General features: G+C 70.8%; 53 protein-coding genes and 1 tRNA gene (2 of these 54 cut by a window edge). 25 read left to right on the forward strand and 29 right to left on the reverse strand.

Annotated features, from left to right (window positions below):
- Together ACZ5DS_RS39835 and ACZ5DS_RS39840 are read right to left on the reverse strand one after the other, a co-directional pair.
- Positions 1-250: the 5' portion of a hypothetical protein gene (locus tag ACZ5DS_RS39835; RefSeq protein ID WP_468248686.1), read on the reverse strand. Its footprint begins 1,334 nt before the window's first position; 250 of the gene's 1,584 nt are visible here — the first part of the coding sequence; the start codon lies at positions 248-250; its stop codon lies off the left edge, out of view.
- Positions 247-1,740, reverse strand: a complete 1,494-nt coding sequence (locus ACZ5DS_RS39840) for a hypothetical protein (RefSeq protein ID WP_468248689.1) — start codon at positions 1,738-1,740, stop codon at positions 247-249. Before ACZ5DS_RS39840 ends, ACZ5DS_RS39835 begins: the two co-directional genes overlap by 4 nt.
- Before the next feature lie 194 nt (positions 1,741-1,934).
- Here ACZ5DS_RS39840 and ACZ5DS_RS39845 point away from each other — a divergent pair, with 194 nt between their 5' ends.
- Both ACZ5DS_RS39845 and ACZ5DS_RS39850 read left to right on the forward strand, forming a co-directional pair.
- Positions 1,935-2,915, forward strand: a complete 981-nt coding sequence (locus tag ACZ5DS_RS39845) for an NAD-dependent epimerase/dehydratase family protein (protein WP_468248691.1) — start codon at positions 1,935-1,937, stop codon at positions 2,913-2,915.
- A gap of 28 nt (positions 2,916-2,943) precedes the next feature.
- A complete protein-coding gene (locus ACZ5DS_RS39850; protein ID WP_468248693.1) occupies positions 2,944-4,143 on the forward strand; it encodes a glycosyltransferase family 4 protein in 1,200 nt (399 codons plus the stop codon).
- A 6-nt stretch (positions 4,144-4,149) separates the two neighbouring features.
- Here ACZ5DS_RS39850 and ACZ5DS_RS39855 read toward each other — a convergent pair whose 3' ends face one another.
- Genes ACZ5DS_RS39855 through ACZ5DS_RS39865 form a run of 3 tightly spaced genes read right to left on the reverse strand, consistent with a single transcriptional unit; the run spans position 4,150 to position 7,214 of the window.
- Positions 4,150-5,265: a glycosyltransferase gene (locus ACZ5DS_RS39855; RefSeq protein ID WP_468248696.1), complete on the reverse strand. Its 1,116-nt coding sequence runs from the start codon at positions 5,263-5,265 to the stop codon at positions 4,150-4,152.
- A gap of 13 nt (positions 5,266-5,278) precedes the next feature.
- Positions 5,279-5,839: an LbetaH domain-containing protein gene (locus tag ACZ5DS_RS39860; RefSeq protein ID WP_468248698.1), complete on the reverse strand. Its 561-nt coding sequence runs from the start codon at positions 5,837-5,839 to the stop codon at positions 5,279-5,281.
- 13 nt (positions 5,840-5,852) lie between these two features.
- Complete coding sequence (locus ACZ5DS_RS39865; RefSeq protein ID WP_468248854.1) at positions 5,853-7,214, reverse strand: exopolysaccharide biosynthesis polyprenyl glycosylphosphotransferase; 1,362 nt, start codon at positions 7,212-7,214, stop codon at positions 5,853-5,855.
- Between the two features lie 363 nt (positions 7,215-7,577).
- Between ACZ5DS_RS39865 and ACZ5DS_RS39870 the strand changes: the two genes are divergently transcribed.
- Complete coding sequence (locus ACZ5DS_RS39870) at positions 7,578-8,450, forward strand: beta-1,6-N-acetylglucosaminyltransferase (protein WP_468248700.1); 873 nt, start codon at positions 7,578-7,580, stop codon at positions 8,448-8,450.
- A 93-nt stretch (positions 8,451-8,543) separates the two neighbouring features.
- Here the strand turns inward: ACZ5DS_RS39870 and ACZ5DS_RS39875 are convergent, their stop codons facing one another.
- Entirely contained in the window at positions 8,544-8,924 is a 381-nt protein-coding gene (locus tag ACZ5DS_RS39875) for a hypothetical protein (protein WP_468248702.1), read from the reverse strand.
- A gap of 420 nt (positions 8,925-9,344) precedes the next feature.
- Complete coding sequence (locus ACZ5DS_RS39880) at positions 9,345-11,264, reverse strand: AMP-dependent synthetase/ligase (RefSeq protein ID WP_468248705.1); 1,920 nt, start codon at positions 11,262-11,264, stop codon at positions 9,345-9,347.
- Between the two features lie 235 nt (positions 11,265-11,499).
- Between ACZ5DS_RS39880 and ACZ5DS_RS39885 the strand changes: the two genes are divergently transcribed.
- The 9 genes from ACZ5DS_RS39885 (at position 11,500) to ACZ5DS_RS39925 (ending at position 18,307) form a co-directional block, all read left to right on the forward strand.
- Positions 11,500-12,114 carry a vitamin K epoxide reductase family protein gene (locus ACZ5DS_RS39885; RefSeq protein ID WP_468248707.1) on the forward strand — a complete coding sequence of 205 codons (615 nt, stop codon included), beginning with the start codon at positions 11,500-11,502 and terminating at the stop codon, positions 12,112-12,114.
- A 136-nt stretch (positions 12,115-12,250) separates the two neighbouring features.
- Positions 12,251-12,748, forward strand: coding sequence for a tyrosinase cofactor (locus ACZ5DS_RS39890; RefSeq protein WP_468248709.1), 498 nt, complete (start codon positions 12,251-12,253; stop codon positions 12,746-12,748).
- Positions 12,732-13,598, forward strand: a complete 867-nt coding sequence (locus ACZ5DS_RS39895; protein WP_468248712.1) for a tyrosinase family protein — start codon at positions 12,732-12,734, stop codon at positions 13,596-13,598. The genes ACZ5DS_RS39890 and ACZ5DS_RS39895 overlap by 17 nt, the downstream gene beginning before the upstream one ends.
- A 238-nt stretch (positions 13,599-13,836) precedes the next feature.
- The gene (locus ACZ5DS_RS39900) at positions 13,837-14,796 is read left to right on the forward strand and encodes a D-2-hydroxyacid dehydrogenase family protein (RefSeq protein ID WP_468248714.1); all 960 of its coding nucleotides are present in this window, start codon (positions 13,837-13,839) and stop codon (positions 14,794-14,796) included.
- A 148-nt stretch (positions 14,797-14,944) separates the two neighbouring features.
- Positions 14,945-16,324: a condensation domain-containing protein gene (locus tag ACZ5DS_RS39905; RefSeq protein WP_468248716.1), complete on the forward strand. Its 1,380-nt coding sequence runs from the start codon at positions 14,945-14,947 to the stop codon at positions 16,322-16,324.
- Between the two features lie 257 nt (positions 16,325-16,581).
- Positions 16,582-16,827: a hypothetical protein gene (locus ACZ5DS_RS39910; protein ID WP_468248718.1), complete on the forward strand. Its 246-nt coding sequence runs from the start codon at positions 16,582-16,584 to the stop codon at positions 16,825-16,827.
- Positions 16,828-16,917: 90 nt separating this feature from the next.
- Positions 16,918-17,259, forward strand: a complete 342-nt coding sequence (locus ACZ5DS_RS39915; RefSeq protein ID WP_468248721.1) for a hypothetical protein — start codon at positions 16,918-16,920, stop codon at positions 17,257-17,259.
- 114 nt (positions 17,260-17,373) lie between these two features.
- Positions 17,374-17,643, forward strand: a complete 270-nt coding sequence (locus tag ACZ5DS_RS39920) for a hypothetical protein (protein WP_468248723.1) — start codon at positions 17,374-17,376, stop codon at positions 17,641-17,643.
- Positions 17,644-17,947: 304 nt separating this feature from the next.
- Positions 17,948-18,307 (forward strand): hypothetical protein, encoded by a 360-nt coding sequence (locus ACZ5DS_RS39925; RefSeq protein ID WP_468248725.1) that lies wholly within the window; start codon positions 17,948-17,950, stop codon positions 18,305-18,307.
- 134 nt (positions 18,308-18,441) lie between these two features.
- Here the strand turns inward: ACZ5DS_RS39925 and ACZ5DS_RS39930 are convergent, their stop codons facing one another.
- From ACZ5DS_RS39930 to ACZ5DS_RS39940, 3 genes are all read right to left on the reverse strand, one after another.
- Positions 18,442-18,738 (reverse strand): hypothetical protein, encoded by a 297-nt coding sequence (locus tag ACZ5DS_RS39930; RefSeq protein WP_468248728.1) that lies wholly within the window; start codon positions 18,736-18,738, stop codon positions 18,442-18,444.
- Between the two features lie 224 nt (positions 18,739-18,962).
- Positions 18,963-19,259, reverse strand: a complete 297-nt coding sequence (locus ACZ5DS_RS39935) for a hypothetical protein (RefSeq protein ID WP_468248730.1) — start codon at positions 19,257-19,259, stop codon at positions 18,963-18,965.
- Between the two features lie 219 nt (positions 19,260-19,478).
- Complete coding sequence (locus ACZ5DS_RS39940) at positions 19,479-19,955, reverse strand: hypothetical protein (RefSeq protein WP_468248732.1); 477 nt, start codon at positions 19,953-19,955, stop codon at positions 19,479-19,481.
- Between the two features lie 503 nt (positions 19,956-20,458).
- Between ACZ5DS_RS39940 and ACZ5DS_RS39945 the strand changes: the two genes are divergently transcribed.
- The gene (locus ACZ5DS_RS39945) at positions 20,459-21,196 is read left to right on the forward strand and encodes a hypothetical protein (protein ID WP_468248734.1); all 738 of its coding nucleotides are present in this window, start codon (positions 20,459-20,461) and stop codon (positions 21,194-21,196) included.
- Between the two features lie 74 nt (positions 21,197-21,270).
- The gene (locus tag ACZ5DS_RS39950) at positions 21,271-21,552 is read left to right on the forward strand and encodes a hypothetical protein (protein WP_468248736.1); all 282 of its coding nucleotides are present in this window, start codon (positions 21,271-21,273) and stop codon (positions 21,550-21,552) included.
- 141 nt (positions 21,553-21,693) lie between these two features.
- Here the strand turns inward: ACZ5DS_RS39950 and ACZ5DS_RS39955 are convergent.
- Positions 21,694-21,766: transfer RNA gene (locus tag ACZ5DS_RS39955), tRNA-Arg, on the reverse strand.
- A gap of 271 nt (positions 21,767-22,037) precedes the next feature.
- Between ACZ5DS_RS39955 and ACZ5DS_RS39960 the strand changes: the two genes are divergently transcribed.
- The 4 genes from ACZ5DS_RS39960 to ACZ5DS_RS39975 all read left to right on the forward strand — a co-directional run bounded on the left by ACZ5DS_RS39960 (position 22,038) and on the right by ACZ5DS_RS39975 (position 28,521).
- Positions 22,038-23,645, forward strand: coding sequence for a dynamin family protein (locus ACZ5DS_RS39960; protein ID WP_468248739.1), 1,608 nt, complete (start codon positions 22,038-22,040; stop codon positions 23,643-23,645).
- A 3-nt stretch (positions 23,646-23,648) separates the two neighbouring features.
- Positions 23,649-26,006, forward strand: coding sequence for a YfjP family GTPase (locus ACZ5DS_RS39965; protein WP_468248741.1), 2,358 nt, complete (start codon positions 23,649-23,651; stop codon positions 26,004-26,006).
- A gap of 386 nt (positions 26,007-26,392) precedes the next feature.
- Positions 26,393-26,863, forward strand: a complete 471-nt coding sequence (locus ACZ5DS_RS39970) for a single-stranded DNA-binding protein (RefSeq protein ID WP_468248744.1) — start codon at positions 26,393-26,395, stop codon at positions 26,861-26,863.
- A gap of 248 nt (positions 26,864-27,111) precedes the next feature.
- Positions 27,112-28,521 (forward strand): Cys-Gln thioester bond-forming surface protein, encoded by a 1,410-nt coding sequence (locus tag ACZ5DS_RS39975; protein ID WP_468248746.1) that lies wholly within the window; start codon positions 27,112-27,114, stop codon positions 28,519-28,521.
- Positions 28,522-28,555: 34 nt separating this feature from the next.
- Here ACZ5DS_RS39975 and ACZ5DS_RS39980 read toward each other — a convergent pair whose 3' ends face one another.
- Positions 28,556-28,945 carry a hypothetical protein gene (locus ACZ5DS_RS39980; protein WP_468248747.1) on the reverse strand — a complete coding sequence of 130 codons (390 nt, stop codon included), beginning with the start codon at positions 28,943-28,945 and terminating at the stop codon, positions 28,556-28,558.
- 190 nt (positions 28,946-29,135) lie between these two features.
- Between ACZ5DS_RS39980 and ACZ5DS_RS39985 the strand changes: the two genes are divergently transcribed.
- The 5 genes from ACZ5DS_RS39985 (at position 29,136) to ACZ5DS_RS40005 (ending at position 33,649) form a co-directional block, all read left to right on the forward strand.
- Positions 29,136-30,008 carry a hypothetical protein gene (locus ACZ5DS_RS39985; RefSeq protein ID WP_468248749.1) on the forward strand — a complete coding sequence of 291 codons (873 nt, stop codon included), beginning with the start codon at positions 29,136-29,138 and terminating at the stop codon, positions 30,006-30,008.
- Between the two features lie 426 nt (positions 30,009-30,434).
- A complete protein-coding gene (locus ACZ5DS_RS39990; RefSeq protein WP_468248751.1) occupies positions 30,435-30,650 on the forward strand; it encodes a hypothetical protein in 216 nt (71 codons plus the stop codon).
- A 240-nt stretch (positions 30,651-30,890) separates the two neighbouring features.
- Complete coding sequence (ettA, locus tag ACZ5DS_RS39995) at positions 30,891-32,555, forward strand: energy-dependent translational throttle protein EttA (RefSeq protein ID WP_468248754.1); 1,665 nt, start codon at positions 30,891-30,893, stop codon at positions 32,553-32,555.
- 6 nt (positions 32,556-32,561) lie between these two features.
- The gene (locus ACZ5DS_RS40000) at positions 32,562-32,975 is read left to right on the forward strand and encodes an acyl-CoA thioesterase (protein ID WP_468248756.1); all 414 of its coding nucleotides are present in this window, start codon (positions 32,562-32,564) and stop codon (positions 32,973-32,975) included.
- The gene (locus tag ACZ5DS_RS40005; protein WP_468248759.1) at positions 32,972-33,649 is read left to right on the forward strand and encodes a DUF8185 domain-containing protein; all 678 of its coding nucleotides are present in this window, start codon (positions 32,972-32,974) and stop codon (positions 33,647-33,649) included. Before ACZ5DS_RS40000 ends, ACZ5DS_RS40005 begins: the two co-directional genes overlap by 4 nt.
- An 87-nt stretch (positions 33,650-33,736) precedes the next feature.
- Here ACZ5DS_RS40005 and ACZ5DS_RS40010 read toward each other — a convergent pair whose 3' ends face one another.
- Entirely contained in the window at positions 33,737-34,147 is a 411-nt protein-coding gene (locus tag ACZ5DS_RS40010) for a globin (RefSeq protein ID WP_468248761.1), read from the reverse strand.
- 99 nt (positions 34,148-34,246) lie between these two features.
- On the opposite strand from ACZ5DS_RS40010, the gene ACZ5DS_RS40015 reads away from it, so the two are divergent.
- Complete coding sequence (locus ACZ5DS_RS40015) at positions 34,247-35,224, forward strand: methyltransferase domain-containing protein (protein ID WP_468248763.1); 978 nt, start codon at positions 34,247-34,249, stop codon at positions 35,222-35,224.
- Positions 35,225-35,239: 15 nt separating this feature from the next.
- On the opposite strand, the gene ACZ5DS_RS40020 is transcribed toward ACZ5DS_RS40015, so the two are convergent.
- From ACZ5DS_RS40020 to ACZ5DS_RS40085, 14 genes are all read right to left on the reverse strand, one after another.
- Positions 35,240-36,748: an FHA domain-containing protein gene (locus tag ACZ5DS_RS40020; RefSeq protein WP_468248766.1), complete on the reverse strand. Its 1,509-nt coding sequence runs from the start codon at positions 36,746-36,748 to the stop codon at positions 35,240-35,242.
- 50 nt (positions 36,749-36,798) lie between these two features.
- Positions 36,799-38,145 (reverse strand): vWA domain-containing protein, encoded by a 1,347-nt coding sequence (locus ACZ5DS_RS40025; protein WP_468248769.1) that lies wholly within the window; start codon positions 38,143-38,145, stop codon positions 36,799-36,801.
- A 101-nt stretch (positions 38,146-38,246) separates the two neighbouring features.
- Positions 38,247-39,554: a PP2C family serine/threonine-protein phosphatase gene (locus tag ACZ5DS_RS40030; RefSeq protein WP_468248771.1), complete on the reverse strand. Its 1,308-nt coding sequence runs from the start codon at positions 39,552-39,554 to the stop codon at positions 38,247-38,249.
- A gap of 3 nt (positions 39,555-39,557) precedes the next feature.
- Positions 39,558-42,026 carry a serine/threonine-protein kinase gene (locus ACZ5DS_RS40035; RefSeq protein WP_468248773.1) on the reverse strand — a complete coding sequence of 823 codons (2,469 nt, stop codon included), beginning with the start codon at positions 42,024-42,026 and terminating at the stop codon, positions 39,558-39,560.
- A complete protein-coding gene (locus ACZ5DS_RS40040) occupies positions 42,023-43,327 on the reverse strand; it encodes a hypothetical protein (RefSeq protein ID WP_468248775.1) in 1,305 nt (434 codons plus the stop codon). Before ACZ5DS_RS40040 ends, ACZ5DS_RS40035 begins: the two co-directional genes overlap by 4 nt.
- A gap of 51 nt (positions 43,328-43,378) precedes the next feature.
- Complete coding sequence (locus ACZ5DS_RS40045; protein ID WP_468248778.1) at positions 43,379-44,410, reverse strand: glutamate ABC transporter substrate-binding protein; 1,032 nt, start codon at positions 44,408-44,410, stop codon at positions 43,379-43,381.
- Between the two features lie 14 nt (positions 44,411-44,424).
- Positions 44,425-45,858: a hypothetical protein gene (locus ACZ5DS_RS40050; RefSeq protein ID WP_468248781.1), complete on the reverse strand. Its 1,434-nt coding sequence runs from the start codon at positions 45,856-45,858 to the stop codon at positions 44,425-44,427.
- Positions 45,859-46,088: 230 nt separating this feature from the next.
- Positions 46,089-47,072: an N-acetylglucosamine kinase gene (locus ACZ5DS_RS40055; RefSeq protein ID WP_468248783.1), complete on the reverse strand. Its 984-nt coding sequence runs from the start codon at positions 47,070-47,072 to the stop codon at positions 46,089-46,091.
- On the reverse strand, positions 47,063-48,385 hold the full coding sequence (locus ACZ5DS_RS40060; protein WP_468248786.1) for a 6-phospho-beta-glucosidase: 1,323 nt from the start codon (positions 48,383-48,385) through the stop codon (positions 47,063-47,065). The genes ACZ5DS_RS40055 and ACZ5DS_RS40060 overlap by 10 nt, the downstream gene beginning before the upstream one ends.
- 6 nt (positions 48,386-48,391) lie before the next feature.
- Positions 48,392-49,285 carry a carbohydrate ABC transporter permease gene (locus ACZ5DS_RS40065; RefSeq protein WP_468248788.1) on the reverse strand — a complete coding sequence of 298 codons (894 nt, stop codon included), beginning with the start codon at positions 49,283-49,285 and terminating at the stop codon, positions 48,392-48,394.
- A 2-nt stretch (positions 49,286-49,287) separates the two neighbouring features.
- Positions 49,288-50,229, reverse strand: a complete 942-nt coding sequence (locus ACZ5DS_RS40070; protein ID WP_468248791.1) for a carbohydrate ABC transporter permease — start codon at positions 50,227-50,229, stop codon at positions 49,288-49,290.
- A 3-nt stretch (positions 50,230-50,232) separates the two neighbouring features.
- On the reverse strand, positions 50,233-51,576 hold the full coding sequence (locus ACZ5DS_RS40075; protein ID WP_468248794.1) for an ABC transporter substrate-binding protein: 1,344 nt from the start codon (positions 51,574-51,576) through the stop codon (positions 50,233-50,235).
- Positions 51,577-51,626: 50 nt separating this feature from the next.
- Entirely contained in the window at positions 51,627-52,841 is a 1,215-nt protein-coding gene (locus tag ACZ5DS_RS40080; RefSeq protein WP_468248796.1) for an ROK family transcriptional regulator, read from the reverse strand.
- Between the two features lie 212 nt (positions 52,842-53,053).
- Positions 53,054-53,881: a hypothetical protein gene (locus tag ACZ5DS_RS40085; protein ID WP_468248799.1), complete on the reverse strand. Its 828-nt coding sequence runs from the start codon at positions 53,879-53,881 to the stop codon at positions 53,054-53,056.
- Positions 53,882-54,375: 494 nt separating this feature from the next.
- Here ACZ5DS_RS40085 and ACZ5DS_RS40090 point away from each other — a divergent pair, with 494 nt between their 5' ends.
- Positions 54,376-54,798: a hypothetical protein gene (locus tag ACZ5DS_RS40090; protein ID WP_468248802.1), complete on the forward strand. Its 423-nt coding sequence runs from the start codon at positions 54,376-54,378 to the stop codon at positions 54,796-54,798.
- Here ACZ5DS_RS40090 and ACZ5DS_RS40095 read toward each other — a convergent pair.
- Entirely contained in the window at positions 54,788-55,411 is a 624-nt protein-coding gene (locus tag ACZ5DS_RS40095; RefSeq protein WP_468248804.1) for a Uma2 family endonuclease, read from the reverse strand. The genes ACZ5DS_RS40090 and ACZ5DS_RS40095 overlap by 11 nt on opposite strands.
- A 145-nt stretch (positions 55,412-55,556) precedes the next feature.
- A protein-coding gene (locus tag ACZ5DS_RS40100; RefSeq protein WP_468248807.1) for a mechanosensitive ion channel family protein crosses the window boundary here: on the reverse strand, positions 55,557-55,778 show its 3' portion. It continues 879 nt past the right edge of the window; only the last 222 of its 1,101 coding nucleotides appear in the window; its start codon lies beyond the right edge, outside the window — the gene reads right to left on this strand; its stop codon occupies positions 55,557-55,559.

Below are 55,778 nucleotides of genomic sequence, written 5' to 3' on the forward strand. Positions count from 1 at the left end.
CGGTGCTCATGCTGATCTGGGTGTCGGCGGGGACGCTGACCGTGCCGAAGGGGTCGGAGCTGGCGCGGACGAGAACGTCACTGGTCGAGCTGTAGGTGCCGGCGCCGTACAGTGCCAGGGCCAGCCCGCCGAGCAGTCCCAGGACGGTTCCCAGCACCATCACCACGCGGTAGCGAAGGAGCAGGCGCAGTTGCTCACGGAGCTGGTCCCGTTCGTCGAACCGGTCGTCGAAGGGGAGGGAGCTGGTCACAGGTGGCCTCCTGCGTGCGGAAGTGATGCATGGGGGGTGGGGGCGGACAGCAGCGCCGGTGCGGCGCGTTGGGATACCCGGCGCGTCGATGTGGTGATGAACAGCGGGATCGTCATCATCAGCAGCATCGGGCCCGTGATGCCGAGCAGGCTGCCGCGCAGAAAGATCAGCTGGTAGAAGGCGAAGGCCGGGACGAGAAGAACCGCCAGGGTGTCCGGCCGGTCGAGGAGGCGGTCCCGCAGCTCGTCCATACGGCGCCCGGCCGCGCCGAGCAGGCAGAACACGAGGGCCACGGCAGCCGGGCCGCCCCACAGATAACTCTCGATCCACAAGGGTGCCGACAGGTTGAGGAAGTCGTAACCCGCGTACCGGGCGAGAGCGATGCCGGTGTCCTCGGGTTTGTCCGGCCACACCGACCGCGGCACCATGAAGAGGAGCGGGCCGAGGGCAGTCCGGGGGGAGACCCCCTTTTCCCGTGCATAGTCGAGGCCGGTCTGCATCTGCTGGAAGGCGTCGTAGTCGCCCTTGGCGGTGAACTGCTCGGCCAGCGAGACGACATGGACTGCCTGCCGGTCGTCGTAGCGGAAGTAGTCGCTGTAGGGGAAGACGACGAGCACCGTGGCGAGAAGGGCGCCGACGATCGCGCGGGTGGCACGAGGCCGGCACAGCCGGTCCACGGTGAACAGCAGCGTCAGCAGCACCGTGCCGGCCCAGAACCTCGGCTGGCTGATCGGGTTGTTGACGACGATGTTCAGTGCGGCAAGCAGGGGCAGCAGCAGCCGGCGGATGCCGCGCAGCAGGCGGTCGCCGCCCGGTAGGCGCGGCAGGCGCAGCAGGCTCAACAGCGCCCAGAAGGCAGGCACGGACAGTGACCAGCTGCGCAGCGGCAGCAGGAAGGCGTCCGACGAACCGTCCGGGGAGCCGGTCCCCTTGACCGCCTGACGGCTGGTGAAATACGCGGCGACTCCGCCCGGCTGGCCGGGAAGCAGCAGCACGGCGAGTGCCAGGGCGAGGCCGCACAGCAGCAGGACGCGCCAGGGCGCCAGGCGACGAGTGAGCAGCCGTTCCACCGCGCCCGGCCGGAAGGCGGCCGGGCGCGCGGCACGTGCGTGTTCGCGTCGGGCGGCGAGGGCGGTTCCGGCGCTGTACGCGAGCAGTCCGAGTTCGACGACCGCCACGGCCGCGAAGGAGGTTTCCTCGCCGGCCCGGTAAGGCCAGGGATAGGTGTCCGAGGTGAGCATCGTCACGGGTGCCAGCCCGAACCAGATGTAGGAGAACATCCAGAAGCCGAGACCGACGAGCCGGATCCTGGGCGCTGTGAGCACTCGGGTGAGTGCACCCCCGGTGTGCGCCACGACGACACCCTGCAGAACATGGGACACCGGTACGGGCCCGCTGTGCGGCCGGAGGACCAGGATCGGCAACAGGACGATCAACACCACGGCCCAGATGCAGACCGCAGGCACACTGCGGACATGAGGGTCCCGCATCGGGACCTCTGTAGCCAATGAGCGCTTGGGTGAAAACCTCACTGGCAGATATATAGCGCCGCTGTCTCTCAGATCAGCCCAGGCGCGCCAATACGGGATAAATCGGGCAAAAATGCATATCCTGGGGGCGCGGAAGTCCAGTGCCGGCACGGCCGACCGCACCCCATGTCTCCCGTTCGGCAGAGGAGTTGTCCATGAACAAGCAGGTCGACGCCGTCGTTGCCGGTGGCGGGGGATTCATCGGCGGGCACCTCGTGGGCGCCCTTCTCGCCCAGGGGCTGACGGTCCGCTCCATCGACATCAAGCCCCAGCGCGAGTGGTACCAAGTCCACCAGGACGCCGAGAACCTGATCGCGGACCTCTCGCTCCTGGACAGCGCACGCAGCGGCGTCCAGGGCGCACGGCACGTGTACATGCTGGCCGCCGACATGGGCGGCATGGGCTTCATCGAGAACAACAAGGCCGCGTGCATGATGTCGGTGCTCACCAGCACCCACATGCTGCAGGCCGCACGCGAGGCCGGTGTCGAGCGGTACTTCTACTCCTCCTCCGCCTGCGTCTACGCCGCCGGCAAGCAGACGGACCCGAACGTCACAGCGCTGAAGGAGGAGGACGCCTACCCGGCACAGCCGGAGGACGGCTACGGCTGGGAGAAGCTCTTCTCGGAGCGCATGTGCCATCACTACGCGCAGGACTACGGGTTCACCACCCGCGTCGCCCGCTTCCACAACGTCTACGGCCCGCACGGCACCTGGGCCGGCGGCCGGGAGAAGGCCCCGGCCGCGGTGTGCCGCAAGGTGGCCGAGGCCGTGCTCTGCGGTGACTACCGGATCGAGATCTGGGGCGACGGCCGGCAGACCCGTTCCTTCATGTACATCGACGACTGCCTGAACGGCACCCAGATGATCATGCGGGGTGACAGCGGCGTACCGGTCAACCTCGGCTCCTCGGAGCTCGTGACGATCAATCAGCTCGTGGACATCGTCGAACAGATCGCGGGCGTCCGCTGCGAACGCAGCTACCGGCTCGACGCCCCGCAGGGCGTGCGCGGCCGCAACTCCGACAACACCCTGATCCGCGAGATCTACGGCTGGGAACCCTCGATCCCCCTGGTCAACGGCCTGGAGAGGACCTATGGCTGGGTCTACGACCAGGTGAAGCGCTCGCACGGCTGAGCCCCCGGTGCGAGGACGCGACCAGCCGATGAGGATCTTCGTTCACGACTACAGCGGTCACCCCTTCCAGGCCCAGCTCAGCCGGGAACTGGCCCGCCGCGGGCACGCGGTGGTCCACTCGACCTGCACGGCCTATCTCAGCGGCAAGGGCGATCTCGTGGCAGACGTCCCGGGCCTGCGCTTCGCCACCATCGGGGACCGCACGGTGCTGAAGAAGCAGGCCTATGTCCACCGGCTGTTCCAGGAGACCCGGCTGGGCATCGAGCTCGCCCGGCAGGTGCGCAGCGCGAAGCCCGATGTGGCGCTGCTGTCCAACCTGCCGATTCCGGTACTCGCCGTGACCGCGGCAGTCCTGAAGCGGCTCCGGATCCCCTGGGTGCTGTGGCACCAGGACATCACCGCCGTCGCGCTCGAGCGCTTCGCCGCCGCCGCTGTCGCAGGCACGATGGGCCTCGCCGCAAAGGTGTTCGGTGCCGGCGAGAAGTGGGCGGCCCGACAGGCCGCGGCCATCGTGGTGATCGCCGACTCCTTCGTCCGGGTCCACCAGCAGTGGGGCACCGCCGACAAGGTCACCGTCATCCCCAACTGGGCGCCGCTGGACGAGATCGTTCCCGTGGCCAGAGCCAACGCCTGGTCGGACGAGCAGCACCTGGGCGACGTGAAAACCCTCCTCTACGCCGGCACGTTGGGCCTGAAGCACAATCCCGTCCTGCTGGTGCAGCTGGTGGAACGCCTGCGCCGGCGGGGCGAGCTGGTGCGGCTCGTGGTCGTCAACGAAGGCCCGGCCGTACCGGTCCTCCGAGAGGCCGCCGCCGCCCGCGGGATCGAGCCGACTCTGCTGCCCTTCCAGCCCTACGAGCGGCTGCCCGAGGTGCTGGGCACGGGCGACGTCCTCGTCGTTCTGCTCGAAGGGGACGCCGGGATGTTCTCGGTCCCGTCCAAGACCCTGTCGTACCTGTGCGCCGGGCGCCCGGTTCTCGGCCTGATGCCTGCCGACAACCTGGCCGCTCAGCTGCTGCATCAGGCCGGCTCGGCGGTCTTCCCACCGGACGAGTCATCGTTGGAGCCCGCCGCCGCCTGGGTCCAGGACGTCCTGTCCGACCCGGAACACGCAGCGTCCCTGGGCAAGCAGAGCCGCGTCCTGGCCGAGCGGGAGTTCGCCCTGGAGGGCTCCGCTTCCCGCTTCGAGGACATCCTCAGGGCGGTGACCGGCGCCTCGGAGCGCTGAAGCCGTTCAGCGACCCCGGTAGATGCCCTCCAGCCGGTCCACCACCGCGCGGATGGAGAAGACCTCCTCGATCGCCCGGTGCCCTGCGTCGACCAGCCGGCGGCGCAGCGATGCGTCGCCGAGCAGCCGGCTCACCGCCTCGGCCAGGGCCTCCGGGCTGCCGTCGGTGACCATCGCCGCCTGCCTGTGGGCCAGTTCCTCCGAGATGCCGCAGCTGTCCGTGCACACCACGGGGGTACCTTCGGCCAGCGCCTCCAGAACGGTCATGGGAAACGGCTCGTCCACGCTGGGCAGGACATAGACGGTGGCTTTGCGGTAGGCCTCCAGCGCCGCGGAGTGTTCCAACGGGCCGCCGTAGCGGACCACGTCGGTCAACCCGCGGTCGGCGATCAGCTGGTTCACCTGCGGCAGCGATCCCTCGTCCGTGCCGTAGAGGGTGAACCGTGCCTCCGGGATCTCCTTGTGGACCAGGGCGGCCATCTCCACGAACGCTTCGGGGCGCTTGCGTGGGTGCAGGCGGGCAAGGAAGATCACCTGGTCGGCGCCGCGCGGCCGCTCGTCCCCCACCTGACGGGACAGGCGCATACCGTTGGCCAGCGCCACCAGCGGCGGCTGCTCGGCGCCCAGGACCGCGGACAGGGCCCGCCGCTCCCGCAGGGTGAGCACAAGGCAGCAGCGCGCCCGCCGGAGCAAGGGGACGAAGACGCGGTCGAAGACGCGCGCGACGACAGCGGTCCGGGGCTCGACCATGCCGTGTGTCTGGACGACGAAGTCGACGCGCCGCAGCCGGGCGACGGCGAGCGCGGCCAGCGAGACGAGGTCCCTTCCCACATGGAGGTGGACGGCGTCGGCGCGCCCCATGGCCCGCCACAGATCCCGCAGCAGCAAGGGGTGCATGAGGCCGAGGCATCCCTGGCCCGGGACAACGGTCCGCGCCGGGCGGGAGACGAAGGGGACGGCGTCGATGCGTCGAGGAGCCGGTGTTCCGCCCCGCCACAACGACACCAGCCGCACGTCGTGACCGCGGGCGGCCAACTCCTGCAGTTGGGCGATCGCCACGCTCGGCGGGCCGCCGAAGGTCCCGTCGTCGCTGACGAGCGTGACCACCTGGACCACTCTCATGCCCTGACCTCTCTCATGCCCTGACCTCTGTCATGGATGCGGACGGATTCGTCCTCGGCGCGCCGCCCGGAGCGAGGACCGTGCCCGGCGCCAGGTCCCGGTGCGCCACGGCACCGGCGCCCACCACGGCGCCCTGACCGACGGTGACGCCGCGCAGGACGACCGCCCGGGCGGCGACCCAGCTGCCGGGCTGCAGCCGGATGGGGCCGTTGTCGAACTCGAACGTGGCAGACCGACGCAGATGGCTGCCCGTGCACAGCAGCGCGCCCTGCGAGACGCAGCAGTCGTGGCCGATCGTGACGGGTTCGAGGTTGAGGATCCAGGCGCACTCGCCGATCCACACGTCGTCCCCGACGTCCAGCTTCCACGGCCAGTGCACCCGCACCCCGTGCCGGATCAGGACCCGCTCCCCGACGCGGGCGCCGAAGGCGCGCAGCAGCAGCGGACGCCAGCGGGCCGGGAACCACCACTTGACGAAGACGAGATGGAGGACGGCGAACCAGGCGGCCTGGACGGGCACAGGCCGCCCCTTGTCGTATCCGGCACCGGTGAACCCGCGCAGGGACCACGTCACTTCGGCGTACCTTTCAGTAGGCACCTTGGCCGTCCAGCACCGCTCGCACGGTCCGGGCCATCACGTTGACGTCCCCCGCCAGGGACCAGTTGTCGATGTACCGCAGATCGAGCGCGACCGTCTCGTTCCAGGAGAGGTTCGCTCGTCCGCTCACCTGCCACAGACCCGTCAGACCGGGTTTGACGGTGAGCCGGCGCTTTTCCACCGGGTTGTACTTGACGACCTCTTCGGGCAGCGGGGGGCGCGGTCCGACCAGTGACATGTGGCCGAGCAGGACATTGAACAGCTGGGGCAGCTCGTCGAGCGAGTAGCGGCGCAGGATGCGTCCGACGGGGGTGATCCGGGGGTCACGACGCATCTTGAACATGTGCCCGTCGTTCTCGTTCGCCTCTTCCAGCTCGTTCTTGAGCCGGTCCGCGCCCACCACCATCGTGCGGAACTTCCACATGGAGAACTGCGTGTTGCAGCGGCCCACGCGCGTCTGCCGGTAGAGGGCGGGGCCGCGTGAGCCGAGCCGCACCGACAGTCCCACCAGCAGGAGCAGGGGGGAGAGAAGGACGATCAGCAGCAGGGCGCCGACACGGTCCACGAGGGCCTTGAACAGCGCCGGAACGCCGCGGCGCAGGGGTGGCGCGATGTGCAGCATCGTCAGTCCGGCGGCAGAGGTCGCCCGGAGCCGGCGGCGTGCCACGTCGACGATGCCGGGCAGCACGATGAGGGGGCAGTTCCGGTCGTGCAGCGCCCAGGACAGCCGGCGCAGCCGCTCGCCCGACATGTGGCGGCTCACCGCAACGAAGACCAGATCGGCCGCCAGTTCGTCGACGGCGCCGAGTACCCCTACCGCGTCCGACTCCGGTGTCTGGGGCGCCTCGCCGGCCAGCCGTACGCACACGGCGACGCCCGAGGACACCGGGCCCTCGCCCACCGCGCAGGCACCGACGACGACGTATCCGTGGTCGGTGCGCTGGGCGAGCTGCGCGACCACGGCGTCGACCATGGGGCCCTCGCCGACGACCAGGGCGCGACGCAGGGCGCGGGCGTCCCGCCGTGCGGCCCGCAGATGACGGCGGATCATCTTCTGACATGTCGCGGTGAGGACCAGTGCAGGCAGCAGCGCGGTGAAGGCCTCCATGGGGAGGCTGTTCAGTCCGCACAGCACAGGGAGTGTGGCCAGAGCACCGACCAGGATCAGCCAGTCCCTCAGGACGGTCCGCAGATCGACCCCGTCGGCCCAGATCCGGGACGCATAGCGCTTGCTCGCCACCCCGATCAGCGGCCACAACACAGCGGCAACGGCGGCCAGGAGCAGCCGATGTGGCTCTCGGACCTGGACGATCGCCATCGCAAGCGGCAGCGCCGCGCCGGCGAGATCCACACAGGCGGAGAGCGCGCCGTACCGACAGGCCCGCGGGCCGTCGCGGTGAACAGTTCTGTACGGCGTGGAGAAGGGCGCCTGCCCAGACACCGCGTTGGTGGACCGCCCCATGGCTCTCCTTAGAAGCCTCAGCCACTCTCACGTTCATCGGTTACTACTTATATCAGGCATACTTCACAAAACCTTGTCTTTCGGTATTTATGCGGCCTCTGTTCCGGACTTCACCAGGGGGTGCCGATGCGGCTTTCGGCGACGCGCCATTCGGGGGACATCCCTCCCGCGCGCCAGCGAGCCCACGACGCGACCCAGGGCCTCACGATCACCGTGGGGGAGAAGCCGGTACGACCGAGGGAGGACAGAACGATGCCGGTATTTGCCGTGCTCGCCCACACGGAACCCAAGCTGTTCGCCCGGCTCGTCGAGCGGCTGGCGCCGTACCCGGTGGTGGTCCACGTCGACGCCCGGTCGCGAGGTGACGACTTCGCGGGAGTGCCTCGGACCACGTACGTCCGCGACCGGGTCGCCGTGCGATGGGGAGGCTTCTCCGTCGTCCGCGCAACGCTCGCTCTGTACCGCACGGCGCTGGAGTTCGCGCAGCCCTCGGACCACATCGTTCTGCTGTCCGGGCAGTGCTATCCCGCCCGGCCGGTCGACGAGTTCGCCGACCATCTCGCGTCGGCCCCGTTCCGGCAGCACTGCCGGGCGGCCGCGGTGCTCGACGGCAAGGCCACCGCGGGCCGCGTCCTCAAGCGGTGGTATCTGGACGCCGTTCCGACCGGCCCCGGGCCGACCTACCTTCCCCGCGCCCTGCTGCGGAGAGGCATCTCGGAGCTGGCCCCTCGACGCAGGCCTTCCGTGTTCGGTGACATCGAGCCGGTGGGGGGCAGCCAGTGGACGGCGTTGACCGCCGACTGCGTCGCGGATCTGCTGGGCAAGGCCGAGGATCCCCGCTGGGAGAACCTGTTCCGTACGACGCATGCGCCCGACGAGATGTTCTTCCACACGCTGCTCTGGAACAGCGGCTGGCGAGACGGGGTGGAGGACCCGGTGCTCCGGCCGATGGCCGGGCGTGTCACCGCCGACTTCACCAACTTCCACTACCTGGACCGGCAACTCAAGGGCACCAGGACCCTGGCCGATCTGCCGGCGATCGAAGCCTCCCGGATGTACTTCGTCCGCAAAGTCGCGTCACCGGAGTCGGCGGAGCTGCTCGATATCCTCGACAGACGAGCGTGATCTGATCGTCCGCTGCGCTCCCGGCCCCGGGAGGCGCAGCGGACGCAGGAGAGTCGGCGGGTGCCGGGCGCGAGGCGTCCGGCACCCGGTGTCCTAGCGACGGGCCGCGGCCCGGCCCCGCCGGTACAGGACGGTTCCGGCGGCCAGCAGCGCCGCGCTGGCGGCCATGGCTCCGAGGGTGGTCTCGGTGCCGGTCTCGGCCATCTCGGGAGGCTTGGGCGCCGGCGGGGTCTTCTTCACGGGCGGGGTCTTCTTCGCGGGCGGTGGGGTGGTGTGCCGGTGAGGCGGTGTCGGGGTCGTCTTGATCGGCGGCGGCGGGGGCGTGGGCGAGTCCTCGCCGTAGCAGTCGCAGGGCTGGTCACTCGGCTCGTCGCCGTAGCCGTAGTCGTCGCCGTAGCCCCCGGTGGAGGCCTTGTCACTCGACTCCGTCGTGGGGGTGGAAACCGTGGCCGCATCCCTGTGCGCCTGCTGCACGGCGGTTTGTGCGCGCGAGATCGCCCTCAGGGCACTCGACTCACCCGGGATGTACCGCTCAGTCGTATCGCCCGACTGCACAGTGTGTGAGTCGGCCCCTGTCGCCTGCGGACCGGAGTCCGCGATCGCCCACGTGCCGGACAGAGTCAGGGCACTTGTCGCGGCGGCGGCCACGACCAATCCCTTGCTCAGGGTCTGTCGCACTCTCGTTGTCTTCCTCTCAGCGGGGAATCGGAAGCCCGGCCCTGGAGCCGGATGAAGGGGATGCTCCGGGCTCCGCAGGGTCGTCGCAGGGTCCGTGATGCCGCACGTTCACACGCGCCACGACCTGCAGACTGTGAACGAGATATGGAAGGCGGAAGAAACCGGAAGGCATGAAATACCGGGAAATTCACCCGATCGCCCGTCTGCGCCCGACGCTCACTCGCCGTACAGTGCCTCGATCTGTTCCGCGTACGCGGTCGTCACGGCGTGCCGCTTGACCTTCAGGGACGGGGTGAGCATCCCGTTCTCCTCGCTGAACTCGCCCTCGACCAGAGCGAAGGCGCGGATCGACTCGGCGCGTGAGACGGCCTCGTTGGCGTAGTCCACGGCCCGCTGCACGTCGGCGCGCATCCGCGGGTCCTTGAGGACCTCCGACATCGGTGTGTCCGGGGGCAGTTTGCGGACCGCCAGCCAGTGGGCCACCGCCTCGGCGTCGAGCGTGACGAGGGCCGCGACGAAGGGGCGCCGGTCGCCGACGACGAGGCACTGGCCGACGGGCGGGCGGCTGCGCAGGCGGTCCTCGAGGACGGCCGGGGAGACGTTCTTGCCGCCGGAGGTGATGAGGATGTCCTTCTTGCGGCCGGTGATGGTGAGATAGCCGTCGGCGTCGAGGGAGCCGAGATCGCCGGTGGCGAACCAGCCGTCGGCGAGCACCGCGTCCGTGGCCGCCGGGTTGTTCCAGTACGCCCCGAAGACCACCCCGCCCTGGACGAGGACCTCCCCGTCGTCGGCGATGCGCACCGCGGTGCCGGGGACCGGGAGGCCGACCGTGCCCGGACGCGGCTTCAGCGGCGGGACGATCGTGGCGGCGGCCGTGGTCTCGGTCAGGCCGAAGCCCTCGTACACGATGATGCCGGCCGCGTAGAAGAAGAGGTTGAGGTTGCGGTCGAGCGGGGAGCCGCCGCTGATGGCGTAGCGCATCCGGCCGCCGAGTTCCTTGCGGATGCGCCGGTAGACCAGCAGGTCGTACAGCGCCCACGCGGCGTACAGACCGATCCCGGGGCCCTTGCCCGTGCCGAGGAACTTGTTCAGGTACGCCTCCCCGAAGCGCACCCCGATACGGTCCGCGCGGTCGAAGGAGGCACCCCGGCCGATCTTCTCGGCGGTGGCGCGCCCGGTGTCGTGGATCTTCTCGAAGAGATACGGCACACCGACCAGGAAGGTGGGCCGGAACTCCCTGAGCATCGGCCGCAGTTCGTCCGGCTTGATGCTCGGGCAGTGGCCCAGCTCGATCCGGGCCAGCAGACAGGCGATCTGCAGGGTGCGGCCCAGGATGTGCGCGAGCGGCAGGAACAGGAGGGTGGCGGCGACCTGGCCGGTGACCTCCTTGAAGATCGGGTGGAGCAGTTCGACCGTGTTGGCGGCCTCGGCGTACAGGTTGGCGTGGGTGAGCACGCAGCCCTTGGGGCGTCCGGTGGTTCCGGACGTGTAGCAGATCGTGGCCACCGCGTCGGGCGTCACGGCCGTACGGCGCTTGGTGACCTCCTCGTCGGGGATGTCCCGGCCGAGGTCGACGAGTTCGGCCAGCGCCTGGTCGTCGAGCCGCCAGATGCGCGGGGGTTCGGCGTGGCCGGCCGTGCCGGTGCCGACCGTTTCGGCGTTCTCGGCGGTCTCGGTGACGACGAAGCGGGCACCGGAGTCGCGGACGATCCACTCCACCTGCTCGGCGGAGGAGGTGGCGTAGACGGGGACGGTCTGCCCGCCGGCGGCCCAGATCGCGAAGTCCAGGACCGTCCACTCGTAGCGGGTGCGGGACATCACGGCGACGCGACCGCCGGGTTCGAGGCCTGCGGCGATCAGCCCCTTGGCGGCGGCGGTGACCTCGCGGGCGAAGGCCGCCGCGGTCACCGGGCGCCAGACGCCGTTCTCCCGGCGGCGCAGGACCACGGCGCCGGGCGCCTCCTCCGCGTTGGTGAACGGGATGTCGGCCGTGCTGCCCCCGGCACTGCGGGGCGCCAGGGGAGCCGTGCGGACCTCGCGCACCGTCCCGTTCTCGTCCCTGATCAGCTCGACCCGCGTACGCGCCGCCAAGTCGGTGCGCCGCTGCGCCCGTTTCAGATCCCTGCGTACGCCCATGACGGCTCCCGGTCGCGGCTCGGCGGACGTGCCCACGCGGCTTACTGCCAAGTCAACTTACTCACGCGTAAGAGTTGGTCAATGGGGCCGGCGTGAGCAAGCGCAAGGGCGTTGTCGCTCCTGAAGGCGCGGCGTCGGCCACGCCGTCCCCCGATCGTGTGGAGCATCGGCGGCCCTCCTCCGGTCGGGTGAGCGGGCACCGGACCGTCCCGCAGGGTGCCGATAGGGTCGCGCGGTGACCTCAACCCCCGGCGAAACCCGCCCTTTCCGCCCGGCGGCGAGCGGCGGCCGCGGCTTCGCGCTGCTCCTGGTGCTCACGGGCGCGGCCGGGCTGCTGGCCTCCTGGGTCATCACCCTCGACAAGTTCAAACTGCTCGAAAATCCGAACTTCACACCGGGGTGCAGTCTCAACCCGGTGGTGTCCTGCGGCAGCGTCATGAAGAGCGCGCAGGCCGCGGCCTTCGGCTTCCCCAACCCGATGCTCGGTCTGGTGGCCTACGGCGTCGTGATCTGCGTCGGCATCAGCCTGCTGGCCGGCGCCGCCTTCCCCCGCTGGTACTGGCTGACCTTCGACGCGGGCTGCCTGTTCGGGATCGGGTTCGTGTCCTGGCTGCAGTTCGAGTCGCTGTACCGGATCAACGCGCTGTGCCTGTGGTGCTGTCTGGCGTGGATCGCCACGATCCTGATGTTCTGGTACGTGACGTCGTTCTGCGTACGACACCGGTTCCTGCCCGCGCCGGCCCCGCTGCGGGCGTTCTTCGCCGAGTTCACCTGGGTGCTCCCGCTGCTGCACATCGCAGTCGTCGGCATGCTGATTCTGACCCGCTGGTGGGAGTTCTGGACCAGCTGACCACTGCGGCACCGGGCGCCGGCCGTTGCGTCGACGGCTTCGGTGCTCGCGTCACCGGTCCGGCCGCACGTCGGTGACCGGGAGGGCGGTCCGGCGGTTACCGCTTCGTACAACCGAACCGGACGAGGAGTGAACGATGGTCCTAGGCCTCGGCGGAGCGCCGTTGGGCGGGCAGCGCGGGACGCCGGTCGCGGGCGGAGAGCAGCCCACGGGCGGAACACGACGGGACATGACACGCAGGCTGCTCGCCTCGGCCGCCGCCGTGGCGCTCGCCCCGGTGGCCGCGGCCTGCGGCCGGCCCCCGCGCACCCCGGACGACGGCCGGCAGGCCACCGCCTTCGACGAGACCTACCACGGCCGCCGCATCCGCGGCGTCGAGGTCCGCACCGCACGGCGGGCCGCCGACGGCCCTTGGGAGGTCACGATCGACGGCCGCCCGCTGCACCTGATGCGCCGTGCCGACGGCAGCTGGCTGAGCATGATCGACCACTACCGCTCGTACCCGACCCCGCTCGCCGCGACCCGCGCGGCGGTCGACGAGCTGGGTCCCGGAGAGCAACTGCGTGACGTGGCACCGGGACCGATGGGCGGGGGGCCGACACAGCTGGGTGGTGAGCATGGCGTACACGCGTAAGAACGTCAGCAGGCTGACCCGCACCGAGCGGCAACGGTTCGTGGGCGCCCTGCTGGCGGTCAAACGGAGCGGCGAGTACGACGAGTTCGTACGAATGCATATGACCTACTACAAACCCGACGGCGAGAAGGGGCTGCGCGCCGCCCACATGGCACCGTCCTTCCTGCCCTGGCACCGCAAGCTGCTGCTGGAGCTGGAGCGGGCGCTGCGCCGGGTGGACCCCTCGGTGACGGTGCCGTACTGGGACTGGACCCGCGACCGCACGGCCACCTCCCTGCCGTGGACCGACGACCTGCTCGGCGGCAACGGGCGGCGCTCGGACCGGCAGGTGATGACCGGCCCGTTCGCCTACCGGGCGGGCCACTGGAAAATCACCGAGGGCGTGACCGACGGGGAGTTCCTCACCCGTGACCTCGGCCGCGCCCGCAACCCGATCCAGCTGCCGACCGGTCGCGAGCTGGAGTCGGCGCTGGCCGACCCGGTCTACGACACGGCGCCCTGGGACTCGACGGTGACCAAGGGGTTCCGCAACCGGCTGGAGGGGTGGGGCGTGGGCCGGGGAAGCGTGTCCTGGCACAACCACAACCGGGTGCACCGCTGGATCGGTGGGGTGATGCTCGGCGGCGCTGCCGTCAACGACCCCGTCTTCTGGCTGCACCACGCCTTCGTCGACCTGCAGTGGACCCGCTGGCGGGAGCGGCACCGCAACCACCGCTACCTCCCGGCCGAGCCGCCCGGTGCGCACGATGCCCAGCACCGCCGGATCGTGGCTCGGCACGAGCAGCTGCCGCCGTGGGACGTGACGCCGGACGAACTGGAGGATCTGAGCGGGATCTACCAGTACGAGTGAGACGCTGCGCGGGAAGAGCCCCGGTGGTCGAGGCGCGGGGCTCTTCCGCAGGTGTGGGCGGACTTCTGAACAGGGCGTTCTGCGAGGCGACTTCGCCGAACGGCCGGACCTCGGCTCGCCATCTCGCTCTCACCGGGCACCCGTTCACCGGCGCGGGGCCGGCAGTGATGGACTGGAACCGACCGAGGCCCCGGCCTCGGCGCGACCACGAACCACACTGACTGGGGAGACAACCGCCATGCGACTGCGCTGTGCCGTGCTCGACGACTTCCAGAACGTCGCGCTCTCGTCCGCCGACTGGTCCGCCGTCCAGGACCGGGTCGAGATCGTGAGCTTCCACGAGCACATAGCCGACGAGAACGAACTCGCGGGCGCGCTCGCCGACTTCGACATCGTGGTCACCCTGCGCGAACGGGTTCCCTTCCCGGCTTCCCTGCTGGACCGTCTGCCCCGCCTGAAGCTGCTCGTCGCCTCCGGCATGCGCAACTCCGCGCTCGACTACGCGGCCGCCGAGCGCAACGGGGTGACGGTGTGCGGGACGGCCAGCTCCTCGACCCCGCCCCTCGAACTGACCTGGGCGCTGCTGCTGGGCCTCGCCCGCAACCTGGTGACCGAGAACGGCGCGTTGCGCGCGGGCGGCCCCTGGCAGTCCACCGTCGGTGCCGACCTGCACGGCCGCCGCCTCGGCCTGCTCGGTCTCGGCAATATCGGCAGCCGGGTCGCCCAGGTCGGCCTCGCCTTCGGCATGCAGGTCAGCGCCTGGAGCCAGAACCTCACCAAGGAGCGTGCCGACGAGGTGGGCGTCGAACTGGCCGCCGCCAAGGAGGAACTCCTGGAGACCAGCGACTTCGTCTCCCTCCACCTCAAGCTCGGCGACCGCACCCGCGGGCTGCTCGGCGCGGCCGAACTCGCCCTGCTCAAGCCGACGGCCTACCTGATCAACACCTCACGCGCGGGCCTCGTCGACCAGGACGCGCTGCTCGCGGCCCTGCACGAGGGCCGGATCGCCGGCGCCGGCGTGGACGTCTTCGATGTCGAACCGCTCCCCGCGGACCACCCCATGCGCACCGCTCCGCGCCTGCTCGCCACCCCGCACCTGGGCTATGTCTCGCAGGCCAACTACGCGACGTACTACACCCAGGCCGTGGAGGACATCCAGGCATTCCTGGCGGACTCCCCGGTACGCCGACTCGGCTGACCCGCTGATTTCCCGTCACCATCGGCTGATCGCTTCGCCGTTCGAGACACCACACGTTCCGCTGAAAGTCCGGCGACACGGAGGCAACCGCCCGCGCGTATGGCACTGCCTTGATCGATTCTGTGCCTTCTGCGAACGGAGACGCCCCGTGCGAATTTCTGACATCCAGCGCTGCGAGGTACGGCCCGGACGGCTTGTCGAGTGGACGTTCAGCCCGGCGACCGTCGCCGCGGCGACAGCGCTCCCGCCGGATCCGCGGCCACCCGCGTACATCCAGGAGGGACACATCAGAACGGCGCGGTCGGTGCGCGAGGACGGCCTGTTCGTGCCGACCTGGCTCGGCTCGGCGTTCGACCTGCCGGGTCGCGTCGACCTCGACGCGCTGGAGGAGGCGCTGCGCGGCTGGACGCTGCGGCACGAGACGCTGCGCAGCGGCTTCCGATGGGCCGGCGACGACATGCGCCGGTTCACGCTCGACCGCAACGACGTGTCGCTGCGCCGCGAGGTGGTCGGCGACTTCGCCGACGCGGGCACGCTGGTACGGCACCTGCAGGACCGATTCGACGTGGCGGCGGACGCGCTGGGCTGGCCGAACTTCATCTACGCGGCGGTCGTCCGCGACGACTCCACCAGCGTGTACCTGGCCTTCGACCACACCAACGTCGACGCCTACTCCCTGCACCGCATCCCGGACGAGATCGACGAGTTGTACACGGCACGGCTCGCCGGCCGCGCCGTGACCGCGACGCCGGTCGGCAGCTATGTCGACTTCTGTGAACTGGAGCGGGCGAACGCGGACGGGATCGACGACACACACGCGATCGTCGCCCGCTGGCGGGAGTTCATCGCCCGGTGCGACGGGAAACTGCCGAACTTCCCCGTGGATCTCGGTCTTGACCCCCAGGGCGGGCTGCCCGTCCAGAAGCTCATGCGCGAGTGGCTCGTGGACGCGGACGCCGCCGCCGCGTTCGAGGCGTACTGCAGGCGCCACGGCGGCAGCCTCGTGGGAGTCCTGGCCGCGACCAGCATGATCGTCCACGAGATCGGCGGACAGCCGGTCTACCGCACGGTCGTGCCGTTCCACACCCGGCTGAAGTCCACCTGGTCGGACTCCGTGGGCTGGTACGTCGGCGGCGCGCCGATCGAGGTACCGGCGGCACGGGACTTCGACGAGGCACTCACCGCGGTGCGCGCCGAACTGCAGGCCAACCGGCCGCTGGCGCGCATGCCGCTGGCCCGGGTGCTGCGCCTGCTCGGCGCGGACTTCCGCCCGACCTCGCCCGACCTGTACTCGATCGTCTCGTACGTCGACGCCCGCGCCATCCCGGGCGCCGAACGCTGGACCGAGCAGAAGGCGTACGGGCTGATCCGGGTGTCGTACGGCGACCAGGTGTGCGCCTGGTTCAACCGCCTGCACGAGGGCCTGTGGTTCGCCTGCCGCTACCCGGACACCGACGTGGCGTACAAGAACATGCGGCGGTACGTCGAGGCGATGCGGGACCTGATCCTTTCCGTGGCATTTTCATAACACCGGACACGTCACGCGCCTGCTTCGAATAAGTACCCCTATTTAATACCGGTGTTGGCGTATCTCATTGTGCTGATCACCTTATCTGCACCCAACCCGGCCCGATGCAGGGCTACTTGACGAAGACGAGGGTCATGTCCCCCCGCAGACACGGATATCCGCCGATGTGGAATACCCCGAATCCTTACTGCTAGTGTTTATCCAGTCACGGTAGGCAATCAGCCTTCTTGTACAGGCAATGAAGAACCGAGGGTTCCATGCGCAAGCTTCAGCAGGTCGTGATCGCAGCAGTGGCGGCCGGCGGTCTGACCGCCGTCGGTGCCGGCGCCGGTACCGCCTACGCTCACGGCGGCGGCGGGCTGGAGGTGAACGACCTCTACCGCCCCTACCAGGAGTGCAGTCCGCAGACGGCGGCCGAAGGCAGCGTCCCGATCGGCGTGCTCGGTCTCGCCCAGACCCTGCACACCACCTGCGGCCAGTTCAACAACGCTTTCACTGGCTGAGGTCGGCAGCATCGTCGCGTTCGACCTTCCGCGGGACCCTTCGGGGTCACCCCCCGAAGGGTCCCGCCCCTCGCAAAGGAAACGCATCACATGATCAGTAGGAAGAAGATCGCGGCCATCTCGGGGTTCGTTGGCGGCCTCGCCGTGACCTGTACCGGTGTCACCCAGGCGTACGCCGCAGGGGGTCCGGGCGTCTGCACCCGCGACCTCCAGGGCAACATCACCTGCATCCAGCGGATCCAGGGTGAGGTGCCCGAGGGCGGGTACATCCCCCACCACGAGAACTGCCTGCCGACACAGCCCTTCATCCTGCCCGCCGCCCTGGGCAACGGGACGATGCGGATCGGACCCGAAGTGACCTGTTCCGAAACGACGTCGGGGCGGCCGGACAAGGCCGACGGAAATACGGAGTTGCCCGACCTGCTGGGCTGAGTTCCCGAGCGACACGACGTATGGAGCGAAGATCCCAAATTGCTACGTATTGTGTGTATAAGCTCACATTACGTAGTCAACAGGGCTTCGTGCCCTAGTGAGAAAGGGTCAACCATGCGTAGGTTTCAGCGCGCTGCAGTCGTAGCGGCAGCGGTTGCGGGGCTTTCCGCCCTCGGCGTCGGCGTCAGCTTCGCCGGCGGCTACGACGACTACCCCCAGGGGATCAGTGCCGTGGCCAACTCTCAGTCGACGGCCAACGCCGTGGCCACGGGGGGCGGCTACAGCTACGGTCAGCCGCAGGCCCAGCCGCAGGCTCAGCCGGAGAAGTACGCGCCTGAGGAGGGTGGTTACGGCCAGTACTCCGCTCCGGAAGGCGAAAAGTAAAGAGCGCCGAGGTCTCGATGCGCATGTATTAGCGTTTTGTCGCACGTGACTTCGGGTGTCACCTCAGGCGCATCGACATCCTTTGGAACACCTTATGCACATCGCACGAACTGAACGTCCCTGTCCTGGATCAACTCGGGCTGTTCAACGGTGTGCTGAGTAATACCCCCCATGGCGAAGGCAGCCCGGACGTGCAGCAACCCCACCAGGGTGCACGTCCGGGCTGCAGCATTTCCCCAAGGCCCGGGCGCACGCCGGTCAACGGCGCATGCGGACGGGCCGCCATTGCAAAGGAACACAGCACATGTTCACTCGGCAGAAGATCGCCACCGTCTCGGGGCTCGTCGGAAGTCTCGCCATGATCTGCGTCGGTGCCGCGCATGCGTATTCCGATGAGCCTTCAGGCGACTGCAACGGTAAGGCGCTTGGTGACGCGATCTGCGTTCACAAGAGCGAGACCCGCGCCGACAAGCACGGTAAGCATGTCGTCAAGCAGGAGCAGGACTGCTCGACGGTCGACCGGCCGCGCCTGGTGTTTCCCGCGGAAGAGCTGCTGACCGGCGCACCCACGAAGGTCGGGCCGGTTGTGGAGTGCTCCAACACCGTGAAGGTGCCCAAGGGCTTCAAGAAACCGCACATCAAGAAACCCCACATCGAGTTCTGAGGCGCGATCGGCAAATGCCGGACCAGGTTCGTTTCCGGTCCGGCATTTCTTCTTTGCGGGGCGTGCGTTCTGGCGACATGGAATTCCCCGGTGTCCCGGCCTGCAGCCGGAACACCGGGGAATTATTTTCTGACTTACTTGCCGCCGACGGCGTTGTTGCAGCCCATGGTCGAGCCCAGGGACGACTCCTGAGCACCCGGGTTGCCCTCGCCGTTCAGCAGGTTGCCGCCGAGGCCGTTGGCGATGCCGACCTCGCCGAGGACGTCCGCGTTCAGGTCGTGCGACCTGCACGTGGTGCTCTGCAGGACGCTGAAGCCGCCCCCGCCGCCCTTGCCCCAGCCGCCCTGGTCGGCGTGGGCGGCGCCGGCGCTCAGGAGTCCGACGCTTCCGAGGGCGGCGACCAGGACGGCAGCCTTGCGGAGCTTGTGCATGTTTTCTCCGTGGAATGAAGTGGATCGCGATCTGTGAGAGATCGACTTCGTACAGTGACGGAGGGTAATAGGAAATATCCGAAGACAATCGGCGACGCGCCGAATTCGGGCAATTCTTGTCACCTTGGACGCCTGTTCGGCGCGCAAAAAGAGTCCCGGCGCCGGGTGTTGACTCGGCGCCGGGATCATTTCCCGCTGTTGCCGCCTATGCGGCTGTCGTGCGACTAGAAGGCGCTGTTGTTGCAGCCCATGGTCGAGCCGATGTGGGTGGCCTGGGCACCCGGGTCGCCCTCGCCGTTGAGCGCGTTGCCCAGCAGGCCGTTGAGGATCCCGACCTCGCCGAGGACGTCGAGGTTCAGGTCGTGCGACTTGCAGTTGGAGCTCTGCAGGACGCTGAAGCTGTCCTTCTTGCCCTCGCCCTTGCCGCCCCAGCCGCCCTGGTCTGCGTGGGCGGTGCCGCCCACGAGCGCGATGCTGCCGAGGGCAGCGACCAGGACGGCAGCCTTGCGAAGCTTGTGCATGTCTTTCTCCGTGGAGTGAAGTGGTTGCGATCTGTGGCAGATCGACTTCTTACGGTTACGGGAGGCTAATACGAAATACCCCAAAACGGACAGCGGCGCGCCGATTTCATGATCTCTTGCTGAAACCACCCGAAAGCCGCAGCGCACAGAAACGGGCCCTTCGGGGGCGATCCCCGAAGGGCCCGTGTCGGGCGTGGGTGTCCGGCCGCGCGGTGGTCCCTAGTGCGCGTGCGCGTTGGCGAGGGCGTTCGACTGGCTGTTGGCCTGGGTGCAGTTGATGCCGTGGGTCTCGGACGCGGCGAGCAGGGCGACCGGGACATTCGCGTCGAGCAGGGACTGCGGACTGCACTCCTGGGACGGACGGAAGAGGTTGCTCTGCATCGCCGAACCGCCCTCCCCCGGGGTCGCCTGAGGGGAGATCTGCGGGTTGATCTGCGGGCTCAGATTGGGGTTGACCTGCGGGGTGACCTCAGCGCCCCGCTGCGGGGCGGCCTGTTGCGGGGCCGGGTAGCCGTAAGTCTGCACGCTGGCCTGAGAGGAGGTCGCCGTGGCGGCGTGGGCGTCCGGCTGCGAAACGGGGGGCGGAACAGCACCGTTGTAGGTGCCGGGAACGGCGGCGGAGCTGGGGCCGGCGCCGACGGCGGACAGACCTCCGGCTGCTGCGACGACGAGCGCGACTTGCTGGAGCTTGCGCATGAAACCCTCGGCCCTTCATTGACCTGTGCACGGGACGTATGGAAATGCTGATGAGCCAGTGCCGCGGTTGCGGTTCTCGCTGCCCTGTACGGCTGCGCTGGACCATCGCTCTGGCCCCGTGGGAACGAGATGAGCAGGGAAGCGGATACGGGTGCCGGGCCGCGGTCACCCATTTGACACAAGGTCGTACGAGCCTCAACTCCCCATCTCTGGCTGCTCTGTTAATCCTGACCGGGTGCAACCGGCCGTCAATGGCAAATGGGTGACGGAGTTTTGGATCCCGTGACCGGGTCGGGGGAAATGTCGTTGCCAGCAGGGAGAGGGCAGCGACCGTGGATCACAGTGGGGCAAGGGATTCGCTGCCGGCTCCGGCGTGAAGTCCGTGTGCAGCCGCGGGGATTACCCCTGTAACGACGCAGTACGAATATCGGACTGAACGCACGCGAGACTGCACTGAAGACAATGATTTCCCTGTTCCAGGTATTGAAGGACCGAGGGGTTCCATGCGCAAGCTTCACAAGGCCGCGCTCGTCGTAGCAGCAGCCGGCGGTTTGTCCGCCATCGGCGCCGGCGTCAGCCATGCCGAATCTCCCGTCGGATACGGCGGTGTCGCTCCGGCGCCCGCTCCCGAGTACCCGGCACCCCAGTACGCGGCTCCTCAGTACGCAGCCCCGGCGCCTCCTCCCCAGTACGCGCCACCGCAGTACGTGGCCCCCCAGTACTCGCCCCCGTACGCGCCGAGTGGCCCGCAGGCCGCGGCATCGTCCGGCGCGGCGGGCAACGCACAGGCCGCCGCGCCGCAGCCGTACGCCCCGCCGGTCATGCAGGCCCCTCCGCCGCCGCCCCCGCCGCAGCAGCAGACCGGTTACGCCTCCGCCTCGGCCTCGTCGGGAGGCTTGGCGCAGGCCTCCAACGCGCCGTACGCCCCGCAGCCTGCGCCGCAGGTCGTTCAGGCCGCCCCGCCGCAGCCGGCGCCGCAGGTCGTGCCGCAGGTCAGTCCGCAGTCCGCGCCGCAGGTCATGCCGCAGGTCGCCCCGCAGGTCGCCGTGCCCCAGACCTTCGGCGCGACGGAGGCCCCGCCGCGTGTCGCCCCTCAGGTGAACCCTCAGGTGAACCCGCAGGTGAACCCGCTCGTCAACCCGCTGGTCGCGCCGGCGGGTGCACCGCAGCTGGCCCCGCTCGGCCTCGGACAGGTCGCCGCGCCTCCCGTCGGCCAGCTGGGCCTTCCCCGACTCGGCTGACGCCCTCCCCGGCATCGTCCGCCGTCCCAACTCGATCTGCCGCAGATCGCTTCCGCTCGACCAACGGAGAAGTAATGCGCAAGTTTCAGAAGGCCGTCCTCGTGGGCGCCGCCGTCCTCGGCAGTGTCGGCTCCTTCGGCGTCAGCACCGCCTCCGCACACGGTGAGCCGGGCCATGACCTCGACATCGCGCAGAGCACCGAGTGCCGCTCGCACGACATGAACATCAACGTGCTGGGCAGCGTCGGCGCCGTCAACGGCCTGGCAGGCAACCTGCTGAACGGCGAAGGGTCGCCGGGTGCGCAGCCCAACCACCTCGGCTCGGACATGGGCTGCAACAGCCGGGCGCTGGGGTGACGAACCCCGCAGAAACCGTGTGACAGCCGGACAGCGCCGGACCCTCCCCGAGACCACCGGGGGAGCGTCCGGCGCTCTGCTGTGTGCGGCTGCGTCGCCCCGAACGGCAAAACGCCCTCCCGGAGGGAGGGCGGACACGGGCGCCCCCGGCAGGACTCGAACCTGCGGCCAAGCGCTTAGAAGGCGCCTGCTCTATCCACTGAGCTACGGGGGCCTGGTGCGGGACAAGGATAAAGCTCCCCGTTCCTCGACCCTGCTGCTTCGCCTCCGTGGCTCGATGTGGAGGTTCGGTGAAGCGGTCCTGATAATCGCAGGCAGGTACGAATCGTGCACCGCTTTTGGCTCCCGACGCACAGGGTGTTGTGCACTCGTTATGCCTGGACTGTGCCTGCGTCCCAGTCGTGCCATACGTCCGATGTGTTCCATCGGCGCGCTGAGATGTCCATATGCTTCAGAAATCCCCTAAAATTGGGCATTCTTCGCATGTGGTGACCTTGGACGTTCGGCCTCAGCTGCTCGACACTCTCTCCGCTCTGCGCGACCGTGTCGCCGCCGCACGCTTTCCGCTGCCCCTGGCCGGGGCCCCACGCGCGCGTGCCAACCGCGACGAACTCCTGGCGCAGCTAGACGACTACCTGCTACCCCGGCTGCGGGACCCGGAGGCGCCCCTGCTGGCCGTGGTCGGCGGGTCCACCGGTGCCGGCAAGTCGACCCTCGTGAACTCGCTCGTGGGACAGCGGGTCACCGAGGCCGGCGTGCTGCGGCCGACCACCCGGACACCGGTCCTGGTCTGCCATCCGGAGGATCATCACTGGTTCAGTGACATGCGCGTGCTCCCCGACCTCACCCGCGTATGGGCGCCCCAGCAGGAGACGGGCGACGATCTCCTGCTGCCCGGCGGCGAACCGACGCGCGTGCTGCGCGTGGAGACCGTCGAGACCCTCCCGCGCGGGCTCGCCCTGCTCGACGCCCCCGACATCGACTCCCTGATCGCCGACAACCGCGTCCTGGCCGCCGAACTGATCTGCGCCGCCGACGTGTGGATCATGGTCACGACGGCCGCGCGATACGCCGACGCCGTCCCCTGGCATCTGCTGCGCACCGCCAAGGAGTACGACGCCACCCTGGTGAGTGTCCTCGACCGTGTGCCCCACCAGGTCGTTGCGGAGGTCTCCCGCCAGTACGGTGCCCTGCTCACCAAGGCCGGCCTGGGCGACGTACCCCGCTTCACCGTGCCCGAGCTGCCCGAGTCCGCGTGGGGCGGCGGACTGCTGCCCGCCACCGCCGTGGCAGCCCTGCGGACCTGGCTCGTCCATCACGCCCAGGACAACGCGGCCCGCCGGCAGGTCATGGCCCGTACGGCGTACGGCCTCCTCGACTCGCTGAAGTCGCGCCTGCCCGAGCTGGCCGGCGCCGCCGCCGCCCAGTACGCGGCCGCCCTCCGGCTCACCGCAGCCGTGGACAGCGCCTACGACACCGAGCACGCGCGCGTGCACGGCCGGCTGCAGTCCGGGGCCGTGCTCGCCGGAGACGCGCTCAAACGCTGGCGCGCCTTCCCCCTCGACTGCACCGCGGGCGAACTGCTCGACGCCCTCGTGGGCAGCCTGGCCGCGCTGCTGCTGTGCTCCGTCACCGCCGCCGACGAACGTGTCGACGACCTCTGGCGGCGCGAGCCGGCCTCCGAGGCCCCCGGACTCGCCGACCGCGGCCTCTCCCAGGAGCGAGCCGAGCACCGCATCGGGCTCGCGGTACGGCGCTGGCGGCGCGAGCTGGAGGAGTACGCCGAGGACGAGGTGCGGGAACTCGAGCACAGCACCGCTCCCGATGCCGAGGCCGTCGCCGCCCTGGTCGCCACCGCGCTGCTGGGCGGGCGCCGGGCGCGCAACGCGGGCGAAGGGCTCGCCGAGCGGATCGGCGCCCACGGCGCGCTGCGGCTGCGGGACCGGGCCGGGCGTCTGCTGACCGAGCACGTCGACCGCGTCATGCACGCCGAACGGGAGCGGCGCCTCGCCCCGCTCGACGCCCTGGACGTCAACGCCGATCCCCAAGCCGAACTCATCGCCGCGCTGTCCGTACTGCAGAAGGAGAGGTGACCGGTGACCGCCGTCACTGACCACGACCACACGGACCACACGGATCGCATGGAACACATGGACCACACGGACCACATGGAGCCTGCGGGCGGATCCGGGGGAGTGCAGCCCGGGCCCGGAGGCAAGGCCGAGCCCGGCGACGTCCACCCACAGGTGGACGGGGGCTCCGCCGAAGTCCCTCCGGGCAGGACGCCGTCCCCGGACCGCGCCGCGCAGGCCGCTGCCGGCACCCGGGACGAGGCCGGGGCCGGGGAGGGCGGCGAGGCCGCGGCCGGGAAGCGGGACGCGGCGACGGACGGCGCCGTGCACGCGCCCGTACCGGAGGAGCAAGTCGAGGCCGAGTGGCTCGAGTGGGTGTCCAAGGACCGTGGGGAGAGCGAGCGGCTCGCGCGCGTACCCGAGGCGAACGGGGACAGGGAGCGGCACGCGCGCGTGAAGCCCAGCGAGGCCAAGACCAAGGCCAAGGTCGAAGCTGAGGCCGAGATCGAAGCCAAGGCCAAGGCCAAGGCCAAGGCCGAAGGGGGCGCCGGCACCGGCAGCGGGTCTTCTCCCCCTCGCCATGCCCGCCCCAAGGGGGGCGAGACGCCCGGCCCGGGCCCTGTCCCCGGCCCCGCCTCCGACGCGGAGACCGACCCCGAGGGCGCCTGGGACGACGGTCTCATCGCGCGGCGCGTGACGGAGAGCAACTCCGCCGCCCTCGCCGCCGAGCGCGCCTCCGTCCTGGAGGGACCCTCCCGCAGCCCGGCCAGCCACACCCCCGCACCCCTGGCGTACGACGGCCCCCTGCGCTCCCGCCTCGACGCCCTGCGCGAACTCGTCGGCCTCTCCCGCACCCGCCTGGACAGCCGTACCCTCTCCGAGGCCGGCCGGGTCCTGGACGAGGCGGCCGCCCGCCGCAAGCTCTCGGGCCGGCACACCGTCGTCGCCATCGCAGGCGCGACCGGAAGCGGCAAGTCGCAGCTGTTCAACGCGCTGGCCGGGGTGGCCATTTCGGAGACCGGCGTACGACGCCCGACCACCGCGGCCCCCATCGCGTGCAGCTGGAGCGACGGCGCGGCGAGCCTCATCGACCGGCTCGGCATCCCCGGCCGGCTGCGCCGACGCCCCGTGCAGAGCGCGGAGGGCGAGGGCCAGCTGCGCGGACTGGTGCTGATCGACCTGCCCGACCACGACTCCGCCGCCGTGGAACACCGCACACAGGTCGACCGGATCCTCAAGCTGGTCGACGCCGTCATCTGGGTGGTCGACCCCGAGAAGTACGCCGACGCCGTGCTGCACGAGCGCTATCTGCGGCCCATGGCCGGCCACGCCGAGGTCATGTTCATCGTGCTCAACCAGGTCGACCGGCTGCCCGGAGAGGCCGCCGACCAGGTCCTGGACGATCTGCGCCGGCTGCTCGACGAGGACGGCGTCGCGCTCGGCGAGTACGGTGAACCCGGCGCCACCGTGCTCGCGCTGTCCGCGCTCACCGGTGACGGTGTCGGCGAACTGCGCGAGTCGCTCGGCCAGTTCGTGGCGGAGCGCGGCGCGGCGGCCCGCCGGGTCGCGGCCGACCTGGACGCGGCGGCAGCCGACCTGCGGCCCCTCTACGCCACCGGCCGGCGCGTCGGCCTCAGCGAGGAGGCACGGGAGGAGTTCTCCGCCCGGCTCGCCGACGCGGTGGGCGCCATCGCGGCCGGCGAGGCCGCCGAGCGCGCCTGGCTGCGCAGCGCCAACCGCGCCTGCGGCACGCCCTGGCTGCGGCTGTGGCGCTGGTACCAGCACCGCGGCGAGCACACGACCGGCCGGTTGCCGGTGCGGGCCGCCCAGGCGGACGAGGAGGCCACGGCACGCCAACGGGTCGAACAGGCGGTGCGTACAGTGTCCGACCGGGCCTCGGCGGGGCTGCCGGCGCCGTGGGCGCAGGCGGTGCGCGAGGCGGCGGTACGCGGCTCCCACGGACTGTCCGAGGCGCTGGACGAGCTGGCGGAGCGGGCCGGACTGCCGCCGGGACGACCGCCCCGCCCGGGGTGGTGGCCGGTGGCCGTACTGGTCCAGGCGGCCATGACCCTGCTCCAGATCGTGGGCGGCGCGTGGCTGGCGGGGCAGATCGCCGGAGTCATGGCGCCCAACCTGGGCGTGCCCGTGCTGCTCATGGTGTGCGGGATCGTCGGCGGGCCGTTCGTGGAGTGGGGCTGCCGGATGGCGGCCCGGGGGCCGGCGCGGCGCTACGGCCAGGACGCGGAACGCCGGCTCCGGGAGGCGGCCGCGAGCTGCGGCCGGGCCCGGGTCCTCGATCCGGTCGCGGCGGAGCTGCTGCGGTACCGGGAGGTGCGGGAGCAGTACGGGCGGGTGGCGCGGAGCGGGGCCGGAGCGAGGTGAAGTCGGTGGAGTGAGGCCCGGGCGAGCGCGGTGCGGGTGTCTCGACCCGGGTGACATCGAGGGGGTCGGCTGGGCCGCCGGGGGGTGGGTGAGCGGCCCGCGGGCAGGTGGGGCACTCGTTCGGGTGATCGGGTTTTCCACAGGCGCGAGGCCGTCCACAGCGCTCAGCGGGCCCGGCCCGACGGAGGCAGTCTGATGCCACGGCGATCGCGCCGCACGTCCGATGACAGCGAGAGCGAAAGCGCGGGCGAGCGGCGTCGGCGATCGGCGTGGCGTGTGACGGCGTACGCGGATCGTGCGCGCCGGCACGGCAGACGCAGCCGTACGGGAGGGGCCCGTACGCGTGTCCGCCCGGCCGAGGGGCCGGGGCGAGGGAGGGGTTCGCGATGAACGAGACCGTGGTGTGCGTGGTGGGCAACGTGGCGACGCAGCCGATCTACCGGGAGCTGGCGGCCGGCCCGTCGGCGCGGTTCCGGCTGGCGGTGACCTCGCGCTACTGGGACCGGGAGAAGAGCGCCTGGACGGACGGGCACACCAACTTCTTCACGGTGTGGGCCAACCGTCAGCTCGCCGTCAACGTGGCGGCGTCGGTGGAGGTGGGGCAACCGGTCGTCGTCCAGGGCCGGCTGAAGGTGCGTACGGACCAGCGCGAGGGACAGCAGGGCTGGACCTCGGCCGACATCGACGCGGTGGCCATCGGCCACGACCTGGCGCGGGGCACCGCGCTCTTCCGCCGCGCGGCCAAGCCGGAGGCACCGGCGGTGGCACGCCCGGAGCCGAGCTGGGAGACGCCGCCCGCCGAGACGCCGGACGGCGAGACGGCCCAACAGCGCCCGGAACCAGCGGCGGTGACGTGACGTAAGCCGGGCTGCGGCTTGTCGGCGAACCGCTCCGAGCACCCACCCGAATCGGTGGATTTGTCGATAAGCCCAGCTCATATGTCGCCCAGGCGATAACGATTCCGGATCGGATAGGCCATCAGACGATCTGACCGGCCGGGCGGGGTCCGCGTGATCCATAGGATGCCGGGCGTGGCCCTCGGGGCTGCCGATTCTGCTGGTGGGACCGTCCCCCACGTAACGGGTCCTGCTCGAAGGGGAATTCTGTGCTTGCTGCGTTCTCTGGGTTTCCTCGGTCCGTCACCGCGGCCCGCCTCGGCGCCGTGACGCTGGTGTCCGGCCTGGTGGCGGCGGGTGTGCTGTCCGGCGCCGGTACGGCCGTGGCCGACGGGACACCGCAGACCCAGGGCGGCGCGACGGCCACGATCAACGGCCTGAAGATCTACGGCGATGCCGTGATCCACGAGGACGGCGGCGACCAGCAGGTGGCCGCGGGCCTGTTCGAGATGTCGGTGGACGGCGGCGGCACCCTGCAGACGTACTGCGTCGACCTCCACAACCCCACCCAGCGCGACGCCCGTTACCAGGAGACCCCCTGGAGCGGCACCTCGCTGGGCACCAACAAGGACGCCGGCCGGATCCGCTGGATCCTGCAGAACTCCTATCCGCAGGTCAACGACCTCGCCGCGCTCGCGCGGAAGGCGGGCGCGAGCGGCCTGACCGAGCAGGACGCGGCGGCCGGCACCCAGGTGGCCATCTGGCGCTACTCGGACGGCGCGAAGGTCGACGCCGTCGACCCACAGGCCGAGAAGCTCGCCGACTACCTGGAGAAGAGCGCCCGCGGGGTGAACGAACCGCAGGCCTCACTGACCCTGAATCCGCCCGCGGTCTCCGGCCGCCCCGGTGATCTGCTCGGGCCGGTGACCGTGCACACCAACGCGGACAGCGTGACGGTGAGCCCGCCGGCCGACGCGGCCACCAGCGGCGTACGGATCATCGACAGGACCGGCAATGTGATCACGTCGGCGAAGGACGGCAGCGAGCTGTACTTCGACGTCCCCGAGGACGCGGCGGACGGGGCCGCGGACCTGACGGTCCAGGCCTCCACCACCGTTCCGGTGGGCCGCGCCTTCGCCTCCGAGAGCCGCAGCCAGACCCAGATCCTGGCCGGCTCCAGCGAGTCCACGGTCTCCGCGACCGCGAGCGCCACCTGGGCGGCCAAGGGCGCCATACCGGCGGTGTCGGCCCGGAAGAACTGCGCCAAGGGCGGCGTGGACATCACCGCGGCCAACAAGGGCGACCAGCCCTTCACCTTCGAGCTGCTGGGAGAGGAGCACACCATCCCCGCCGGGACCTCCCGCACGGTGACGGTCCCGCTCCAGGAGGACCAGCCGTACGACTTCACGATCACCGGCCCGAACGGCTTCAGCCACCGCTTCACCGGCGTCCTCGACTGCAAGACCCAGGGCGCGCTCACCACCAAGTCCACCCAGACCCTCGGCGAGCCCACCCCCACCACGATCGGCGGCAACCCCACCCCGCCCGACACCGACCTCGCGGCCACGGGCGGCTCCGCGATCACTCCGCTGATCGCCGGGGTGGCCATCGGGCTGGTGGTGATCGGCGGGGCGGTGCTGGTGATACTGCGCCGCAAGGAGACCCCGGCCGGCGACTGACCTCGCGATCAGCCCCACGAACGCGCGGCGAACCTCATCCGTCCCGGTTCGCGGAGGCGATCACGGAGGACACGACGGCGGTCGCGGCGAGGCTCCCCAGCATGACCAGTCCCACGCCGATCACGAAGAGCCCGCTGGAATCGTCCGACCAGTCGGCATAGGCGGCAACGGTGAGGCCGGCCGTGGTGCCGAGCACTGCGCCGGCGATGTAGTGCCGGTACGCCGCCCAGCACACCGGTACCAGCAGAGTCAGCACCAGCCCGATCACCTGCCATGCCTCGTACGGGCCGGTCGTCGTGCCATCGGGGTGCACGTCACGTTGCTGGTCCCAGCCCAGCCAAGCGGCCCACACCGCCAGCGACATCCCGGCCAGCACGAAGATCGACAATAGTTGGGGAACGGTTCTCAGCAGTCCTCGATGCATGACCCAAGCGTTTCGGCCCACCTCATCGCCGACCAGAGCGCCGGTACTCATTTCCACCTGGGTACATGAGCGAGCGGCCCCCCAGAGGTTGGAATCGAGCGAGCACGTAGGGTGACATCCGATCGGCCTGTCCCCACGACGCCTGACCAGCGTCGGACGACGGGCGGCCGCATCTACGGAGGGAACAGACGTGAAGAAGACCACCGTCCGCTGTGCGGCCCGGGCCGGCGCCATAGCCGTGCTCGCGGCCGCAGCCCTGGCCGGCACCCCTGCTGAGGCCGTCCCGGACGACGATGCTCCCCGGCTGACATACTTCGGACCCCTTCCGAAGATCACGGTAGGCGGGGACGTCGAGTTCAACGCGTGGAACGTGCCTGCCGGGACGGACAAGGTGGTCGTGAGCTCGCCTGCACTCGACGGGCCGATCCAGCTCGTCCCGGCAAAGGACGGGCAGGGCCTGTTCGTCGAGAAGGACGCAGCGCCGGAACCGGGCACCCGAGATGACATCGACCCGGGAACCTATCCGGTCACCGCGAAGGCCGGCGGTCGCGTCATCGCCACCGCGCGACTCGCCGTCGTACCGAGGTTCTCGACGCCGACCCGCCGGTTCGTCGTCTACCCGAAGGACGCACCGGCGTGCAACGGCACTCCGACCTTCGTACGGCCTGGCAGTGACGCCTATGTGGTGGTGACCCTGGAGCCGACGGAGACGCCCAAGGACGCACTGACCGTCACCTCGCGGGCGTTCCGGCACGATGTGCACCTCAAGGAGGGCGGCGTCGGCCTGGACCGCTGCCTGGCCGATGACGGCACCACCGTCTACCAGGGGCGCGCCCAGGTACGTGACGACCTTCCGCCCGGGGACTACGACATGGCGCTGGCCGGCCGCTTCGGGCGGCAGACGCTCACTCAGAAGGTGACCGTGGCAGGAGAGGCCGCGCACGACGCTGCGTCTTCGGTTTCCTGGCCGGCCGTCGGCGGTACCGCGGCAGGAGCGGTCCTGATCGCCACCTCGGGCTTCGTCGTGAGGCGCAGGCGGCGAAAGACCGCCGTCTCCTCCTGAGGACCACCCACCGTGCGGCCTGAGGACCACCCACCGTGCTGCCTCCGCTCCTGCGTCGGCCGGAGACCACGTGGGAGAACGCCAAGACCATCACCGCGGGCGACTTCACCGGGTCGAACCAGTTCGATCTGCTGGTCCGCTGGGTGGACGGCGAAGTGACACTGTACGGGGACGTCGGCACCAAGGGCCTCAACGGGGCCGGCACCCAGATGATCAAGCCGAACGACCTCTGGAAGAACGCGCCCCAGATCGCGGCGGGCCGGTTCAACGCCTCCCAGTACGTCACCGATCTGATCGTTCGCTGGGTCGACGGTGAACAAGAACGACACGTGGCAGCACGCCACGCTGCTCACGAGCGGGGAGTACTCCGGCAGCGCCAAGTGGGACCTCATGGTCCAGTGGAGCGACGGCGAACTGGACAACTAGGTGAACACCACCACCTCCGGCCTCGGCACCGAGCAGCGCATCCAGAACCCCAACGGCCTCTGGACGCACAACAAGGTGATGACCACCGGCGACTTCACCCCGGACAACCGCACCGACGACCTCGTCATCCGCTGGTCGGACGGCGAGACCACGATGTACGCGGACACGAGCGCCGCCCATCTCGGCACGGAACACAACCTCGTGCCGAAGGCGTGACAGGCGACGGGCGGCCCGATCCCGGGCTGTCCCCAGGCCGTCCCCGGGCCGTCCCCGAGCCGTGCAAGGCCACCCGACGTCGACCAGCGGCGACCGACAGTGACCGATTGCCGTCGGCAGTAGCCGCGAAACCCCAGGTCAGCGCCCCCGCAGCTAACGGGTTTCCGCCCAGGGGTAGCCGTACGGCAAGATGGGGTGTATCTGCCCACTGCCAGATTTCAAGCTGCCGGACGGTTTCTCTTGGCTGAGTACATCTACACCATGCGCAAGGCGCGCAAAGCGCACGGCGACAAGGTGATCCTCGACGACGTCACCCTGAGCTTCCTGCCGGGGGCGAAGATCGGCGTCGTCGGGCCGAACGGCGCGGGCAAGTCGACCGTCCTGCAGATCATGGCGGGACTGCAGCAGCCGTCGAACGGTGACGCCTTCCTCTCCCCGGGCTACAGCGTGGGCATCCTGCTCCAGGAGCCGCCGCTGAACGAGGAGAAGACCGTCCTGGAGAACGTCCAGGAGGGTGTCGCCGAGATCAAGGGCAAGCTCGACCGGTTCAACGAGATCGCCGAGCTGATGGCCACCGATTACTCCGACGCGCTGCTCGACGAGATGGGCAAGCTGCAGGAGGATCTGGACCACTCCAACGCGTGGGACCTCGACGCTCAGCTCGAGCAGGCCATGGACGCGCTGGGCTGCCCGCCGGGCGACTGGCCCGTCACCAACCTCTCCGGTGGTGAGAAGCGCCGTGTCGCGCTCTGCAAGCTGCTGCTGGAGGCCCCCGACCTGCTGCTCCTCGACGAGCCCACCAACCACCTCGACGCCGAGTCGGTGAACTGGCTGGAGCAGCACCTCGCCAAGTACGCGGGCACCGTCGTCGCGATCACCCACGACCGGTACTTCCTGGACAACGTGGCCCAGTGGATCCTCGAGCTGGACCGCGGGCGCGCCTACCCGTACGAGGGCAACTACTCCACGTACCTGGAGACCAAGGCCACCCGTCTCAAGGTCGAGGGCCAGAAGGACGCCAAGCGGCAGAAGCGGCTCAAGGAAGAGCTGGAGTGGGTCCGCTCCAACGCCAAGGGGCGGCAGGCCAAGTCCAAGGCCCGTCTCGCGCGGTACGAGGAGATGGCTGCCGAGGCCGAGAAGATGCGGAAGCTGGACTTCGAGGAGATCCAGATTCCGCCGGGCCCGCGTCTGGGCAACGTGGTCGTCGAGGTCGACAAGCTCAACAAGGCCTTCGGTGAGAAGGTCCTGGTCGACGGACTGAGCTTCACGCTGCCGCGCAACGGCATCGTGGGCGTCATCGGCCCGAACGGCGCCGGCAAGACCACGCTGTTCAAGATGATCCAGGGCCTGGAGACCCCGGACTCCGGCGACATCAAGGTCGGCGAGACCGTCAAGATCTCCTACGTCGACCAGAGCCGCGAGAACATCGACCCGAAGAAGACGCTGTGGGAGGTCGTGTCCGACGGGCTCGACTACATCAACGTCGGACAGGTCGAGATGCCGAGCCGGGCATACGTGTCCGCCTTCGGGTTCAAGGGGCCGGACCAGCAGAAGCCGGCCGGTGTCCTCTCCGGTGGTGAGCGCAACCGCCTCAACCTGGCGCTGACCCTGAAGCAGGGCGGCAACCTGCTGCTCCTCGACGAGCCCACCAACGACCTCGACGTGGAGACCCTGTCGTCGCTGGAGAACGCGCTGCTGGACTTCCCCGGCTGTGCCGTCGTCGTCTCCCACGACCGGTGGTTCCTCGACCGCGTCGCCACGCACATCCTCGCCTACGAGGGTGAGTCGAAGTGGTTCTGGTTCGAGGGCAACTTCGAGTCGTACGAGAAGAACAAGATCGAGCGGCTCGGCCCGGACGCCGCGCGTCCGCACCGCGCCACCTACAAGAAGCTGACCCGGGGCTGATCGATCTTGCGCCACATCTACCGCTGCCCCCTGCGCTGGTCCGACATGGACGCGTACGGCCATGTCAACAACGCGGTCTTCCTCCGCTATCTCGAGGAGGCTCGTATCGACTTCTTCTCCCTGCGGGGCGACGAGTCCAAGCAGGGGTCCGTGGTGGCGCGCCATGAGATCGACTACCGGCGCCAGCTCGTCCACCGGCCCACGCCCGTGGACATCGAGCTGTGGGTCACGGAGGTCAAGGCCGCGTCCTTCACCGTCTCCTACGAGGTGAAGGACGCGGACGTGATCTACGTACAAGCCTCCACCGTGGTCGTCCTGTTCGACTTCGAGGCGCAGCGGCCGCGCCGGATCACCGACGACGAGCGGGCGTTCCTCCAGAAGTACCGGGACGAGGCCGACGAGGAGGCCGTCGCCGCATGACGGTGCTGCACCTCGCCGACGAGACGGAGGCGGCCGACCTCGCCGCCTTCCTCTCCCGGCTGCTCCACTACGACCGTGGAGCCGCGGTGCGCCTGCAGGCGGCCGGGACCGCGCTCGCCGTGTTCGGGCGGCCGCCGTCCTTCGAGGTGCTGGCGGTCCGCGCGGTGCGGCTGGCCAAGCCGTACGAGAACGGGCTCGACGTCACGCTGGACGTGACCGTCTCCGCCGGTGAACTCCTGGAGTCCGTGGACGAGCGGGCCGCCACGGCCGCCGTTCCGGCCGCGGTCACCGGGCCGCCGTGGGCCGGTGTGCTGCCGCCGCGCGGCGGCTGGCAGCCCGAGCCGGGGCTGCCCGCGCCGGACGTGCTGCGTACGACGGTCGCCGCGGCCATCGCCGAGTTCCGGTCCCGTACGGAGGAGTTGGCGCCGGAGCGGCGTACCCGTGCGGAGCTGGACCGGATCGGACGGGACATCTGGTCCCGGGAGACAGGGGAGACCGGGCTGCCGGTGCGGGCCGTGCACGCGGCGCAGTCGCTGGGCTTTCTGCGGCCGGGGGTCGGCGCGGCCGACACCGGGCTGTTCTCCTCCGGGGCGTGGCTCAGGCTGCGGACGCCGTACGGATCCGTCGCGGTGCGGCGGGCCGGGCTCGGCACCCTCGGCGTCAGCGTGCGCTGACCGGGCCCCGGACAGATGGCGGCGGCCCGGGCGCCCGCCGACTCCAGGAACCTGAGCATGAGTCCTGGCAACAGGACCCACTCCCGCTCAGTCTCCGGAAACGGTGTTCACCATCGACTGGGCCGCGTACGTCAGGTAGTTCCACAGCGTCCGCTCGTGCTCCTCGGACAGCCCCAGCTCGTCGACCGCCACCCGCATGTGCTTCAGCCAGGCGTCGTGCGCGGCCCGGTCCACGGTGAACGGGGCGTGCCGCATGCGCAGCCGGGGATGGCCGCGGTTCTCGCTGTACGTGGTGGGCCCGCCCCAGTACTGCATGAGGAACAGCGTCAGCCGCTCCTCGGCCGGGCCCAGATCCGCCTCCGGGTACATCGGCCGCAGGATCGGGTCCTCGGCGACTCCCTCGTAGAAACGGTGGACGAGCCGACGGAAGGTCTCCTCCCCGCCAACCTGCTCGTAGAAGGTCTGCTCCTGAAGCGTGCCGCGCCGAATCTCACTCACCCGTCCATGGTCTCAGACGCAGTGACCCAGGACTCAAGGCCTAGGACCGCCCGCACCGGCTTCGCCCTACGAGCACGGGTCCGCCCCTACTGTGGAGCCATGGGCGCCTACGACACCGGGATCGACGCTCTCGCCGCCGCGGCGCGGGCCGCGTTGGTGCGGGAGATCGACGCCGAGGGGGTCTGGGACGAGGACCCCGTGTGGCGGGAGGCGTTCGAGGAGGTGCCCCGGCACCTGTTCGTGCCGTACTACTACGTCGGTGCCGAGAACGGCTACGAGCGCCGCTGGGGTGAGAGCCCGGACCCCGAGGACCGGGAGCAGTGGGTGCGCGGTGCCTACGACGACACCCCGCTGGCCACCCGGCTGCGCGACGGCGAACTGCTCACCTCCAGCAGCCAGCCCTCGTTGATGGCACGGATGCTGGTCGCCCTGCGCGTGGAGGACGGCAACCGGGTCCTGGAGGTGGGCGCCGGCACCGGCTACAACGCGGCCCTGATCGCCCATCGGCTCGGCGACGACGACCTCGTCACCACCATCGATCTGGAGCCGGAGATCACCGAGTCGGCCCGGCAGCACCTGGCCGCGGCCGGCTACCACCCGGTCGTCGTCACCGGCGACGGCGCCCGCGGGGTGCCCGAACGGGCGCCCTTCGACCGGATCATCGCCACCTGCACGCTGCCCACCGTCCCGCGCGCCTGGCTCGCCCAGTGCAACCCCGGCGCACGCGTCCTGGCCCCGCTGGCGACGGGCCTGCTCGCCCTCACCGTCCAGGACGCCGAGCACGCCGAGGGCCACTTCCTGCCCGGCCCCGCCTACTTCGTGCCGCTGCGCGGCACGGGCCGGGCCGAACCCCGGTTCGTGTCCCTGCACGGGCTGCCGCGGCGGGCCCGCGTGGACGAGCTGTTCCGCTTTCTGCTCGCGCTGACCCGGGGCGCCCTCGACCCGCAGGAGGCCTACGCGCTGTGGGAGCGCGAGGGCAGGCCGGAGCGCGACCGGTACGGCGTCACGGTCGACGGCGAGCGCGTGTGGGCGTGGCTGGACGACCCGGAGGGGCCGTACACCTGGCCCCTGCGCTGATCGTCCGTCCCGGTGTCAGCCTCTGCGGACGGTGATCGTCGTCCAGGCGCCGACGTGCACCCGGTCGCCGTGCTGCAGCGGCACCGGCACGAACGGCTGGATCGGCTCGTCCGAGCCGTTCACCGTGGTGCCGTTCGTCGAGTTCTGGTCGACGACCGCCCAGCTGCCGTCCGGCTGCTGGACCAGCACCGCGTGCTGGTGCGAGACGCCCGGATCCTCCGGCGGCACCGACAGGTCGATGTCCGGGGTGTCGCCGGTGGAGTGCCGGCGGCGCCCGATGGTGACCTGGTTGCCGGTGAGCGTGCGCTGCTGCTCGGGCGAGTAGGCGGGCAGGTTCAGACCCGCGGCCTCGGGGCCCGAGCGCTGCATCATCGCCATGAAGTACTCGCGGTCCGGGCCGATGGTCGCCGTCCACGTCAGGGGACCCTGCGGCGCCTGCGGGAAGCCGGGGCCGGGCGGGGCCTGGGTGGCGCCGGGCTGCGGGTAGCCGTAGCCGCCGCCGGGACCTCCCGGGCCGCCAGGGCCCCCTGCGGGGCCGGCGGACGACGGCGGGGAGATCACCCAGTCGTCCTCACCGCCGCCGAAGGCCGGACCGCCGGCCGGGGGCCGGCCGGTCTCCCGCGGGAACGCGGGCGGCGCGGGCGGGCCGGACTGCTGGAACGCCTGCGGCGCACCGCCGGCCGTGCCGCCGGGACCGCCGGGCGGCGGCGGAACCGGACGGGAGGGGCCGCCACCGAAGCCGGAGGGGCCGGGCGCACCAGGTCCACCAGGGACGCCGGGGCCGCCGGGGCCGGAGGGCTCACGGCCGAAGGGCGGCGGACCGGACGGACCACCGGGGCCGCCGGGGCCCTGGCCCTGTCCACCACCGAAGCCGGACGGACCGCCGGGTCCACCAGGTCCACCAAGCCCACCGGGCCCCTGCCCCGGGCCGTTACCGAAGGGCGACGGAGGGCCGGACGGACGCTCGCCGCCGCCGAAGCCGCCCGGAGCACCGGGACCACCCGGACCCCCCGGACCACCGGGACCACCGGGACCGCCCGAGGTGGGCGGCGGGCCGGACGGGCCGCGCGCGCCGGCGAACGGCGTCGGGCCCGACGGCTCGCTGCCGAAGGACGGGATCGGCTCGGCGGGCCGGTTCATCTGCGAGGGCCGTGAGCCCTGGTACTCGTACGAGTCACCGCCGCCGTACGTCGCGCTCGGCGGATTGAAGCGGGGCTGGGGCGGGCGCGGAGCGGCCGGGGTGTACGACGTGGCCGTGTTGGTCAGGAAGTTCCACCGGCACTCCTCGCAGAAGGGCGCGCCGCCCTCGCGGGGCGTGCGGCACTGCGGGCACAGCTCCGGCTCGGGGGCACCCGCCGCGGGCGGGCGGCCGCCGGGCTGGGTGCCCTGCGGGGGCGGGAAGCCGTAGCCGCCGCCGGCGGGCGGGGGCGGCGGGGGCGGAGGTACGGCACCGGCCATGCGGTGACCGCAGACCTCGCACCAGTCGTCGGAACCCGACTGGTGTCCGTTCGGGCAGGTCGGCATGTCGGCGCTTCCCCCTCTCCTTCAGGGTCCTACTCGGTACTGCTACGGCACTACTTCTTTACACGAACAGTCTTTGTGGACCGTGTCTCGAGAGTCATCTCGTCGGCCTCCGCGACCTTCGCCTTCAGTCGCACAGTACCTGTCGCGGCGTCGACCACGTCCACCACCTTCGCAAGCAGTTTCGCAGTATCCGCGTTCCCCGAGGCACTCGCGAGCTGAACTGCGCGCCCCAGTTTGGCCGTTGCTCCGTCGAAATCGCCCGCTTTGCGAAGATCGAGCCCCTGCTGGATGGCTTGTGCCAGTTCGGCCTGCCCGGTGTAGTGGGCGACTTGGGGGTTGATCGAGGTCGAGGCCGTCATGTCGTCGGTCCACACGGCCCGTACGAGGCCCTGGGCGCCGAGGTTCTGTACCGATCCGTCCGGTTGTGGGACGACCAGCGAGACCCGGGCGGCGAGCATCTCCTGGCCGAGACCGGCCGCCGGGACCTCGACGCACAGGTGGTAGTCGCGGGACTCGTCGCCCCAGGACCCGGTGGGATAGTCCCCGGCCCGCGGCCCGGCCTCCGTGCGGCGGCCGGTCAACTCCTCCACCGTGGGCGCCACTTGCTTGACGAACTTGATGGTCGTACCGACCGGCGTCCACACCCGCAGTGCGACGTCGGCGACCTCCTTGCCCATCGCCGTCTCCATCATCCGCGTGAAGTCGGCGGCCAGGCCGGCCGGGTCGGCGACGATGTCGGCCGTGCCGAGCAGCGCGGAGGCGATCCCTGTGACTTCTTTCACTTCCCAGTCGGTGCCCACGCCCCGCGCGTCACAGGTGAACCGCCCGGCGCAGTCGTCGAGGGCGGCCCGGAGGTCCTCCGGCGACTCGTGCTCGTTGCGGCCGTCGGTCAGCAGGATGCCGTGCCGGATGGTGACGTCCGCCGCGGACAGCAGCCGGTCGGCGAGCCGCAGCCAGGTGCCGATGGCCGTGCCGCCGCCCGCGCTGAGCCGGCGCAGCGCCTGCTTGGCCTGCTCGCGGGTGGTGGCGTCGGCGATCGCGAGCCGTCCGCCGCCGGGGTAGACCTCCTTGGCGACGTGGGTGCCGCCGATCACCGCGAAGCGCGTGCCGTCGCGCAGGGTGTCGATCGCGGCGGCCGTGGCGTCGCGGGCGTTGCGCATCTTGGTCGGCGGGTAGTCCATGGAGCCCGAGCAGTCGACCATGAGCGCCACCGCGGCGGCGGGCCCCTGGCCGGGCGCGTACAGGTGCGGGGCCGCCATGGCGCCCCCGACCGTGCCGCCGCCGGTCGCGGTCACGGTGACGATGGCGTTGACTTCACGGCCGCCCTCGGGCAGGTACTCGTTCTGGTAGACGTCCACCGAGAACTGCGGCACGTTCGACTTCGCGAAATTGGCCATGCTCGTTCGAATCCCCCTCGGACACCCCGCTGACGCGAGGCAATGCGTGTGCACGGACCGGTCCCCTCCGGTCCGTCAAGGCTTCCCCGTCGTGTACGGCCTCAGGCCGATCCTGCCCCCTGCTGCGGTGCCGGGAACGGCAGGACGGCCACTGTTACGTTGTCGTGGCCCCCGCCGTCCAGGGCGTGGCCGACCAGCACCCGGGCGCTGTGCAGCGGCCGCTCGGCCGCGTCCGCCGGGACGACCTCGGACATCTCCTCCGCCGTCTCCGCGTAGTTCCACAGGCCGTCGGTGCACACCACCACGACCCCGGGCCGGTCCGGCTTGAAGGAGGCGGTGTGCGGCTCCAGTTCGTAGGCGTCCGCGCCGAGCCAGCCGGTGATCGCGTGGGCGCGCTCGTCGGCGTACGCCTCCGCCTCGCTCATCAGGCCGGCCGCGACCATCTGCGCGGCCCACGAGTCGTCCTCTGTCAGCCGGGCCGCGGGCGCGCTGCGGTCGGCCGGTACCCAGTAGGCGCGGCTGTCGCCGACCCAGCCGACCACCAGCAGCCCGGAGGTGACGACCGCGCCGACGATGGTGCACGCCGGGGCGTTCTGGTGCGGGGCGTGCTCGCGGGCCGAAGCGGGCTCCTCGGCGAGCGCGTTGACGGCCTGTGCGGCGGCCACGATCGCCTCGTGCATCGCCTGCTGCGGGTGGGTGCCGCGCGGCAGGGCCGCCAGCAGGGTGTCACCGGCCGCCTGCGAGGCGGCCGTCGAAGCCTCGTCGGGCCGGGTCGCCGAGGACACGCCGTCGCAGACGATCGCCAGGGCGGCCGGCGAGCCGTCGGGCAGCGCGGTCCGGCCGACGGCGAAGTCGTCCTCGTTGCGGTGGTGGCGCAGGCCGCGGTCGCTGACCGCGGCGACCGGGCCCGACTCCCGCTCCATGTGGTCGCGTTCGCGGGGCTGGGCGTGCCCGCAGTTCTCGCAGTAGCCGTCGCTGTCCACCCGGCCCGCCCGGCAGGCCACGCAGAGCTGCTGGGGCTCCTCCGGTACGGCGGGGGCCGCCGCGCGCGGGTCCGGTGCCTGCAGCGGGTACTCGTCGGGCTCCGGGGGCCGGTCGAAGCGGACGCCGGCCGGTGCCGGTTCCTGCGGGTGCAGGGGCTTGCCGCCCGAGTCGGTACCCGGCAGATCGGACGGCAGGTGCGCCTCGGCGGGCGTGCTGCCGGAGCCGGCCGGCTCGGGGGCGGGCCAGTCCACGCCGTCGCCGGGCACGGGGGAGCCGGTCATGGTGAGCGTCGGATGGTCCTGCGGCGGGACGGGCACGACGGACAGGTCGTATCCGCACGCGCCGCAGAAGAGGTCACCCGACTCGAGCGGCTCCGCGCAGCTCGGGCACGTGGACAGTGCGGCCTGCTGGGGCATCTGCGACATCAACTACACCCACGTCCGGGGGCGGTAACGGTTGGCCCGTTCCACCAGCTCGATCCTCTCCTCGCCGCCGGGCGCCAGCCGGGCCAGCGTGCGGTACGCGCGCTCCAGGCCGAAGCGGAGGCCCCGCTCGTCCAGACCGCTGCCGAGCAGCACCCGTCCGCCGGCGGCGGGTCGGTCGGCGCCCTGGCCTGTGGAGAGTATCCAGTCCAGCGCGCTGCCGAGCACTTCGGCGGACAACTGCTCGCGGCGTGCCGGGTCCAGACCGTACGCGTCCAGCGCCTCGACCTGGCCGGCGGCGGCCGTCAGGTCGTCCAGGAACGGTACGTCACCCGCGCTCGCCGTGCGCTGTCTGAGCCGGGCCCGGACGGCGGCGACCCGGGCGGCCGTGTAGTGGATGGAGGACTCCGGCACCGACTCCAGGGTCCGCACGGCGCCGTGCCGGTCCCCGGCCGCGAGCTGCACCCGGGCGAGGCCGAAGGCGGAGCTGACGAAGCTCGGGTCGGTCGCCCACACCAGGCGGTAGTACTCGGCCGCGTTGTCCAGCTGGCCGAGCACCTCCGCGCACAGGCCGAGCGCCAGCTTGGGCGCGGCCTCGCCCGGGAAGGCGTCGTAGATCGCGTCGAAGGCCAGCGCCGCGCTCTCGAAGTCGCCGGTGACCAGGGCGGCCACGCCCCGGTACCAGACCACCCGCCAGTCGTCGGGCCGCTCCTCGTCCAGCTTGCTCAGCGCCATCAGCGCGGCCTGGTGGTCACCGCTCTCCAGCCGGGCGCGGATCTGCCGCAGCCGGGTCTCGACGGTCCGTACGGGCGCCGCGTCCAGCGCGCTGATCAGCTCGGCCGGCGCGGAGGCCATCAGGCCCGCCAGGAAACCGGCGTTGGGGTCGTTCGGGTCGACCAGCGGGACGGGCAGCGCGAGCGCGGCGGCGGGCGTGTCGACCTGCTTGACCAGGGCCGCCGGCGGCAGAGCGGGGGCGGACCCGGCGGGCGCCGCCGCGCGCGCCCCCAGCCGCGACACGTCCCCGGCCGCCTTGGGGAACAACTCCGTGTCGGTGACCTTCACTTCGGGTCCGAACAGCGTCGACAGCGCGGGCCGGGCCTGCCCGGTCTGCAGCGAGACGACCTCGCGCAGGACCCCGGTCAGCTGCTCGGACATCTCCTGCGCGGAGGCGAACCGGCGGGCCGGGTCGGGGTCGGTGGCGCGGACGAGCAGCCGGTAGAAGGACTCGTACCGGTGGAAGACCTCGATGCTGTCCGGGTCGGGCAGGGAGTCCACGAAGACGTTCGTGTAGCCCTGGAAGTCGAAGGTGAGCACCGCGAGGGTACGGCCCACCGTGTACAGGTCGCTCGCCACCGACGGGCCGACCTCGGCGACCTCCGGCGCCTGGTAGCCCACCGTGCCGTAGATCGCCGACTCGTCGTCGTCCATGCGGCGCACCGCGCCCATGTCGATCAGCTTGAGCTGGTCCTCGGTCTGGATGGCGTTGTCGACCTTGAAGTCGCAGTACAGCAGGTTGCGGCTGTGCAGATGGCCGAGCGCCTCAAGCGCCTCGATGCCGTACGCACACGCCTGCTCCACCGGCAGCGGATCGCGCCGGCCGTCCGGGGTGCGGCGGGCGTTGGCGATCTCCTTCAGCGACTTGCCGCCGACGTACTCCATGACGATGTAGCCGTCGAGGGAGCCGGTGCGCTGGTCGAGGTGCTCCACGAAGTTGTAGATCCGCACGATGTTGGCGTGCTCGATCTCCGCGAGGAAGCGCCGCTCGGAGATCGCCGCCGCCATCGCGTCCTGGTCGCCGGTGTCCAGCAGACCCTTGAGCACCACCCACCGGTCGGACACGGCCCGGTCCACGGCGAGGTAGATCCAGCCCAGGCCGCCGTGCGCCAGGCAGCCCGCGACCTCGTACTGGCCGTGCACGATGTCCCCGGCCTTCAGCTTCGGCACGAACGAGTACGGGTGCCCGCACTTGGTGCAGAACCCCTCCGTGCGCCCCGGCCGCTCGCCCCGGGCCCGGCCGACAGGAGCCCCGCAGTCGGACCGCGAGCAGAACCGCTTCCGCTCGGGCACCTCCGGGTTCTCCAGCACCATCGCGCGCGGGTCGGGACGCGGCACCTGCGGCACCGAGACCAGCCCTGCGCCCAGCCGCCCCCGCGTGGAGGTGCCGGAGGAGGAGCCGGAGCTGCGCACCGACACCGAGCGGCCGGTGGAGTTGCCCGACAGGGAGCGCGAGAGCCGCCCGGACACCGAGCGCCGCGACTTCGACGACTGCGAGGACGTACGCGAGCTGCGCGCGCTGCCGCTGCTCGCCGAGCCCTTGCCGCCGCCGGTGATCCCGGTGGGCGGCGAGCCGACCATGCCGGTCGCGGAGACGACGGGTGCGAGACCGCAGGTGTCGCAGTACAGCTCGCCGCCGCCGACGTCCTCGTACGTCCCCTCGCAGCCCGGCCGCTGGCACTTCTGCTGTGCCTGACTCATGACGACTCACTCCTACGGTCCTGAGGCCCGCCCTGCTGGGGAATCCTCGCTGCGCCGAACTGCTCGGCCGCCGCCTGCTGGTAGCGCAGCACGGCCTGTTCGGCCACCCGCAGGTCGCAGGGCGCGCTCCAGAGCATGCGCCGCGCGGAGTCGTACCGCTCGACCAGCAGCGGGTCCTCGGCCAGCCCGTGCCGGGCCACCTTCGCCTTGTACGCGTCGAGCCGACCGCGCAGCTCGGCGCGGACCGCGAGAGGCGCGGTGACCGCCGTCAACGACTCGCGGGCGCGCTGCAGTTCGTCCTCGGCCTTCTGCTCCAGGGACTCCAGGAGCGGCGAGAGCCGGTGCCACTGCGCCTGCCGCCGGTACTCCGCCGCGGTGGCCAGCTGCTCCTGCAGCGCGGTCGGCGGCCCGCTGACGACGGGCACCTCGGTCGCGGCGATCTTGGCGAGCACCTCCCCGCGCGCGGTGCGCGCCTCGGCGAGGGTGCGGTCCGCGCGGGAGAGCACGTCCCGCAGCCGGATCAGCCGTGCCTCCGCGTCCTGGCGGACCGTCAGCACGGCGTCGATCTCCCGCCGTACGTCCTCCAGGGCGCGCGCCTCACGGTCGTACACCGTGGTGTCCGGCCGGCCGCCGCCGGGCGCCGAACTGCCCTCGGCCGGCAGCCAGAAGGCCAGCGGGTCCGAGACCACGTCCTCGCGCAGCTTCGTCAGCGTGCGCGTGATGCGCTCCAGGTCGTCGCCGGCCGGGTGCTCGCCGGGGCGTACGCCGACGGAGTGCGCGAGCTTGCGGGTGCGCTGGAGTTCCGCGGCGAGTAAATCGATCCGCGCGGGCAGCGCCGACCAGACCGCGTCGGCGGTGACGACCAGGTCCAGCGAGGACGCGTACAGCTCGTTCATCCGGTCGACCAGGGTGCCGAGCGAGAAGTTCTCGCTGAGCCGGCCCGTGGCCGTGGTGGCGCCGCCGGGCACGGTGACGGCCTCGCCGCGCAGCAGCTCGGTCAGCTCCACCAGGTCCTCGCGGCTGGACCAGCGGCGGCGGGCTCGGATCTCCCGGGCGGAGCGCAGCGCCGCCGTGTAGGCGTCGAAGTACGCCCACAGCAGGGTGATCGACGCCTCCGCGGCCGCCCAGCGTTCCCGGGTGACGCCGGTCAGCTCGGCGCCTTCGAGGAGTCTGCGGCCCGCGTGGTCCTGCAGGGCGAGCAGCGAGGTCTCGATCGCCTCGTGCTCGGCGCCGAGCCGCGCCAGCGCACGGTCCACCTCGTCCCGGTCCATCACCGGCCCGGCGGGGTCCGTGACGCCCATCGATCACCTCTCGCTGCTGTGTGGTTGGCCTGGATTCCTGGGGGTCGGGGGTCAGCTGGTGCGCAGGTACTGCGGTGCGGGCGGCTTGGACGGTCCCGCGTCCTTGCCCAGTGTGGCCGACAGCCACGTGTCGTACGACGCCTGCCAGCCGTTCCCGCGGTAGTCGACCAGGACGCGATTGACCCGGCGTACCAGATCGGTGGCGTCCTTCTTCATCGCCACGCCGTAGTACTCGGTCGTGAACGCCGCGCCCTTCAGTTCGACCGTCGGGTCCTGGGCGGCCTGGCTCGCGGCGAGCGCGCCGTCGGTGACGACCGCGTCGACCTCGCCGAGCTGCAGCCGGACCAGGCAGTCGAGCTGGTTGGGGACGGTGGTGGAGATGTCGGTGGACGCGGGCAGGGTGCCCTTGTCCCGGTCCGCCTTGAGCTTGCTGTAGGCGGTGGAACCGGACGCCGTGCAGATCCTCTTGTGCGCGAGCGTGTCGTTGTAACCGGTGACGGTCGACGCCTTGGGCGCCAGCACCTGCTGCCCGGTCTTGAAGTAGGGCGCGGAGAAGGCGACCTCGTCGAGCCGCTGGCAGGTGATGGTCATCGTGCGCACGACCATGTCGACCCGGCCGTCCTGGATCGCGGGGATGCGCTGGCTGGTCGGTATCGCCTTGAACTGCACCGCGTCCGGGTCGCCGAGGATGTCCTGGGCGATCCGGTGCGCCAGGTCGATGTCGAAGCCCTCCAGCTCCGCGCCCTGGGTGTTCGGGTTGCGGTAGCCCCAGTGGTAGCTGTTCTGGTCGACGCCGACGACCAGTTTGCGCTTGGCGCCCGTACGGGACTTGATGGCCGCGATGGTCGGCCCGTCGGCGCCGGACGGCGACAGCGTCTGCTTCTGCGCGTCGGAGTCCTTGCAGTTCCCGGCCCGTACCTGGCTGCCGTCGGCCAGGCCCGGGCCGCCCGTGCCCGCACCCTGCTGGGCGGCCTCGGTCCGCGGCAGCAGCAGGACGAACGCCAGCGCCAGGGCGCACAGCACCGCCATCGCGCCGACTCCGCCCCAGCCCCGCAGGGAGGCCCGTGCACGTGCTGCGTACATCGTCCTGCCCCCTGTCACCGGTACTCCGAAAGCCTGCGCCCGATGCCGGCGACCGCGCCCGCCGCGCCCAGGACCGCCAGGACGGCGGCACCGATGGGCAGCCCGGTCATCGCGTCCCGTCCGTCCCCGGCGGCCTGCCGGAACTCGGCCTGCTCGTGGTCGAGGGCCAGGGCGAGATTGCGGTCGACGCTGTCGAAGCACTCACCGGTCGCACCCTTGCCACCGATCACCATGTCCAGTGCCTGCTGGTAGTTGCCGTTCTCGTCCTCGGTACGGGCGGAGGTGTGACGCTTCTTCCACACCGCCATGTTGCCCTCGGCCGCCTTGACCGGCCCGGTGCCCGCCTGGTCGTCCGCGAGCCCCTCGGCCTCGGTGAGGCCCTTGCCGAGCACGGTCATGTCCTTGTCGAAGTCGTAGTAGTACGCGTCGTACTGCTTGCCGTCGACCGTGACGGTCTCGGCGCCGCGCGCCACCAGGCTGAGGTTCTCGTTGCCGCGCGCCTTCAGGGAGGCGATCCGGGCGTCGTGCAGCACCTTCAGCGAGCGGATGCCGTGGTCGTACGAGCCGTTCAGGCCCGAGCGGGCGACGGCGTGCCCGACGACCAGCCACAGCAGCACCACGGTGGTGGCCGCGGTGGCGGCGACCAGGCCGTGGTTGAGGACGCGGTTGGTGCGCCGGTAGGTGCGGTGCTGCGCCCAGCCGAGCACGGCCAGGGCGAGCACGCCGAGCGCGATCGCGACCCACGGGTACGGCGTCGCGTCCCCGTAGTCGGCGTCGAGGCGCTGGTTCTCCTTCGTGTAGAGATCCTCCGCCGCCGGGAGCATCTCCTTCTGCATCTTCTCGTTGGCGTAGCGCAGATAGGCGCCGCCGACCGGATATCCCTGCCGGTTGTAGGTACGGGCGCGCTCGATGAGGCCCTTGTACTCGGGCAGCAGCCGGTTCAGTTTGGCGATGGTCGCCTCGGAGGCCGAGCCCGGCTCCGCGTTGGCGGCGGCCGTGACGAGTCCCGCGGCGGCCGTACGGATGTCCTTCTCGTACCGGTCGCGCGCGTCCGCGGTCTCCTGCCCGCCGGCCAGGAACCCGCTGGAGGCGGCCGTGTTGGCGTCGGCCAGCGAGCGGTAGATGCCGGCGGCGCCGGAGCTGAGCGGCTGGCTGCGGTGCAGCACGTCGTCGGCGGCGGCCGCCCGCTCGGAGGCCTGCCAGGCGGTGACCGCCCCGAACGCGACGACGAGCAGCGCGAGGACGGCCCCGATGATCCGCAGCCGCCCCGGCTCGGTGGTCGCCGTGGCCCGCAGCCGCTCGACGCCCTCGGCGAAGGCGGTGCGGCGGGCGGGCTGAGCAGGGGAGAGGGATGCGGCGAGCGGTGGCCGGCCGGGCTGGGCCGGGATGCCGGGCATGGCGGAACCCGCCGTCGGTGGTGCCGTGCTGCTCTTCGGCGGGTGTGTCACTTGACCTCCCCCATGGTCATCGGTTCGCCGCCAAGTATCACCGCCCGGACTGACATCCGCACCAGCCTTCACTCGATCTTGATCGGATCGCAGCGCAACCCACGGTGTGACGGCGCGAGGAGCGGGCCGCACCACCCCCTGCCGATGAACACGCCGGGCGCATCGGATCGGTTCCCTTGCGACCTGCGTCGACGTGGCCTTCGCCGAGCCCGCTTCCAGTCCGCACTCCTCTACCTGGACCAGTAGGCCCGAGCCCGCTCCTGCGCCTCCACCCCCGCCCTCAGCCGGTCCAGGCCCAGCAGGGCCGCGCCCAGGACCGGGCCGGCCGTCACCACCCGGACATCGGCCTTGGGGGCCCGGGCGGAGAGCAGATCGCGGATGGTGTCGTCCAGTTGGGCGTGGCCGGCGGTCAGGACGCTGCCGCCCAGCAGGACCGGGGTCTCCTCGCCGAGCAGATCGAGGCGGGTGAGGGCCACCGTGGCCATCGTGGTCACCTCCTCGGCGAGGCGGTGCACGATCGAGCGGGCGACCGGGTCGCCCTGCGCGGCCGTCTCGAAGAGGACCGGGGTCAGTTCATGCCGGCGGCCGTGTTCGACGTGCTCCAGGTGCAGGGCCTCGATCAGGGCGTACATGGAGGGGAGGCCGAAGTGGGCGGGGAGGGTGCGGGCCAACTGCGTCGGCTCGCCGCGGCCGTCCTCGGCACGGGCCGCGTACCAGAGGGCCTCCTCGGCCAGCCCCCAGCCACCACCCCAGTCACCGGAGATACGGCCGATCGCCGGGAAGCGGGCGGTACGGCCGTCGGGGCGCATGCCCACGCAGTTGATGCCCGCGCCGCACACCACGGCCACGCCCCGGGGCTCGGCCACGCCCGCCCGCAGGATCGCGAACGTGTCGTTGCGGACCTCCACCGAGGAGCCCCACGCGCGCGCGTGCAGCGCGGTCGCCAACTGCTCCTCCTCCACCGGCAGATCGGCGTTGGCGAGGCAGGCGGAGACGTGGGAGACGGCGGGCAGGCCCGCGTCCGCGAGCGCCCGCACGACCGGGTCGGCCAGGGCGTCCATCGCCGCCTCCACGCCCACCCCCGGCGGGCGGAAGCCGCCGCCACGGGCCGTGGCCAGGACCACCCCGTCGGCGGTGACCACGGCCACGTCGGTCTTGCTGTTGCCCGCGTCGATGGCGAGAACACTCCCGGATTCAGGTGCGGTCAGGCCCACGCGAGGTGCTCCCGGTTGTGCGCGACGAGTCGGTCGGTGAGGGTGTCGGCGTACTCGTACTGGCCGATGAGAGGATGGGCCAGCAGCGCCCTGAAGACGCGGTCCCGGCCGCCGCGCAGCGCCGCCTCCAGGGCCAGGTCCTCGTACGTCGTCACGTTCGCCACCAGGCCCGCGTACAGCGGGTCCAGGTCCGGGACGGGCAAGGGCACCGGGCCGGTGGGGCCGACCGCCGCCTGGACCTCGATCACCGCGTCGTCCGGCAGGAACGGCAGCGTGCCCTTGTTGAGGGTGTTCACCACCTGGTACGGACTGCCCGCTCCCGCCCGTCGCCCGCCACCACCCTCAAACGAGGGCCCTTCGGGCCCGCTGCCCTGGTTTCCCAGCAGGGCCGCCGCCAGGTCCACCGCCGCCTCCGAGTAGAAGGCGCCGCCCCGCTCGGCCAGCAGCGCCGGCTTCTCGTCCAGGGACGGGTCGCCGTACATCTCAAGCAACTCGCGCTCCATGGCGGCGACTTGCTCCGCCCGGGAGGGCTTGGTGCGCAGTTCTCGTACGACCTCGTCGTGGGCGTAGTAGTAGCGCAGGTAGTAGGAGGGGACCACGCCCAGGCGGTCCAGGAGGGGGCGGGGCAGGCACAGGTCGTCGGCGATGGCGTCGCCGTTCTCGGCCAGGAGCCCCGGCAGCACGTTCGCGCCCTCGGGGCCGCCGAGGCGCACCCCCGTCTCCCAGGTGAGGTGGTTCAGGCCCACGTGGTCCAGGTGGACGTCCTTCGGGTCGGTGCCCAGCAGCGCCGCGAACTTGCGCTGGAGACCGATCGCCACGTTGCACAGGCCCACCGCCCGGTGGCCGGCCTGGAGCAGGGCGCGGGTGACGATGCCGACCGGGTTGGTGAAGTCGATGATCCAGGCACGGGGGTTGGTACGGCGGACGCGTTCGGCGATGTCGAGGACGACCGGGACCGTGCGCAGTGCCTTGGCCAACCCGCCGGCTCCCGTCGTCTCCTGGCCGATGCAGCCGCACTCCAGCGGCCAGGTCTCGTCCTGCCGGCGGGCCGCCTGGCCGCCGACGCGGAGCTGGAGCAGGACGGCGTCGGCGCCCTCGACGCCCGCGTCCAGGTCGGAGGTGGTGACGATCCGGCCCGGGTGGCCCTGCTTGGCGAAGATACGGCGGGCCAGGCCGCCCACCAGCTCCAGGCGCTCGGCGGCCGGGTCCACCAGCACCAGTTCCTCGATGGGCAGGGCGTCCCTGAGGCGCGCGAAGCCGTCGATGAGTTCGGGGGTGTAGGTCGAGCCTCCGCCGACCACAGTGAGTTTCATACGTGGTTAACCCTTCACTCCGGTGAGCGTGACGCCCTCCACGAACGCCTTCTGGGCGAAGAAGAACACGAGGATCACGGGGGCCATGACCAGCACGGTCGCGGCCATGGTCAGGTTCCAGTCGGTGTGGTGCGCGCCCTTGAAGGACTCCAGGCCGTAGGAGAGGGTCCAGGCGCCGGGGTTCTCCGAGGCGTAGATCTGGGGGCCGAAGTAGTCGTTCCAGGCGTAGAAGAACTGGAAGAGGGCGACGGCGGCGATGCCCGGCTTCGCCATCGGCAGGATCACCCGCAGCAGGGTCCGCAGGTCGCCGCAGCCGTCCACCTTCGCAGCGTCGACGTACTCGTTCGGGATCGTCATCAGGAACTGGCGCAGCAGGAAGATGGAGAACGCGTCCCCGAACGCCATCGGGATGATCAGCGGCCACAGCGTGCCCGACAGGTCCAGCTGCTTCGCCCAGAACAGGTACATCGGGATGATGATCACCTGCGGGGGCAGCATCATCATCGAGATCACCAGCATGAGCAACAGATTGCGGCCCCGGAAGCGGAACTTCGCGAGCGCGTACGCCACCGGGATGGAGGACACCACGGTCAGTACCGTGCCGAGACCGGCGTAGATCAGCGTGTTCTTCCACCAGGTCAGGAAGCCGGGCGTGTCGAAGACCTTCCGGTAGTTGCCCCACTCCCAGGTGTGCGGGATCAGGTCCCGGCTGAGCGCCTGGGTGTCGCTCATCAGCGAGGTCAGGAACACGAACACGAAGGGGAGGGTGAAGAAGAGGGCCGCGGCGACGCCGAGGGAGTGGACCGCGATCCATTCGAGCAGCGCCCGGCGACGGGCGGTCCGCTCCACCCCGGACACCGGCCACGCCGGCTTCACCGGCTGGTCCAGTACTTGGGTCATGGTCAGTCACCTGCCTGGATGAGACCGCCCCGGCGCCGCATCAGGAACGCGGTGAACACCATCGACAGGACGAAGAGAACGAGGGCGACGACGCACGCGGATCCGTAGTCGAAGCGCTGGAAGCCGAGGTTGTAGACGAGCTGGGGGAGGGTGAGCGTGGACTTGTCCGGGTAGCCGGGCTCGAACTGGGTGCCCGCGCCCTGGATCACGCCCGAGGCGACCTTCCCCGCGATCAGCGGCTGCGTGTAGTACTGCATCGTCTGGATCACGCCGGTGACCACGGCGAACATCACGATCGGCGAGATGTTCGGCAGGGTGACGTAGCGGAACCGCTGCCACGCCGACGCCCCGTCCAGCTCGGCCGCCTCGTACTGCTCCGTCGGTACGTCGAGCAGCGCGGCCATGAAGAGGACCATCAGGTCGCCGATGCCCCACAGCGCCAGCAGGGTCAGGGCCGGCTTGGACCAGCTGGGGTCGTTGAACCAGCCCGGCGCCGGGATGCCGGCCTTCTCCAGGATCGAGTTGACCGGGCCCGTACCAGGGTTGAGCAGGAAGGCGAAGGCCATCGTCGCGGCCACCGGCGGGGCGAGGTAGGGCAGGTAGAAGAGGGTGCGGAAGACGCCCGTGGCCGTCTTGATCTTGGTGATCAGCAGGCCGACGCCCAGGCCGAAGACGACCCGGAGGGTCACCATGACCAGGACCAGCCAGAGGGTGTTGCGCAGGGCGGGCCAGAAGAGCGGGTAGTGCTCGAAGACGTACGTCCAGTTCTTCCCGCCGCTCCACGTCGGCGGCCTGAAGCCGTCGTAGTGCATGAACGAGAAGTAGACCGTCGAGATCAGCGGGTACGCGAAGAAGACCGCGAAGCCGATCAGCCAGGGCGACATGAAGGCGACCGTTCGAAGCGTTGCCCGGCGGCGCTTCGAGGCGAGCGTGATCGTGCTCATGGGCTACTTCGCCTGCGCGATGTCGGTGTCGATCTGCGCGGCCGTCTTCTTCAGGCCGGCCTTCAGATCGGTGACCTTGCCGCTCTCGTAGTCGTAGCCGAACTGCTGGATCGTCAAGAGGTAGACACCGCCGTTGATCGAGGCGGGCGTCGTGGTCGAGTCCGGGTTCGCGGCGATGTCCAGGAAGGTCTTGAACCGGGGGTCGTACTTCAGCTTCGGGGACTTCAGTGCGGCCAGCGTGGAGGGCACGTTGTGGATGTCGTTGGCGAAGCCGACCACCGCGTCCGTGTCGGTGGTCATGTACTTCACCAGCTCCCAGGCCGCGTTCTGCCTGTGGCTGGTGGCGGCGATGCCCGCGATGGTGCCGGTGATGTAGCCCTTGCCGTACTGGGCCACCTGGTCGTCCGGGACGGGCAGCGGGGCCACACCGATGTCGAACTTCGGCTTGGTGTCGAGCGCCATCCCCAGCCGCCACTCGCCGTCGAGCTGCATGGCGACCTGGCCGGTGTGGAAGGGGTGCTTGGGGCCCCACTCGTCGCCCAGCGTCGCCCGGAACTTCTCCAGCTTCCGGAAGCCGCCGAGTTCGTCGACGAGCTTCTTCTGGAGGGTGAATCCCTTCTCGAACGCCGGGTCCTCGGCCAGGCTCGACTTGCCGTCCTTGTCGAAGTACGTCGGCGAGAACTGCCCGAAGTAGTGCTCGGCCGTGGACTCCCAGCCGTGGTAGTCCGGCATGAAGCCCAGCTGCTTGTAGCTGTCGCCCTGCGGGATCGTCAGTTTCCTGGCGTCGGCCTCGAATTCGGACCATGTCTTCGGCGGGGCCGTGATGCCCGCCTTCTTGAACGCCGTCTTGTTGTAGTAGAGGCCGTACGCGTCGCCCAACAGCGGCACCGCGCAGCGGTTGCCGTCGAACCGGGTGTACTCGTTCATCGTCTTCGGGAAGGTCGTCTCCGGGTCGATCTTCGACTTCTCGAAGAAGGGGTTCAGGTCCACCAGCGCGCCCGAGGAGCAGAACTTGCCCACGTTGTTGGTGGTGAAGGAGGAGATGACGTCCGGCGCCTTGTCACCGCCCGTCCGCAGCGCCTGGTTGATCTTGTCGTCGGTCATGTTGCCGACGATGTTCACGTGGATGTTGGGGTGGGCCTTCTCGAAGCCGGCGACCAGGGACCTGACCGCCTTCACCTCGTTCGGCGCGCTCCACGCGTGCCAGAAGTTGATCGTCGTGTCCTTGGAGGCGTCGTCGGAGGCGCCGGAGGTGGACTGGCCGGTACAGGCGGTGGTGAGGAGTGCGAGGGAGGCAGTTACGGCAAAAGCCGCCTTTCGGGCAGCGGAGGGTACGACTTCGGGCATGACGAGGTCTCCCAGGGGCGAGGTGGGTGAGGAAGGGGGACTGCGGGGGCTCAGCGCGAGGTGTCGAAGACCTCGTCGCGGGTGGTCGCGAGCGCGGACTCCAGCGCGCCGCGCAGCACGGGGTGTTCACGGACGTCGCCGACGACGAGCCGGGGGCGGGCCGCGGCCAGCTCCTCCAGCTCGGCCTGGACGAGGGCGCGCAGCACCTCGCCGCCGGCCGTCAGGGCGGAGCCGCTGAGGACGACGAGTTCGGGGTCGAGGACGGAGACGAGCGAGGCGAGACCGGTGGCCAGCCGGGTCGCGTAGGTCGCCAGCAGTTCGCGGTGGGGTCCGCCGGCGGCGTGGTCGGCGGCGCGGGCCAGGAGTTCCGCCGCGGCCTCGGCGTGCGGCCCCGAGGGCACGTCCTCGATGCCGAGTTCACGGGCCAGCTTCGGCAGGGCCTGGGAGCCGGCCAGCTCCTGGTAGCCGCCGCTGTTGGCCTTGGTCACCTGGCGCACCAGGGGGGTGCCGGGCACGGGCAGGAAGCCGACCTCGCCGGCGCCGCCGGTCCAGCCGCGGTGCAGCCGGCCGCCGAGGACCAGGGCGGCGCCGAGGCCCTCCTCGTTCCACAGCAACACGAAGTCGCTGTGGCCCCGGGCCGCGCCGAGCCGCTGTTCGGCGAGGGCGACGAGGTTGACGTCGTTCTCGTACTCGACCGGCATCGGGAGCGCCGCCGCGAGGTCGTCGAGCAGTGCGGGGGAGTGCCAGCCGGGCAGGTGGGAGGCGTAGCGCAGCCGGCCGGTGCCCGGGTCGAAGGCGCCGGGGGTGCCGATGACCAGCCGGTGGACGTCGCCTGGGGTCAGCCCGGCGGCCTTCACGGCGCCGTCGAGGGCGTCGGTGACCTGCTGCGCGACCGGGTGGGCGGGGCGGCGGCCGGGGGTGGGCAGTTCGTACTCGCCGACCGTGCGGCCGGTGATGTCGGCGACGGCGGCACGGATGCGGTGCGGGGTGACGTCGAGCCCGGCGGCGTACGCGGCCGTCGGGTTGACCGCGTACAGCTGGGCGCCCGGGCCCGGCCGGCCCTCGCTGGTGCCGGTGACCCGGACCAGGCCCGCCGCCTCCAGCCGGGCCAGCAGCTGGGAGGCGGTCGGCTTGGACAGGCCGGTGAGCTTGCCGATACGGGTGCGGGACAGCGGCCCGTGCTCCAGCAGGAGGTCCAGGGCGGCGCGGTCGTTCATGGCGCGCAGGACGCGCGGGGTGCCCGGCGTACCGGCGGTTCCTGCCATGGGGGTCGACACCTGCCTTTCCAACTGCCCAGCTTCCCAGTGACCTGGGCATGACGTCCAGCCTTGATCACTGGACGCCCGGAGATCACTGTTAGGAAACTTTCCTATTGGGTGGGAGGAACGTAAGCCCAGGACGAAGAGGGCGTCAATAGACAACGCCCCCGAGGCAACAGAGTCGTTACCTCGGGGGCGTGCGGCTGAGGGGTGCCGGACTAGTTGACCGTCACGTGGTCACCGGCGGAGGTCTTGGCCGCGGTCGAGGCCGTACCCGCGAAGACGAAGCGGTAGGTGCCGCTCTTGGTCGCCGTCACCGTGGTGGACAGGGCGCCTCCGGTGCCGGAGGTGATCGTCTTGACGTTCTTGTACGAACCGCCGTCCGCCTTGAACTGGAGCTGGACCGTCTGGCCCTTGTAGCCGGTGTACTTGCCGCTTGCCCAGTCCGCCCGGGTCAGCTTGCCCTTGACGGTGAGCGTCTTGCCCTTGACCACGGGCTCCGGGGCGGCGTCCGCGGTCAGCTGGGCGGCGCGCTGCACCTTCACGGAGGCGAGGTTGCCCCACATGGACATGTCCATCTCGTGGTGCAGGTAGTCGTCCGAGGCGGTGCCGTCGGTGTGGGCGTACACGCCCGCGGCCTTCCACGTGGTGGCGTCGGCGGTCTCATACAGCGACTCGCCCGGAGCGGCGACGATCGTCTCGGTGCAGCTCTCGGTGACCGTCGTGTCGGTCGTGGCGGCCGTCGTGCAGGTGGGCGGCATGTCCGGGCCCAGCTCGTTCTCGATCGACCGCAGCGTGCCGCGGTACAGCGTCACCGCCTGCATCGTCTTCTGCTGGTCGATGACCAGGTCCTTCGGGCGGGTCAGCGTGTACGTCACCGGAACCGTCACGGCCTTGGTGGCGCCGACGACGATCGGCTTGCCCTTGTTCACCGTCACGCCGGCGAACGTCAGGTCGGGCGTGCCGGTCGCGAAGGCGGCGGGCGCGGCCAGGCCGGACAGAGCCAGGGCACCGGACAGAGCGGCGCCTATGGCGAGCTTTCTCATCTTTCCCCACATTCGAAACGGGCCCCCGGGCGGCGTCGCGCTCCAGAACAAGGGCCCGTCGTGGGGGTGACCCTAGACGATCACCGGATGCGGAGGGAATACGGGGTTCCTGTGAAGGTGATCTGAATCCCCGGGCGCGTCACGAGTGCATCACGGACGTGGTTTCCGCTGGTCAGAGGGCTTACATTCACAGCTTGCCGCCCTCTGACCCACTGTCCGGGCAGGTGGGACCGGCCGGTGACGAGCGGGTGGTGAAGGATGCCCGACCGAAGACTCCGGCACGCGCGGCCGGCGGAGGGGGAGGACTGGTGGGCATGCGTCACGTGGCGGCGGCCGTAGTGCTGTTGGGGGCGGCGACGGGGTGTACGGCACAGACGCGGCCCGAGGTCCGGGCGACACCCTCCGTGTCGCCTTCCGTGTCTTCTCCGTGTGCCTCCGGGGCCATCCACTGGGGCACGACGCGATGGGAGCGACGGCTGACCGGGGTGTCCCCGGTGAAGCGGGTTCGCGCGAGCGACGGGTGGACCACCTTCCGGAACGTCCCGGTGCGCACCGTCGTCGCCCGGGTCGAGACGAGCGACGCGGGGGTCTCCGGACGGCGGGTGATCGCCTCCCTCGCCCGGCATCTGGGCCTCGAGAGCGACGAGCTGATACCCCCGGGGGAGACCAGCGCCGATCATCCGCGGCACGCGGAACGCATCGACTTCCACGGCGCCGGCCGCTTCGTCACCGCCGAGGCGGTGCGGACCGTGGAGGCGAGTTTCACGGTGACCTGCTCCAGCCGCACGGTGTACGGCAGCGTCACCACATGGCAGCCCGGCACCAGCGGAGCGTCCCTGGCCTGCGGTGTCGACCCCGGCGAGGACGCCTGGGTGCGCGAGGCGTACCGACTGGCCTGCGGCCCGCTCAGCCGTTGACGAACGGGGTCGTGTCGAGGGTGGGGTACGGCGAGGGGAGCGGGAGAGGCTCGCCGAGGTCGACCTTGGTGTCGGTGTCGTAGTACGCCTCGGTGGGGTCCTCGCCGGGGAGGATCGGGTCCGTGTAGCAGTGGGCCGTCTTGGAGTGGCGGTCGATGAGGACGTAGACGGGGACGCCGGCGGCTGCGTAGGTGCGGAGCTTGGGGCCGGTGTCGGTCTCGTGGTTGGTGGAGGTGACCTCGCCGACCAAGGCGATCATGTCGATGGGGTACCAGCCCCGGTGAGCTGTGCGATAGGACTCGTCGAGTTCAGTTGGCTCGCGGCGACAGACGTAGAAGTCCGGTACGACCAAGGCCATGGTCCGACCGTCTGTGCGAGCGACTCGGAAGCCGTCGTTCACGCCGGCCAGATCCAGGCCAGCCAGGTGGAACTGGACGATGATCTTTACGGCACCAGCGTTGTGTCGGTGTTCCGGCTGAGGCGGCAAGATGCCCGTCCCCTCGATGTACTCCGCTCGAATCGGCATGGGTGCTGCTGCCTTTTCGAACGCGCTCAACAGGTCGATGGGGTCCACCTGCGGCATGACCGGCTCCATGATCAGTTCGGCGCTCATCGCTGGATCTCCTTGTCGCACTGATGCCAGGCTAAGCCCGCGTCGGGTGCCCCGGCAGAACGATGGGGCACCCGCGGCGCCTTCGACGCCGGAATGCCCCACCTGTTCACTCGAACGAGTGTGCCGAACCGTTCCCTCGTACGCCCTACTTAGGCGCCGACCGCTGCTGCGGAGCAATAGGCGTCGCCGCCTCCGCCTGCGGGGACGCGGTGTTGGAGTACACCGACGGTGCCGCCACCGCCGCCGTCGGGTCCGGGGTGTCCGCGGCGTCCTCCGTGGCCGTCGCGCCGCCCACGATGCGGATCTGCGCCGCGTCGAACGCCCGCTTGATGCGCCAGCGCAGCTCGCGCTCGACGGTCAGTGACTT

The sequence above is a fragment of the Streptomyces sp. NPDC031100 genome (genome assembly GCF_055570785.1).

Excerpts from the sequence above, each read along its gene's own strand:
- ACZ5DS_RS39895 (WP_468248712.1), top strand. The coding sequence starts at position 12,732 with ATGGCGTACACGCGTAAGAACGTCAGCAGGCTGACCCGCACCGAGCGG.
- ACZ5DS_RS39980 (WP_468248747.1), bottom strand. The coding sequence starts at position 28,945 with ATGCATCGAGGACTGCTGAGAACCGTTCCCCAACTATTGTCGATCTTC.
- ACZ5DS_RS39920 (WP_468248723.1), top strand. The coding sequence starts at position 17,374 with ATGCGTAGGTTTCAGCGCGCTGCAGTCGTAGCGGCAGCGGTTGCGGGG.
- ACZ5DS_RS40080 (WP_468248796.1), bottom strand. The coding sequence starts at position 52,841 with ATGGCAGGAACCGCCGGTACGCCGGGCACCCCGCGCGTCCTGCGCGCC.
- ACZ5DS_RS40020 (WP_468248766.1), bottom strand. The coding sequence starts at position 36,748 with ATGCCGACCTGCCCGAACGGACACCAGTCGGGTTCCGACGACTGGTGC.
- ACZ5DS_RS39850 (WP_468248693.1), top strand. The coding sequence starts at position 2,944 with ATGAGGATCTTCGTTCACGACTACAGCGGTCACCCCTTCCAGGCCCAG.
- ACZ5DS_RS39890 (WP_468248709.1), top strand. The coding sequence starts at position 12,251 with ATGGTCCTAGGCCTCGGCGGAGCGCCGTTGGGCGGGCAGCGCGGGACG.
- ACZ5DS_RS39880 (WP_468248705.1), bottom strand. The coding sequence starts at position 11,264 with ATGGGCGTACGCAGGGATCTGAAACGGGCGCAGCGGCGCACCGACTTG.
- ACZ5DS_RS39925 (WP_468248725.1), top strand. The coding sequence starts at position 17,948 with ATGTTCACTCGGCAGAAGATCGCCACCGTCTCGGGGCTCGTCGGAAGT.
- ACZ5DS_RS40095 (WP_468248804.1), bottom strand. The coding sequence starts at position 55,411 with ATGAGCGCCGAACTGATCATGGAGCCGGTCATGCCGCAGGTGGACCCC.
- ACZ5DS_RS40060 (WP_468248786.1), bottom strand. The coding sequence starts at position 48,385 with ATGAAACTCACTGTGGTCGGCGGAGGCTCGACCTACACCCCCGAACTC.
- ACZ5DS_RS40085 (WP_468248799.1), bottom strand. The coding sequence starts at position 53,881 with ATGAGAAAGCTCGCCATAGGCGCCGCTCTGTCCGGTGCCCTGGCTCTG.
- ACZ5DS_RS40035 (WP_468248773.1), bottom strand. The coding sequence starts at position 42,026 with ATGAGTCAGGCACAGCAGAAGTGCCAGCGGCCGGGCTGCGAGGGGACG.
- ACZ5DS_RS40015 (WP_468248763.1), top strand. The coding sequence starts at position 34,247 with ATGGGCGCCTACGACACCGGGATCGACGCTCTCGCCGCCGCGGCGCGG.
- ACZ5DS_RS39945 (WP_468248734.1), top strand. The coding sequence starts at position 20,459 with ATGCGCAAGCTTCACAAGGCCGCGCTCGTCGTAGCAGCAGCCGGCGGT.
- ACZ5DS_RS39845 (WP_468248691.1), top strand. The coding sequence starts at position 1,935 with ATGAACAAGCAGGTCGACGCCGTCGTTGCCGGTGGCGGGGGATTCATC.
- ACZ5DS_RS39940 (WP_468248732.1), bottom strand. The coding sequence starts at position 19,955 with ATGCGCAAGCTCCAGCAAGTCGCGCTCGTCGTCGCAGCAGCCGGAGGT.
- ACZ5DS_RS39915 (WP_468248721.1), top strand. The coding sequence starts at position 16,918 with ATGATCAGTAGGAAGAAGATCGCGGCCATCTCGGGGTTCGTTGGCGGC.
- ACZ5DS_RS40025 (WP_468248769.1), bottom strand. The coding sequence starts at position 38,145 with ATGGCCAATTTCGCGAAGTCGAACGTGCCGCAGTTCTCGGTGGACGTC.
- ACZ5DS_RS39855 (WP_468248696.1), bottom strand. The coding sequence starts at position 5,265 with ATGAGAGTGGTCCAGGTGGTCACGCTCGTCAGCGACGACGGGACCTTC.
- ACZ5DS_RS39950 (WP_468248736.1), top strand. The coding sequence starts at position 21,271 with ATGCGCAAGTTTCAGAAGGCCGTCCTCGTGGGCGCCGCCGTCCTCGGC.
- ACZ5DS_RS39930 (WP_468248728.1), bottom strand. The coding sequence starts at position 18,738 with ATGCACAAGCTCCGCAAGGCTGCCGTCCTGGTCGCCGCCCTCGGAAGC.
- ACZ5DS_RS40070 (WP_468248791.1), bottom strand. The coding sequence starts at position 50,229 with ATGAGCACGATCACGCTCGCCTCGAAGCGCCGCCGGGCAACGCTTCGA.
- ACZ5DS_RS40065 (WP_468248788.1), bottom strand. The coding sequence starts at position 49,285 with ATGACCCAAGTACTGGACCAGCCGGTGAAGCCGGCGTGGCCGGTGTCC.
- ACZ5DS_RS39900 (WP_468248714.1), top strand. The coding sequence starts at position 13,837 with ATGCGACTGCGCTGTGCCGTGCTCGACGACTTCCAGAACGTCGCGCTC.
- ACZ5DS_RS39870 (WP_468248700.1), top strand. The coding sequence starts at position 7,578 with ATGCCGGTATTTGCCGTGCTCGCCCACACGGAACCCAAGCTGTTCGCC.
- ACZ5DS_RS39840 (WP_468248689.1), bottom strand. The coding sequence starts at position 1,740 with ATGCGGGACCCTCATGTCCGCAGTGTGCCTGCGGTCTGCATCTGGGCC.
- ACZ5DS_RS39910 (WP_468248718.1), top strand. The coding sequence starts at position 16,582 with ATGCGCAAGCTTCAGCAGGTCGTGATCGCAGCAGTGGCGGCCGGCGGT.
- ACZ5DS_RS40005 (WP_468248759.1), top strand. The coding sequence starts at position 32,972 with ATGACGGTGCTGCACCTCGCCGACGAGACGGAGGCGGCCGACCTCGCC.
- ACZ5DS_RS40045 (WP_468248778.1), bottom strand. The coding sequence starts at position 44,410 with ATGTACGCAGCACGTGCACGGGCCTCCCTGCGGGGCTGGGGCGGAGTC.
- ACZ5DS_RS39935 (WP_468248730.1), bottom strand. The coding sequence starts at position 19,259 with ATGCACAAGCTTCGCAAGGCTGCCGTCCTGGTCGCTGCCCTCGGCAGC.
- ACZ5DS_RS40040 (WP_468248775.1), bottom strand. The coding sequence starts at position 43,327 with ATGGGCGTCACGGACCCCGCCGGGCCGGTGATGGACCGGGACGAGGTG.
- ACZ5DS_RS40030 (WP_468248771.1), bottom strand. The coding sequence starts at position 39,554 with ATGTCGCAGATGCCCCAGCAGGCCGCACTGTCCACGTGCCCGAGCTGC.
- ACZ5DS_RS40075 (WP_468248794.1), bottom strand. The coding sequence starts at position 51,576 with ATGCCCGAAGTCGTACCCTCCGCTGCCCGAAAGGCGGCTTTTGCCGTA.
- ACZ5DS_RS39970 (WP_468248744.1), top strand. The coding sequence starts at position 26,393 with ATGAACGAGACCGTGGTGTGCGTGGTGGGCAACGTGGCGACGCAGCCG.